The following is a 57671-nucleotide window of genomic DNA, read 5'->3' on the forward strand; positions in this document are numbered from 1 at the left end:
GCTTTTTCATCAATCCGTTAGGATTCATGAGGCAGTTTTACTCGTTGTTCAGTTTTCAAAGAGCAATCTTTTCTTTCGTGTCCGGTTATGTTTCAGCCGGAAGTACAATATAACCTACTTCGATGCATCTTGTCTACTGGTAATTCATGTCACCGAATTCTTCAATTGCTTTCGACCCTCTGTTTTGCGGCCGGAATAAGAATATACCATGTATTCTATATTAATTGCAACTGTTATTTTATTACTCTCCAAACCACATAGGTTAATAAAATTGTCATAACCTCCAAACAACAGAAGAGTGCCTTCTTAATCTAATAGGCAGCACTCTTTTTTTATTAGCGCTTGGTTATAACCAGATGAGATATCATCCACTTATATCTGCTATTTCTGCTATGCCTGCGAGCACAAACAGAATAATAAACACTGTTTCATACGTTCCTTTCCTATTTCAACTGCAATTAGGCCAGCACCGCTTCTATAAATACGGTCGTATGCTGAGCCAAATCAACTTCCGTAATATCGAGCTTCTCATCCTCTGTACGAACGACACGCACAACTGGCCGTCCAGGGAGACCGCGATGCTGACGTACAACAACACCCGTCTCTTTAGTGGAGAGCCTTACAGTGACTCCGTTCGGATAAACCGATATAATGTTCACAAAATGAACAAGAATCGCATGTTCAAGTTGCTTCTCCGACATGGCCATTAAATCTTCACATGCTTCATGCGGAAGTCTTCCGGTTCCATCCAAGTGGTTGATTAAATTATCATATTTGTTGGCTACGGCTACAATCTTGGCAAACAAATGGATTTCCGATGCGGTTAATGCGCGCGGTATACCTTTTCCGTTGCTCTGCTCATGATGCTGCAGAGCGATATGAGCAATCAGCAGGCTGAACTCTTTTTTGGACTTCAACAGCTCAAAGCCGCGCCAAGTATGATGCTTCTTTATGTCAATGCTAGTGTCATCATGCTCCTCCGCTCCATTTTTCCCAATGTCATGGAGCAGCGCTCCGATCGCAAGCTCCTTTAATTGGCTTTGATTCAAGCCCATATTCATTCCAATTACGATGGATATCAAACATACATTCATGGCATGCACATATTGCGCATTATCCTTTGTACGAATATCGGTCAGCTGTACAAGCAACTCGCTGCTGCTTATGACATCGTCAAGAATTAGGCCAGCGCTTATCCCGATATTCTTCGAGCTCCAATCCTTTCCGGAACGAATCGCTTCAAAGACATTGTTCATTTCATGAAGTATCGCCTGCTTTGTAGCTTCACTTAATATATCCTCCGTATTGACATCGTCAAACGTCGGATCTTGAATATAGAGCATCGTCACTCCGATACGATTAAGCGTATTAATCATATATACGGTGAGTGGTACGCCAGCAGCCAGCAGCACTCTCCCGTTCCCAGAGTAAACCGATTTGCCAAGATATTGCCCTGGCTCTACACTCTCAATACTTACGTATTTCATCTTATATCCCCCGTTATCTTCTGTCTGACCATCCCGTCAAGTGCTAATCGAATCCTGATCTCCATCTATAAAGTTACTCTATCACGATTCCGAAATAGGTATACAAAGCTTCGTCGTATTCCTCTTTGGACTGCGGAATGAAGGTTTGTACGCCGTTAGAGGTGAAAATACGAAACTGCTCTCCCGCAATCGTATTGCGCCCCTCCCTCGTACGGATAGCGAGCATAGCATTATTGATAAAGATGGAGTCTGGAGCGTTTTCGCACCAAAAGGTGGCCATGATAAAATCCTTTGGCAGTTTTTTTTCCTCGGTGAAGGAATAGAGCCATCTCCAATCGCCATGATTGAGCTCGCATAAGACCCAGCCATAATCAGGATCGCGCTCCAAACGGTAGCCTTCGTCGCCTTGCTGCTGGGCCAGGCCTTCAAGCATTTTAATCGGTCGACGGGGTACAATTCCGCCTACTCCCACATCACACAAATAGAAGACATCTTCTGCCTCTACTTTTAAGACATGATGTCGCTGCTTCGGAGGAAGATTGCTTTCATCCCGCCAAAAGCGGGCCACAAGGTCTGTGACCGAGTAACCCAGCTCACGCAGCAGCCAGCCAAAGAGCGCATTAAGCTCGAAGCAATAACCGCCGCGTCTTCGGATAACGATTTTATGTATCAGATCTTGAATTTCGAGTGATAAAGGCCGGCCCTTCAAAATATCAAGGTTCTCGTAAGGAACAGCGTGGATATGGCACTCCTGCAATCGAGCAAGACATTCGGCGCTGACTTCCACCGGACCGTCATAGTTGATGCGGTCCAAATAGGCGCGCACTTCAGGTTTTAAATGATTGCGGCTATTATTCATCATATCGCTTCCTTCATTAATAAGTGATAACCATATATTCGGGAAGCGGCATCGCTATTCCTTGCTTTCAAGTTTATTGTGCTATTTTTTTTGATTGCCTCGAATTCTTTTACAGACAATGGCATAACCCAGGATCATGCTACGCCTACTACAAAATCCCTAAATTCAACGAAGATCGGGTTAAAAGGCTAACCTCACTTTTGCGAAATATAATAAACCTTAAAAATAAAAATGCCGTTCGAACCGAAGATAAGATTGAAGCCATTCCTGGTCCGGAGCGCCTTACATCAAAGACAAATTTCTATTCTATTCAAGGAATGTATAAGAACCCCTCGTCCTGCACATCTTATAAGGCAGCGTAAGAGCGAGTGAACATGACGGAGGAATGAACATGGTAAACAAAAGACAACAGCAAGAAGCCCACGGAATTGGGCAGATTGAAGGACAATTAGAGCAGCAGATCCAAGCTGCTGTAGACATCCAGGGCGAAAGCAAGCTTGATCAGGAGATCACATCTGCCGCTAATAATCATGATTCCGAACTGGATGAGATTAACGAGAAATAAAAGCGGGCTGCCGATTTCTACCGGCAGCCCGCTTATTTATGCTTTCCTACCTCCGCACCAGCGGAGAGCGGCCTCAATCGCAGCCTGGTAATCGGGATGCCGCAGCGCCTCCAGAAAATGCCCCGGCGTCAGCACGCATACTCTTCCTTTTCCCTGCTCCCGTACCCAACCGGCAGGCTGCATGCCATACTCAGACGTTGAAGTCATAAATACTTGGATACGCTCGTCTAGAACCTCCATGAAATAATGCTCGTCATGGACGGTAAAGTCCTTGGCATTTGACAATCCCACCCGCGCTTTATCCGTATAATTCAACGTAACTGAACAAGACTCCGGATGAGATTGGAACACGCCTCCGACCAGCTCGTAGATGGAGCGTTCATTCCGGTACCCAACCGATCCTGCATGCAGGACTAACAGCCCTTTTCCTTGCTCCACGTAGTCGATAAATTCCCGCTGAATCTCCTCCGTCAGCCAAGGTGTCTCATCAGATGCTGAGACTTGATTCGATTTGGCAAGCACGATGACGTCCTGCTGTTCTATCCAGGTGCGGGACCATTCAGAAGCACACACGATGTAGGAAAACTGAAAGCCCGCTTGGCTCAGCGGCTCCAGACCTTCCTTAATCGTCTTCCCCGGATGCCAGTAATCATCGCAAATAACGCCTATTTTCATCACCATCACTCCTAACCTAAATAGCTGGGTTGACCAACCGAATTACGAGGATATCAAGAGTTTTCAGTTTATTTGATTACAGAATTTAACGGCTCTTGACCAGCAGCTCGACCGCTTCCTTCACAAGCCTGCTGCCGTCTCCTCCAGCCGCCTGATCCTCAAGGATGCAATGCTGGAGGTTTTCAGCCACGATTTGCGCCATCGCTTTGTCCGCTGCATTTCGAACTGCCGACAGCTGACTGACGACATCCTTGCAGGATTTCCCTTCCTCCATCAAACGAAGAACACCGCGAACTTGACCTTCTATTTTTCTCAACCTTGTTTTCATTTCATTCGAATATTCGTATTCCATCATGATCCCTGCCCTTCGTTAAAGATATACCTGTAAGGGTATATTATAACTTAAAATGGTCATTCCGAACCATCCTAATTACCATTCAACCCTCTAAATTTCTATTAAGGACCTACCGTTTACAGCAAATTCAGACCCTGTTACAAATGCCGCTCGATCGGAAGCAAGGAACACAGAGGGACGCCGTTTCTACTGTTGTTCCGAGCCGTTCAAGCCCCTTAGAGCCGAATTCGAGCCAGTCCCCTCCTTCTGCTGAATCCTTCATCGGCTAATCCGTTTTATCGTCTGCTTGATCATGTCGTCATTCATTACCCCAGGATATATTTCTTGAATGATCCCTCTCGGGTCGATAAAATAAGTCGTCGGATACGCTGTTACTTCATACGTTTGCTTCACCGAACCGTCTAAATCCATGACGATGGGGAAGGTCAATTCGTATTTTTCGGAAAAACTTACCAAATCGGCTTCCCTATTTTCAGTCGTCGTTAAATTAACGGCTAATATGACAACGTCGTTGTCTTGATATTCAAGCCATATATCTTCCAAATACGGCATTTCCAGCTTACAAGCCAGGCACGAGGAAAACCAAAAATTAACTAAAACCGTTTTCCCCCGGTAATCGGACAACTTGATTGCGTTCCCAGATATATTTCGAAGCTGAAAATCCGGCGCGCGCTGCCCCTTTTGGATGCCTGTCTCCGTCCTGGCGGCATTCGCAGGCTCCACGTTCTTCAAATGACTGCTGCTCCTATTGCTGTCATACAGACCGTAACCTATTATCGCGATCAGAATGAGGACGCCAATCATACTTTTTCTCATATGCTGCCCACTCTCCTTTGCTCCAAGACCGCTGTAATGATAATCATGACGATCGAGAATAGCAGCCAGATCAGCTGATCTGAGCTGAATGACAGCAGCAGCCGCTCCCTATGTAGATCTATAAAAGGAATGCTAGCTCTGCCGAGCCCGAACCATAGACCGTAGGCAGCCAGCGTATTCCAATCTATATCTTTGGAAGGAAGCATTAAAAAAGCAAGCAACACGACTGATAATAGAGCCGCAAGTGCATTAATCGCTGATAAATCGTCCGATAGCAGCAGCTGCAGCAAATGAAATACGGCAGTCCAAGCGAAAAACATAAGCAGGAGCCGCTCAGACGTCGCCTTCATCCCATTTCCGCTCTTCCGCGTCCGGTAGACGATAAATCCAGCCGAAACCGCGGCAGCCAGCCAAGTTCCTCGCATCCCGCCGCTAAAAAAAAGCAAGGAGAAAGGATTTTCGAAAACACTGGTAGGGTCGAAGAGGAGTAAGCTTCCCTTCCACACAAGAAGCCACAGCCCTCCTGCATATAACGAATCGGACACAGCTTTAGCCCGTTCAGGCCGTGTTCTCAGCTTGATCCCAATGGCTAACGCGCCTGCTATAATACAGAGCAAATAAATCATAATCTCCAAATTAAGAACAAGGGAACCGAATTGCAACGTGTGCATAGTAAACTCCTAACCCAGGGGGCTGAAGCTTTATTTCGAAATACTGCCGCTCCAGGCGCCGATACCGCCCTGCAAATGGGCAAACCTCGTATAGCCTTGCTTATGAAGTATACGCGCAGCATTCTTGCTCCGCATCCCGCTTCTGCAGTATAGAAACAATTCACGATCCTTCGGAATCTCATCCAGCCGCCCATGAAGTACGGATAAAGGAATGTTGCGCGCGCCTGGAATGAAGCCGCTTTTATACTCATGCGTTTCCCGAACGTCGATCAACAGCCAATCCCTCGTATTTTTTAGTTCATTCTGAAATTCCTTGTCGCGCAGTGTCCGCAAACCTTTCGCAGGACCAAATCGTCTATAAACAAACCAGCCTAAAAATAAAATAATAACTATATTAATGATTGTACCGTTATCCATAGTGGTTCACCAGTCCTTAAATAAAAAGATTCACTTTAGCGTTGGCTGCATCTCCCAAATAGGTGGCAACGCCAGCGTACTCCAAGCCGTCAATTAGTTCTTCCTGCGTATCAATCGTTTAACATCCTTTTATACGCATACCCCTATAGGTATAATAATATCCGGAATAGATCCAGTTGTCAACACGTATGCTTACAAGCGCGTTCTAATCATTTGGACAGGTACGCTCACCGATATGAAAAAAAACCGGGCAGATACAGGTTACATAACCTGAATCTCGCCCGGCTTTAGCGTATGCCCGCCAGCTTGTATTGCTTATTTCCACTGAAACTCATTCATTTGGACGTAGTTTTCGCGTCTTACTACCATCCTAACCTCTTAACCTTTCACGGCTCCTGCTACCATGCCTTCGATAATCCGTTTGTGCATGGACAAGTAGATCAGAATGACAGGCAAAACGGCAACATTGATACCCGACATGAGCTGCGGGTAATTAACTGTATACTGCCCTACGAAGTTGGTTAGACCGACAGGCAGCGTTTTTAATTCCTGACTGTTGATCAGCACCAAGGAGAACGGAAACTCATTCCATATATTTAAAAAGCTCAAAATGATACAAGTCGCAATAATCGGGCGGCACAAAGGATATACGATAAGCGCCAGTGAAGAGAAAATGTTCGTGCCATCCACATAAGAAGCTTCTTCAACCTCAATCGGGACGCTCTTAATAAAGCTTTCAATCAAGAATACGACAAGCGGCAGCGCAAAGGTAACCGCAGGTAATACGAGCGAGAACCGGTTGTCCAAAAATCCGACATATCTATACTCGATAAATACGGGAACCAGCAAGCCGTAAACCGGAATAAGCATCCCGAACAGAGACAGCATATAGAGGAGATTACGACCCTTAAATGAAAACCTCGCCAGAAAATAGCCCGTAATAAATCCGATAACGATCGTAAGAAACGTAGCGACGACCGCCAAAAACACGCTGTTTAAAAAGTATTGATACAGCTTCGCGTTCCAAAATACTTCAACATAATTTTCAAAATGAAAATTCGTTGGGAAAGAGAGAATGTTTAAGCTGAATTCCTGATGTGATTTTAAAGAAGAATAAAGAATCCATACAATTGGAAAAACGCACAGAATCGAAAAAACCAATAGCAATATATTAAAAGCGGATGTAAAAACACTCGAAATACCTCTGCTAATTTTCATTGGAACGTCCCCCCATTACTCTCCGGACTATGAGGATGAGAATAAGGCTGATCACAATCATGCCAATGGATACCGCGCTTCCATAGCCTAGCTTAAATTGTCCAAAGGAAACGTTATACGCATATTGAGCCATAACAGTGGAGCTTTCTCCAGGCCCGCCTCCGGTCATAACGAAAATGTTATCGAAAATTTTCATATTTCCGGCAATACATAACATCAATGCGACCTTAATCGTATCGGACAGCATTGGAAGTGTAATATACAGCGCTTTTCTTAAACCAGTCGCACCGTCGATTTCCGCAACCTCATAAATTTCTGTCGAAATATTTTGAATAGCTGACATAAAGATAATCAAATACAGGCCGATAAACTGCCATACGATCGGTGCGGTAACGGAATATAGCACGATGCCCGGATCGTCCAGCCAAGGACGGATCCAAGTTTCAAGTCCGGCCGCCGACAAGAACTGATTCAATAAACCGTAGTCCTTGTTATAAATGAGTGTCCATACAAAACCGACCACGACCGCTGGAAGCACGACAGGCAGGAAGATGACCACTCTATGGAATTCCTTGAATTTCACCCATTTGGCTTGAAGGATGACCGCCATAACAAAAGCGAAGCCCAGCTGGCCAATAATGCTGAAGCCGGTAATGACAAGATTGTTTTTAAAGGAGTGCCAAAATTTATCGTCACCGAGCAGATTAATATAATTTTTCAGTCCGATGAATTCCTTCGTAATACCGCCCGACCAATTATAAAAGCTAAAATTGATAGCGAGTATTAACGGAATGATAATAATAAACAAGTTGATCAATATTCCTGGCAGCATAAAACCAAAAATCGTTATGCCGCTTGGTTTAGGCAGTTTTCTCTCCAAGTCAATCCGCCCTCCTCTTTAAGTAAATCTCTCCGGAGCCTTACGGCTTCCGGAGAGACATAAGCTTTATTTATAGTGCATTCTCGTAAGCTTCCTGGATTTCTTCCGCCAGCTTCTCCGGTGTTTTGTGATCTCCCGGAATGAGAAGCTCTTGCAGGCCTTTGTTCATCGTTTGAATGATTTCCGGCGACAGCTGAATGTCATAAACCGGCGTCATTTCCACAGAAGACAGAAGCTGCAAATATTCTTCAAACAGCGGAGACGATTTGCTCTTGTCGTAATCCGTCGCAGCCGTACCGGACGAGTCTCCCAGCTCAGCCTTCATATTCGCGGCTTGCTCACCCGTTAGCAGCTTCACAAGCTTGAGCGCCGCTTCGAGCTTCTCGCCCTCCAGCTCAGCATTCAAAGCGATCGCCCAGCCGGAGCCGCCGGAGGTTGCGTTAGCTTCTCCTTTTCCTCCGTTAACAACTGGAAGAACAGCAAGGTGCGTTTGATCCAATACTTCTTTAGGCGCGTCCGTTACCAAGGACGATACCGCCCAGCCGCCTTCAATAAACATGGCTGCTTTGCCGTTGTAATAAGCCGTTCTTTGCTGCGAATTGTCAAGGCTGTTGATATCGGAGTTGAATGCTCCCAAATTTGAAAGCTCTTTGATCGCTGTAAGCGTACCTACAAATTCCGGATCTGTAAATTTCGCGCCTTGCTTATCGCGAATGCTGTTGAACCATTCTGTTCCTGTAAAGCGGTCGCCAAGCGGGCTAAGCAGGCCGGAGCCGGCAACCCATTGATCCTTGTTGCCCATCGAAATCGGCGTATAGCCTAGTTCTTTAATTTTTTTGAGGGCGTCGATGAATTCGTCCCAAGTAGCCGGGAAAGTCTCATAACCCGCTTGCTTCAATATGTTTGCGTTGTAATAAACGATCGAAGTCGATGTCATTTGCATAGGCGCGCCTGTCAATTGGCCGTCGATCATGAAATCGCTGAACGCAGCAGGAATAAATCCGTTTTTCCACTCTTCGTCCTGAGCCAATATGTCGTCAAGCGGCATGATTCTCTTATTTTCCAATAGCATCTTAGCATCCGAGCCAAGAAGCATAAACACGTCAGGCAGACTGTTGCCGGCTGCCAATGTTTTAATTTTCGTTTTTAATGATGCGTTATCCAGAATATCCTCGGAAATTTCTACATTAGGATTTTCACTTTTAAATTGTTCGATCAACTTTCTGTGAACGATATCTACTGCTTGCGTAGAGGTTGTCGTCCATGAATCCGTAAGCGTCAGTTTGATTTGTGGTGCTTCACTGTTTCCTGTATTGCCACCCGAGCCGGAGCTTGGTGCCGAGGAATTATTGCCACAGCCGGAAACTACGATAGTTGCGCCGATAAGCAACGTTGTCAGAAGCTTTATTGACCTTTTCATGTTTGTTTTATCTCCCCTATGTTTCATATTGAAGCTCTGCCTCGTCTTCTATTTTCACAATTTCCACTCTCTAAAAACAGGTAGTATTTTAGTTAAAATATAGAGGAATTTATGCTCTTGTCCTTTTCCTCCTTTTTAAAGCCAAAAAACCGGCCTACGGCCGGCATATCGGGACACACTATTGGTTGCGGAAATCTCTTGGAGAGCAGCCTGTATGCTTTTTAAAAATGATCGAAAAATATTTATAATCCTGATAACCTACCTTTTCAGCGATTTCATAGGTTTTCAGCCAGGTGTTTTTCAATAGCTTTTTAGCTTCCTCCACGCGGTACTGATTCAACCATTTAATAAAGGTTACTCCCATTTCCTGTTTGAATACTTTGCTGAAATGGGCGGGCGTTACATACACGTGATCAGCCACCTCGGTCAAGCTGATTTCCTTGTCATAGTGCTTGGAAACGTACAGAATGGCTTCCTTAACGATCTTCCTCGCATTGTGATTCGAGTTTTCTTGAATGAGCGCGAGAATCCCTTCCATCATTTCATTGATCCACGTGATCAAGTCCGTCAGCACTTCATATTTTTCAACCTCAACATGAGGAATAAATCCAGTCCCCAGCAGCTGCTCCGCACTGATCCCCATCTCCTCGATCGTCTGGGTAACGGAAGTAATTAACCGGATGCAAAGCCCTTTTATTTTATTGAAGCTCAAATTTTCAGCGGTGAAACAAACGAAATATTTATTCATCATTTCCCGGACGCCATCGGTATTTAATGTCTTCAAATGATGAATGAGCTCCTTTTCTTCATCCGTAAAAAAAATAACGGAATTTCCAGAGGACAGAAGCTGCTCCTGTTCCTTGTTGAACATAATGATCTTGCCTTTGCCTTGAAAGGCTTTCTGTTGAACGGCCAAGGCTGCCTCGGCATAGGCTCTGTCGATTTCTAAAATATTCAAGCTTGGCCTTCCGATCCCAATCGTGACAGACAGCTTTAAATATTTCTGAATATTGAACTGTATTTCTTCACATACCCCGATGATTGAAGCGTCCCTCTCCGCGTTGATCAGCCCGATCATCTTATCCATATCCCCGTAGCAAACGAACCCCGGCAAGCAGGATATGAGCGTCTCTTCGGCAATATTCAAAACAGCAAACTTATAGGCGTCCTTCTCTTTCTGGGAGGAACGCTCGGTAAATAATAAAAAGTCATCGATATCGATCACAAAAATGTGATAGGCCGGTCCGCTCAGATCAACCTTTAACGTTTTGGCTTTGTCGATGCTTTCATTCGTATCCGATTTTTTATTAATCAGACTGTTCATCAGCTTTGACTTAATAAAGGGTATATTCTCGTTGAAAATTTGATTTCGAATCGATTCATTTTCCTGCACGGAGCGCTTTTCCTGCTGTTGATCCCGAATTTGGGCAATCGTCTCTACGAGCTTATCCGCCATGATCGGCTTCAGCAAATACTCCTTGATGCCGATGGACATGGCTTCCTTGGCGTAATGAAAGTCTTCGTAGCCGCTCAGCATCACAACCTCGATTTCCGGCATTTCCGTCTTGATCAGCCTTGCCAGCTCAATGCCGGTCATCACCGGCATGCGGATATCCGTTACGACTAAATCGACCTTTTCGTTTTTCAATTTCTCTAAGGCTTCTTTGCCGTTCTTCGCTTCAGAAGCAATTTCAATGCCATGCTCTGCCCAATCAATCGAGGTCATAATCCCCTGCCGGACGATCATTTCGTCATCCACTAGCATTACTTTAAACATTTGGATCCATTCCTTTTATGAAGGGTTGTCTCACCAATACGGTTGCTCCCGCCTCAGGTGAGCTATGAAACTCGATGCCGTAGCGGCTCCCGAAATTCAATTTGATGCGGTCATTAATATTTTTCAATCCAAGACCCTTATTATCTTCACCTATCATGTTCAGCAAACCAAGAATAACCTGTTCATCGGCCCCTGCTCCGTCATCGCTGATGACATAGATCAGATCGTCCTCTTCCTTGTAAATGCGGATATCTATGCGTCCGCTCCCGCCATTTTGCTCAATACCGTGACTGATGGCGTTCTCGACAAGAGGCTGCAAAATAATTTTGGTCACCTTGCAGTCAAGCGTTTCCGGCGCGACGTCGAAGGTGAACGAAATCGTTTCCTGATATCTTTTTTGCTGAATGACCAGGTAGCTTTGAAGGTGGTCTACCTCTCTCGCTACTGTAGTGAACCCGCTTCCGCTGTTCAGACCGATCCGGAACAACCGGGACAGCGCATTAATCATTTTTGAGGTCTCAAAGGCCTTCTCCATCCTGCTCATCCAATAGATCAAATCCAGCGTATTATATAGAAAATGAGGATTGATTTGTTCCTCCAGCGCTTTTAATTCCGCTTCCTTTTGCTTAATTTTGGACACATGCACCTCATTGATGGTTTCATCCAGCTTTTGCGACATTTTATTAAAGCTGCGCGCCAGGAGCGTAATTTCATCGTTCCCTTGTACCTTCATTTCCGTATTGAAGTTTTCATTCTCCACATTTTTCATGAGAACGCGAATTTGCTTGAGCGGCTGCAGCACCCTGGAGACAAACAGCATAATGAACCCCAAGCAGATGATTAAGCTCACTATAATTGAATAAATGGTGACTCTCTTGATCACCTCACCCGGTTTCGTAATAAGCTCATAGGGAGTTAACTCAATAATTCCCCAGCCTTGCCTGTCCATATGATAAAAAACAGCCAAATAATCGCGCTCGCCGATTTGTGTATTAAAATAGCCTTCCTGCCTGCTTGCCATTTTCGCGTACTGAAAGGACTGCCGCAGCTTTCCTCCTGCTTGATCTTCAGATACCGTGGACAAAATCGTTTGGTCCTCATCAATCAAGTAGAAGGCGCTTTTGTCCTTCAGCTCCGTCCGGTAAAGCTCGCTAATGCTGCTTTCCAGTACATTGATTTTCATGTAGCCCAGCGTCCGGCCGATGTTATTCATATCATTAATCTCCCTAATCATAGAGATGACGTTCAAGTGCTTGTTCCCAACCATAATCGAGTTGAAATACCACAGCGGTTTGCCGTTAAGCCTTTTCGCCTGTTCGACGCGGTCAATATCGATCGTGTTTAAGGCACCGCGGTTTTCGATTTCCGTACCGGTTGTATCCTGAATGTATATGGAATAAATATATCGCTTGTTAAACGTTTGATCGTTCAGAAGGCTGAGCATCTGCAATTGACGATTCTGCTTGTAGGCAGGATTCGATGAGGACAGATACGCATTCAGCCCGCTGTTTTGAATGAGATTTAACGAAACAGTCTCCACGTCATTCACGATAAACTCAAGGTTATTCGAAATTTGTTTGGCGCTGACGAGGTTCAGGTCAATCACTTGACTTCGAATCAGCTTGGTTGACTCCACAAACGAAAAGCTGCTTACAACCAGTAAGGGAAATACCGTAAGAAGGATTGAAAAAACCATTATTTTGGAACGAAGACTGACAAATCGATTTCGTATCACTTCATGCACCGCCAACCTCATAGATTATTCTGATTATTATCCTAATTCAGGAATAAACACAAGACCCGATTGCTGGATAAATGAAATGCACAAAAGGGCTGCTCATCATGCAGCCCTTCCGTTTATACTATTTTTTAAGCCAGATCGTACAAGCTCGTTACTTTAAGCTGCTTTTGCAGCTGCTCCAAAGTGAGCGGCTCGGATAAGCTTGCCTTGTCCAGCCGCACCTCAACCGCATGGCCGGCAGACAAATCAAAGTAGTTGTCGCTGAATTTGCCGTCTGCTTCAGACAGCTGCAGCCCAACATATTTGGCATAAGCCTGCGCATGCAGTACGATCGAGAACGATTCCTCTGACTCCTTAACCTCTATGCTGATTTCTGGATTCAGGAAGTCGAAATGCTTCGCTTTTGTGAACAGCACCGTGCCGCCGCTGATTTCCTTGCCTTCCACATACAGCGCATATTCCAGATAGGTGCTTCTTATGTTTGCACCGCTTAATTCCTCGTTGAAATCAAGCGCGACGCCCTGCTTCGCCGTCAGTGGATCAACGGCAATGTCCGTCTGTCCTTCCTTTACAATCAGGCTCGCTTGGTCTCTCAGACGCCACTGAATCGTGCCGCAAACTTCAGACATCGTCTCATTTGTCACATGCAGCGATGCTGTTGTGCCTTCTTCGCATGCCGAGAGCAAAACAGGCGCATAAAAGCGTTTCGTGAAATAGTGGAGCGCCTTCCATCTGCCGTAATAATCGATGCTCGCCCATGACGCAACCGGCCAACAGTCGTTAAGCTGCCAGTATATCGAGCCCATGCAGCGGCCGCGGTTGCGTCTCCAGTGCTCAACGCCGTATTTGACGGCTTCTGCCTGCAGAATCTGGCTTGCGTACACCATCGATTCGAAATCCTTCGGATATTTAAAGTTTTCGGACAAGTAATACAAAATTTTACCGTTAGCCGCACCGTTCTTCTGATGCTTCTCCATCACATGGGAGAAAATATTCCGGTCCTCTGGCAGCGTATAAGAATGAACCGTCTTAATATCAGGGAACGACTGAAAACCGAATTCCGAGCAAAACCGGAAATAATAGTTGCGGTAATCGGTGAAAGGCTTCAAGCTGTGCCATACTTCCCAATAGTGCACATCGCCATAATTCTCGTTATTCGGCTTATCGAAGCTGCCCCCCGATGAAGGAGACGACGGCCAATAAAACCGCTGCGGATCATACTTCTTAACAACATCCTTAAGAACCACTTCAAATTGCTTGATGTAATCCGCGCGAAGTCTAGGAACCTTTTCGAAATCCCATTCCTCCCAGCCCCACTCCATTTCGTTGTTGCCGCACCAGAGCGCGAGACTTGCATGATGACGAAGACGTTTCACGTTATCAATCGCTTCCTCGCGGATATTTTCCGTGAATTCGTCATTCATTTCGTAGACGGCGCAGGCAAACAATAAATCCTGCCATACTATTAAGCCATATTTATCGCAAAGATCGTAAAAATCGTTGCCAGGGTAGAACCCTCCGCCCCAAATCCGGATACAGTTGAAATTAGCTTCGATGCAGTCAAGGATTAACCGCTCCGTCTGTTCGATAGACACCCGGGAGAGGATATTATCCTCAGGAATATAGTTCGCTCCTTGCGCAAAGATTTGAACGCCGTTCACTTCGAACGCGAAGCTTTCTCCCCACTGATCCTTCTCACGCTTAATGCCGAGCGTCCGCAGACCGATCATATATTGCTTGCTTTCAAGTGTCTTGTCGGCTTTGGTTAGACGCACTTCTAAGCGATAGAGCGGCTGCTTACCGAAGCCATTCGGCCACCATAGCTCCGGATCGGCTACATTGATGTCGAAGCGGATGGACGTTTTATTATAGGACAACGAACCATAGCCTTCATATATCGTTGTTTCTCCGTCTGTCCCCTTTAACGTCAGCTCTGCCTTTATATTTTGGTCCGCCCATAGGTGCGCTTCAATATCAACGCTTACTACAACCTGTCCCTCGCTGTGCTCCTGCGCGATGAATACATCCTCCAGTCGTGCGTCACGATGAGAGACGATGGAGATGCTGCGCCAAATACCCGCATCCGGCAGCTGCGGACCCCAGTCCCAGCCGAACATGGAGTGTACCTTACGCAGGTAAGGGAAACCAGGTACGGCATCAGGCATGCCATAAATCGGGCTCTCCTTGTCCTTCTCGAGAATATATTGCGTAGAGGAAGCGAAAACGATCGTAATCTCGTTCTCTCCTTCTACCAGATACGGCTTCGCGTCGAATTCATAGGTCCGGTGCATGTTATCTGTTTTCGCGACAGTTTGCCCATTCAATTTGATGTGAGCAAGCGTATCGAGGCCCTCGCAGCGCAGCAAAACCTGATCACCGGAAAGGATATGACGATCTACCTGAAATGTTCTCGTATATTCATAATCGTAATTAGATAACGCAAGTCCCGCATCTTCATTGTCACGATAGAAAGGATCCTCCATCTTTCCCGCCCGCAGCAAATCGGCATATACCGAGCCGGGCACAACCGCTTCAATCCAGTCCCGTTCTGTCGTTTGCTTCATCAGCCAACTGCCGTTTAAATCTATAGTAATCGTCATCGCCTTTAGTTCATCTCCCTATATCTTAAGCAATAGCTTCATGTTAAAATGAAACCAGCCGAAAATCATAACCGTTTATCGGCAACTAGTCTCTATTTTTCGGGAGGAGATGACGTATGACGATTTATCCTTATTACTTCACAGAATATCCGAGGCTGCGTCCTTCCTTACCTTTCATCATCGATATTCATCGCGTCGACCATTCTTATCCTGCGCATCGGCATGATTTTCTGGAAATATCCCTCGTTATTGAGGGCCATGGCACCGAGACGATTAACGGGGTGTCTCATCCAATGGAACCCGGTACGTTGTCGCTGATTTTGCCTTTTCAGTTTCATGAGATTCGTGCGAATGCAGGGTCGCCGCTCCGTCTATATAACTGCATGTTCAGCATCGAGCTGCTATCCGGCAGTCAAGAATATGGCACCAGCTTCAAGGATTTGCTGCTCAGCGAAGATGACGAACGTCCGACCTTCTTTCAGCTCTCCACTTCTAAAGCAGAAGTTATTGGACGGATTTTGCAAGAAATGCTTGAGGAATTCAACGGGGATCAAAGCTTGCGAAATGCCTATCTGCGGACGAAGCTCATCGAAACGCTCATTCGAGTGGACCGGCTGCGTACAGAATATCATCGGCCTAACATTGGCTTAAAAGAGAAAGGGGATATGCCTGGTGCAATCTGGAAGGTTATCCGACATATCCACCTTCAATACCGTGAGCAGTTGACGTTATCCGGACTCGCCGAGTCGTTTCATTTCAATCCAACCTACTTGAGCGAACAAATCAAGAGGCATGCCGGCAAAAGCTTCGTCGGCCTTCTTCACGACATTCGTATCCGTCATGCCTGCTCCCTTCTCTCCTCCAGCGAGATGACGGTTTCCGATATTGCCTATGAGGTTGGCTACGGATCGGCCAAAACGATGTTCAAAGCGTTTCAGAAGTACAAGGGAGTAACGCCCGGCGATTACCGGAAAAGTCTTTCCAATTAGTGCGAATCATGATTATCCTTTTGGCTTTACCAAGAGAGATGCCAAAAAGGAGAAAATAATGGCAGCGGAAATGCCTGCGCTGGTTACTTTAAAAATACCCGTGATAATACCAATTCCGCCATCTTTCTTCAATTCCGTCAAGGCACCGTGAACAAGCGCATTGCCAAAGCTTGTTATGGGTACAGAGGCACCCGCTCCTGCAAATTCAATGAATGGATCGTAAAGACCTACTCCATCTGCAATCGCTCCGGCAACGACAAGCAATACCATAGTATGTGCAGGATCAAGCTTGAATATATCAAAGCAAATTTGTCCAATCACACAAATTGCTCCACCGATCACAAAGGCCCAGAAAAAAATCATATTGGTTTCCCCCCGCTTTCGATCGATACTGCATGCGCGATGCAGGGAATGCTTTCTCCTTGCTGAAAAGTCAATGGTGATAATAATGCTCCAGTAGCCACTACTAAAATACGGTTTAGCTCTTTATTTCGCACTTTTTTCAATAAATGTCCATAAGTAACTACAGCAGAGCATCCACAGCCGCTCGCTCCTGCCTGAACCATTTGCTTTTCATAGTTATAAATCATCATGCCGCAGTCCTTATACTCCGTTTGCTGCATAGGTATTTTATGTTTTTTAAATAAATCCGCAGCAATTTCATACCCTACTTTGGATAGATCTCCCGTTATAATCAAATCATAGTAACCTGGCTCAATTTGCAAATCACGCAGATGAGCCTCAATCGTATCAACTGCGGCAGGCGCCATAGCCGCCCCCATGTTGAACGGGTCCGTCAGACCCATATCAATAACCCGACCGATGGTAGCCGAAGTGATATAAGGGCCTTCACCTTTCTGTGAAACGACACCGGCCCCTGCTCCCGTCACCGTAAATTGTGCGGTAGGGGGTTTCTGGGAGCCGTATTCGGTAGGGTATCGAAACTGCTTCTCTACAGATGAGTTATGACTCGATGCACTTGCAAGTGTATATTTGGCCGAACCAGAATTAACCAGGTTAGCCGCTACTGCCAAGCTTTCCATTGACGTAGAGCATGCACCAAACATACCGATATAGGGAATGGATAAGGTTCTAGCCGCAAAGCTGGTGCTAATGATTTGATTCATCAAATCACCGCCGAGATAAAAATTAATTTTTTCTTTCGTTAATCCCGCATTTTCGACGGCAAGCTTGGTCGCTTCCTCCAACAGTGTTTTTTCTGATTTTTCCCAACTATCCTGTCCTAATCTTAAATCACCATGAATAATATCAAAATCGTCAGCGAGCGGACCTTGCCCTTCAAAGGGGCCCACGACAGTTGCTGCTCCAAGCAATGTAGGTTGGTTTTCAAAAATCCAACTTTGATGACCTTTTAGCATAGCCATTATCCTCCTACTGCAGCAGGATTAAATATCCAATGGAAGATGCCGACAAAAAATGCCGCAACTGTCCCAAAAACAATAACAGGACCCGCAATTTCAAACATTTTCCCCCCTACGCCAAGAACCAATCCTTCACTTCGATGCTCTAACGCTGCTGAGGCCATAGAGTTGGCGAATCCGGTGACCGGAACAGCAGTACCCGCCCCAGCCCACTGTGCGATTTTGTCGTAAACACCCAGACTGGTTAGAATGATCGAAATAATAATCAATACGGCAACTGTCGGATTACTTGCTTTTTTCTCGGTGAAGCCAGCCCAATGGACAAACATTTCCTGAATGGCTTGACCCACAATACATATTGTTCCCCCGGCAATAAACGCTCTAAAACAATTTTTGAAAACCGTTCTTTTCGGTTCCCTTTTTTTGGCGAATTCTTGGTATTCTTGTTGAACTGGCGTTAATTTTTTCTTCTTATTTGCCATGAGTGTTTACCTCCTTCAGCGATGTAAGATCGGCTTCAACTCGGTAATTATGTTCTGCAGATGATTTGCACATTGTTCGTACATCTTTTTTGCCTGCTTATTATTGGTCGTTAAACCAAACAACTCTAAATCCGCTTCACACTTCTTCAACGTGGTGTATAAGGTTGCCTTCTTCTGCGGAACTGGCACGATCAGCTGGTCATCAAACAAATCCACATATAATTGTTTATAAGCGTCGACTTGACCAACATATACATTTTCCACTGCAACACCCAGCTTCTCTAACTCCACATTTAGCCATGATCGGTTTAATCCGATGGTAGCGAGCGGCTCATCCATAATCCTGCCGTCTAAAATGACGGTTTGCGGTTCTTGTTCAGGTGACACTTTGATACCATAATGCTTTGGAGTCATCGGTTGATTTTCTCTTGTGGGCAGCACATTAAATCGGCCATCAGTTTCGATAATAGCAAATTCGACATCCGCTATTTTAAAAATATTTTTACTACGCAGCTCCTCCAATAAATCTTCATTTGTGAGCCGTTCTTTTTTCAAATTATCTTCCATTACTTTGCCGTCTTTAATTAATACCGTTGAGGTTCCGTCAATCAAATCCCTCGCCTTTTTGCTTTTCAGTTGTAATAACTCAATACCTAAGGAAATACCAGCCCATACCACTAATGAAATAACCCCTAAATACCATGTGGAGTCTATTTCTAAGGAAATATACGCGGCTAAGCTGCCAATTGTAATCCCCGTAATGTATTCGAACAGTGAAAGCTGAGAAATTTGCCGTTTCCCCAACATTTTGGTTACCGCAAAAAGTACGATCACGGAAAACAAAGTACGTAAGACCACTTCAAGCCATTCCGGCACATTCGAGCCCTCCTTCTCAAAAGAATATCTCAACCCATCAGCACATGTAGATTATGTGTCATAATCAAAATAATAAAACGAACATTCGTTTACCACAAAAGGGATGTTCAAGGAAATTTGTTTTTTGTTGAAATGGCAATCGTTTGAGGTGTTTATGTATGAGTATTTGATTTGGAGGAACTGAATGCGGGTGTAAAACGGTTACATATTAAAATATTGATGTTATGCATATTTATCTTTGTCATGTGTTAAATTATGTTCGGTATACATTTGGAGGAGGTGAAATACATGACGGTAGCATCTCAAGTTAAAACATGTGTCGCTTCACTAAAAGGCGCTCAAGCAAGCCTCGAACAATTTGCATTAGAAACAGAAAATCAAGATGCAAAATCGCTATTCACAAGTGCCGCACAACAAACGCAGCAAATTCTTGACCAAGTGGAAAGTCGGGTTCAAGAGTTAGAAAATCAAGAACCTCAATATAAAGGGTTTTAGCAAACGAACAGCCATGCATTAATTGTGCATGGCTGTTCGAACTTTCAATCGAATGTTTTAATCATTTCACCCAGCGTTTTGGCAGCTTCAACCTCGTCTGCGCCCTCTGCGCTGATCCGCAGGAGGCTGCCTTTTGGAGCTCCCAGCTGCAGCAAGCTGATAATGCTTTTACCCAGGGCTTGACGTTCGCCGAACTGAATCATGATGTCTGCGCTGAACTGCTGCGCGGCAAGCGCCAGCAGCTTGGCGGGACGGGCATGGAGACCGGATTGACATTCAATGATGACCTCGCAAATGAACATACCGATCCCTCCTTCCATTTCCTTTGTTACTGTAAATATAAACGAACGATCCGTACGACCTCATCTTCTGTCCCGGCTTGAACCAGTACTTTTACCATTTCCTTATTCTCGATCATAAATGCGACGCGGGACATAAGCTCTCCCTGCTGATCGGCACTGACCACCGCAATAAGCAAAAAAGCCTTTTGTCCATTATCGAAAATTATTCCGTCTGGATATTGAACAATAACAATGCCTGTTCGAATGATCGCATCCTTCGGGAAATCTACTCCATGAGGAATGGCCACCCCGTTGCCGATCAGGGTTGATAGCATCTTCTCCCGTTCGATCATCGAAGCAATATAAGTATGCCTAACAAGGCCCAAGCCGACCAACAATTCCCCAACCTGTCTCACGGCTTGCCATTTATCGTCAGCCTGAGCTCCAATCCGAACATGCTCCGCGGTGAACAGCTCCCCGCTTCCACCGCTCTCCTGCTCCTGCGAATGACCGTTCAGCTCCATCCCTTTCAGTTGAAGTATCAGCTCATCATAGAAGTCGGCGTCCGTGAACGTATTGATCGACAAATGCTGCAGCCATGGCGTCGCATTTCTTGCCCGGTCCGTCAGCTGCAGCTGCGAAATCACCATGTCGGCATCCTGCGGAATATCATCGACCGAGCAATTGTCAACCTCGACAGGAAGACCCGCCTGCTTCAGCTTTTTGCGCAGCAAGGCAGCACCCATCGCGCTGGAGCCCATACCCGCATCGCAGGCAAAGTATATTTTTCGTATCATTTGAGATCGTGGCTTTTGAGTCAATTGAATATCACCCTCAGGCGTATTTTGAAACACGATGGCATCGCTGACCGGCACAAGCACCGATTGCTGTCTTCTAAGGATAAAATAACAGCCTAAGAAACTGATAAGCGCAGATGACAGCACGCCGCATAACACCGGTATTTGCATCCCTTTCGGCGCCATGATCATAAGCAAGAAGATGCTTCCTGGAGAAGGGGTGGCGACGAGACTGGCTTGCAGCAGCTGGAACACCCAGTTGCCTGTCAGCCCTGCCGCAATCAACGGTATAATAAGGGCCGGCTTCATCAGCGCATATGGAAAGTACACCTCATGTATGCCGCCAATGCCTTGAATGAGTAGAGAAGACCGGGCATTATCCTTCTCTTTCCCTTTCAATAGCAAGTAATAGGCAAGCAGGAGACCGAAGCCGGGACCCGGGTTAGATTCCAGCAAGAAAAATACCGAATGTCCAATCTCTTTCGTCTGTTGAATGCCCAGCGGCTCAAGAATACCATGATTGATAATGTTATTTAAGAATAACACTTTACCGGGCTCAATGGCTAAAGCCACCCAGGCCAAATAATTGGAGGCAAGCACCAGCTCAGCGCCAACATGAATAACGTGCATCCCGATGACAAACCAATCCGCCACAATAAAAAAACAAGTTAACGCTAGTGCAGCACCGATTAAGCCTGCAGCAAAGTTATAGCATAACAATTCAAGGCCGATTGGAATGCGGTCTGCAAGCCACCGATCCGTTCGTGCAATTAAATAACCCACTAAAGGACCAATGACCATGGCCGGCATCAGCATGCTATACTCCGATGTATTTCCCGCAATCATCCCCATCATGACAAAGGAAGCGATAACGCCGCCGCGGTGCGCGCCGATCATTCGACCACCCGTAAAGGCGAACAGAATCGGCAAATAATACTTCAGAGTCGGATCTAAAATTTGGTCAATCGCTGGTATAGGAAACCATCCGCGCTCACTGAACAGTACCCGGATCAAGCCCAGCACGATTAATCCCGCTATATTTTGAAACACGAGGTTGCTCATAAATCTGCCAATACGATTAATCCGATTCATCGTTTTCCCCAGAAGAAAGAGCCTGTCTTGTTCATATAGCCTTGGCTGATGACCGATTTCAATTCCTTCTGAAGGAAAGGAAACTCCTGTCTAACAAGCTTATCCACGAAATCATCTTCAATAAGCATCGCGCTAATTTCTCCGATGGTCCTGAGATGCTCTTTCGGAGCCGATCGCGGAGCCAGCAGCAGCAGCACCGTTTGCACCATTGTGTCTTTGCCTGCGCTGATCCAGGGCACGGGCTTCATAAACCTTAGCACACCCACCATCAGCACCGGCACGGCTTCACTTTTGCAATGCAGCATCGATAGACCGCTTGCTTCCAGCACAATACCGCCAAGCTCTTCCCTTTGCAGCAGATCATTTGCTAATTGGTTCTCGATAACAGCAGGCACCTTCTGAGCAGCCAAGGCTGCCGCTTGCCTGATAACCTCAGGCTTGGTGAAAGCCTCGAGCCCTTCAGCAAAAAACATATGATTAGTCAGCTGTATAACGCCCTCGCCATAACGGTTCACGGTCATTACGGTGTCCTCGATTTCGATGTATTCTTCCTGAACCAAGCCGCCAATGAGCGGCAAACTGTACAAATGCATGTTAATAAGGTCAATATCCTCCTGCTTCAGGAAGGAATTGACGACCACAACGCGATGCCTCTCGTGCTCGAACTGCACGGTCGACAGGATGAGGTCAATTGGCCCCTCTCTGCGCAGCGCTGTCTCCAGCTGGAGCAATGATATCGTATCTACGATATGAATATATGGAAAATTCCTCTCAATTTGCGCGGCAAGCAGCTTCGAGGTTCCCATGCCGCTGCTGCACGCCAGCAGCACTCGAAAGCGCTGCGGCGTATTCGTTTTGGCACGCATGATAGCTGCGCCGAAATGCATCGCCAGATAACCGGTCTCCTCTTCAGGCACTTGCGCTTGAAGCTCCTCCTGCAAGTAAAGCGACGCCTTGCGCGCTGCCCTATAAATATCCGGATACGTCTCGCGTATGTGATCCAGCAGCGGATTGCGGATTTTCATATGAAGAAGAATCCGGTTTATCGCCGCCTCCAGATGCACAAGCAGCGCCTCATGCAGAGATTGATCATTATCAAACGTAATCTTAAGCTCATTCTCCATAATGCGGACGAGTCGATGGATATAAAACTCCGCACTTGATTCGCTGCCCTGCTTATCTTCAGATAGAAGCAGTCGTTTTCCTTTGGCGCCGAGAAGATGCATCGTAATGTATCCCATTTCATCCTCAGGAATCATAATATCCAGCTGAGTGCTCAGCTCTTCCGCCATTTGCCGCGCCCATTTGAATTCACGGGTCGGCTGCAGCTTACGCAGCGCTTCGGCATCCATCGCAATGCGCTCACCACTCTTGATCCGCTGAACGGCCAGCGCGATATGCACAACAAAACCCACGTAAGCGCTATCAGTCATTTCGTAGCCTCGCCGCGCTTCACTTCGCAGCACGATATTTTCAATTTGATTGATAATCGCAGGGTCGATGAAATGCAGCAGCTGATTGCGAATCGAAAGCTCCAGCTTGCGCTGGTGCCCGAACGAGTAAGAGTAGGAGGATAAAATATCCATGAGCTGCTCCTGCGAGAAATGCTGGTACACATGTTCGATAATCGCGCCGCGAATGCTTTTCTCATCAGCCTCGATACATACGCCTATACCCGGCTTTCTCACTAATTGAATACGATGCTTCTCGAACCAAGACTCCAACTTGTCCAAGTCGTTGCTGATCGTCGCTTCCGTCACTTCGAGCTTTCTGCTGAAATAATAGAGCTTCGTCCATTCCCGCTTGAAGAGCAGCATCTGGATAAGAAGATGCCTGCGCTCCTCCTGGGAGAAAATTTTTGGAGCCGAGCTGACGGACAGCAGATGCTGCAGCTGTTTTTTCGCCGTCTCGCTTCCCTCTATACTTAAACCAACACCGGTTTTCTTGACAAAAGTTAGCTCAAAAGGGACAAGCTGCTCGCTTATCCCTTCCAATTCCCTTTGAATGGTACGTATACTCAGCCTGATCTCCTCGGACATGACCTTTAAAGTTAACGGATAGGCAGACTGCAGGAGGAGCGCTAAGATTTGCTTCTGCCTGGCATTGAATGCTGAGCTCGGCCCCGTCACGACACACCACCGCCATTTCTTGAATTAGCTTCATTATAAATCCACTTTACATAATTGACTACTGTTTATCTAAGATACTGGCGGGACAAGCGCTTCTTACATCTTAATTTGTACCTTCATTAAATCCGGAGCCTTTGGCTTCTCCAGAAATTCAATCGTTTCTTCCAGACTGATCGTCTTGGAAATTAAAGGATTCAGGTTAATCCTGCCCTCCTTGATCCAGTTAAAAGCAGGGATAAATGTATGATTAATAGCCATCGAGCCGAGCAGCGTCCAGTCCTTGTTGTACAGCTTGAACGGATTGATGCGAATACTCGCATTATCTGCTGTCACACCGAACTGCAAATATTTGCCCGCTGGTCCGACAAAGTCCAGCGCCTTTTCAATAACGGCAGGAATACCGGTTACATCTACGACTGCATCGAATCCGTAAGGATAGTTGTCCTTGCTGAGCGCGGTTTCTAAATCGCGGCTGAGTACACCCTTTGTCGCGCCATGCTTCAGGGCGAGGTCAAGCTTCTCCTGCGCAACATCCACGACGACGAGCTCGGATGCTCCCGCTCTTGCAATCGACTGAATCAGCTGCTGGCCCATCGCGCCTGCGCCGAACAGCAATACTCGATTGCCCACCTGCAGCTGCAGACGATTCATGCCATGTACAACACAGGCCATCGGCTCGATAAACGCGCCTTCCTCGAACGACATCGTGTCCGGAAGCTTCACGACATTGCCGGCCGGCACCGATACGAATTCCGCCATGCTTCCGTTCACGGTATTGCCAAGCGCTCCCCAATTCTCGCACTGGTTGCCGCGGTGAGTCAGACAGAATTGGCAGTTCCCGCAAAACAGCGAGGGATCAGCGCTTACCCGGTCGCCTGGTATAAAACCTGTCACGCCTTCTCCCACCTCATGGATGACGCCGGAAAACTCATGACCTGGAATAATCGGATACGGGGATATGAATTCGCCTTCAAAAATATGAAAGTCGGTGCCGCAGATGCCAACATTTTTCACTTGGATCGTAACCTCTCCGCGCTTCGGCGCAGGATACGGAACTTCTTTAATGACGGCTTTACGAGGACCTTCGATGACTAGTGCTTTCATGGCTTTTTCTCTCCATTCGGATATATCATAATTTTTGTGCTCGTTTCCTTCTCTGTTCTGGCTGTTTCTACGGCCTGTTCGATTGCATCAAGCGAGAAGGCGTGCGTTATCACTTTGGTCACGCTATTCTTTCGCCCGCTTAAGGCTTGAATCGCCATCGGATAGGTATTCGCGTAACGAAACAGACCATAGACATCAAGCTCCGCGTCCACCAGTGCCGAAATGTTGACCGGAATGGCGTCTGCTGCAGGCAAACCTACGAATACGATGCGGCCGCCGCGCTTGACTAGCCCGAGGCTATCGGATATTGCCCGTCCGCTGCCTGACGTCTCGATGATGATATCAATACCCGCTCCGATCGTAAGCCGATCGAGTTCCTCCTTCATGGGAGTGTCCGCTGCGGGGTTAAGAACACCGCTCACCCCCATATCCAATGCCATGTCTCTGCGGCCAGCGAGCACATCGCTGCCGTAAATTTCATTTACGCCGAAAAGCTTAGCCGCCTCAATCGCGAGCAGCCCAATCGGGCCAAGCCCGGTCACAAGCACGCGGTCGGAGGGCTTCACCCTGCCCCTCGTCATCGCGTGAATGCCGACCGACAACGGCTCAAGCAAAGCGCCTTCTTCAAAGCTTAAGGAATCCGGCAGCTTGAAGAGAAAGTCGCTGCGAACGGCAACATATTCCGCCCAAGCGCCATCCACTGGGGGCGTCGCCATGAATACGACATCCGGACAGAGATTATAACGTCCCCCTTTGCAATAGTCACAGCGTCCGCAAGCAACGCCTGGCTCCACCGCGACTCTGTCTCCCACCGCTACATTTTTCACAGCGGCTCCGACCTGCACGACCGTGCCTGCAAGCTCATGACCAAGAATGATCGGCTGCTTCACCTCGTAACGCCCAATCCGTCCGTGCTCATAGAAGTGCACGTCGGAGCCGCAAATACCAATACAATACACCTGAACTAACGCTTCATTGGGGCCAGGCTGCGGAACCGCAACCTCCTTCACTGCAATGGACAACGGTCGATCAAGCACAGCTGCTTTCATTGTTTTCTTTTCCATAGACGTTCTCCCTCATCTAGGCATAATCATATACGATGGTTCATGAGTTAAACTTATCCTTTAACGGCACCCATCGTCAATCCGCGCACCAGCTGGCGCTGTGTGAACCAGCCCAGCACAAGCGCCGGCAGGACAGCAAGCGTTGCAACCGAGGACATTTTCGCCCAAAACAATCCCTGCTGCGTCATGTACGATGACATATAAACCGGCATTGTTGCAGCATTGGTCGACGTCAGGCTGACGCCGAAGAAGAACTCGTTCCATGCGAAGACAAAGCATAGCAGTGCTGTAGAAATAATACCTGGCCGCACGAGCGGAAGCGTGATTTTAAAGAAGCCCTGCAGGCCTGTTGCACCATCGACGCGGCCAGCCTCAATCGTTTCATAAGGAATGTCCTTGAAGAACGAACGCATCATCCATACGACCAGCGGCACGTTCATTGCCGTGTAGAGCAGAATTAGAGCGATTAGCGAGTCAAGAAGCCCGAGCTCCTTGAGCACCAAATAAATTGGAATGATGATGCCGACCGCTGGAAGCATTTTAGTCGAAATAAACCAGAACAGCACGTCATCTGCTTTCTTCACCTTAAGCATCGCCAGCGCATATGCAGCAGGAACGCCGAGCAGCAAAGCTAGCACGGTAGAGGTAATCGACACGGTAGCGGAATGGCCGAGAAACGCGCTTGCGCCAGCATCCCATATCTGTCTGAAGTTCTCCATCGTTGGCTCGAACAAAATCGAAGGAGGCACGTTGATCGCCTCGCCCTCGGTCTTGAAGCCTGTCACAAGCAACCAAAGAACGGGTGAAAAATAGACAAATGCAAGCATATATGTCGCTAACGTGATCAGCAGCGGAAGTGTACGCTTCATGACAATTCACCTCCGAAGGTTTTGCGCATGAGTTTGAAGAGTACCGTCATAAAGACCGTCATAATAATAACGATGAGCACGCCGAGCGCTGAAGCGCCGCCGACATCCCAGCTTTGGAAGCCCAGCCGGTATAAATAGAACGGAAGATTCGTAGATGCGTAGCCCGGTCCGCCGGAGGTTGTCACGTAAATCTCCCCGAACGTTTGCATAATGAATATGAGGCCAAGCAATAAAGCTACCTCTATATATCTCAACAAATGAGGAATGGTCACATTAAAAAATTGCTGAAAACGATTTGCGCCGTCAAGCATCGCCGCCTCCATCAGGTCGGGAGATACCGACTGCAGTCCAGCGAGCAGCACAAGCATAAAGAAGGGGATCCACTGCCACGCGACCACGATAATAATGGTCTCTAGCGGATATTGACCAAGCCAATCGATGGGCGGCAGTCCCAGCTTACTTGTAATATAAGCGCTGAATCCGAAATTCGGATTAAGAATGACTGTTTTCCATACGATTCCGGACACCGCCGGCATAATAAAGAAAGGAGATACGAATAACGTACGAATAATGCCTTTTCCGAAAAAATCACGGTTAAGCAGCAGCGCCAGCCCCATACCGGCGACAAGACAAAGCAGAAGACAAAAAACAGTAAGAAACAATGTATTTTTCAATACTTCCCAAAATGCGGAATCGCTTAGAATTTGACCGAAATTAGATAAACCCGCAAAGGTTACGCCAAGATCCGGTCTCATCAAATTCCAATCGTGAAGGCTGAGATAAATCGTATACAGAAAAGGCACTTGCGTGATAATGCCGACAATAATAATACCGGGCCAGAGCAGCCCTCTCGCTCCAGTGGAAGGTTCAACCGCTACACTCGCTAATTTAGAATCCGTTTTCATCGGTTTTTCTCCATTCTACCGTATTCATTCGCCTCTATCCGCTTTAAGCTGAGCGGGAAGAGGCGCGAGTTTATCGTCCTCTTCCACAAAATCAATCCGCTTTATTTCTTATAACCGCCATCTACGGCGACCTTCTGGGCCATTTCCTGACCCTTGTTCATCGCTTCCTCAACCGTGATTTCACCCGTAATCGCACCAGCAATGAATTGGCTGACTTCCGTACCAAGCTGCTGGAACTCTGGGATGTTCACGAACTGAACGCCTTGATAAGGAACCGGGTTAACCGTTGGCTGTTTGAAATCAGCAGCTAGCAGAGATTCAAGCACGATATCTGCGAAAGGCGCCGCTTCCTTGTACTTCGGATTCTCGTATGTCGATTGACGCGTGCCTGGAGGAGCTACTACCCAGCCTTCGGACTCGCCGACCTTCTCAATGTACTCCTTGCTTGTTGCCCAGGTAATAAATTTGAACGCTTCCTCTTTGTTTTTGCTTGCCGCCTCGATCGCAAGGTTCCACGACCATAACCAGCCCGTATTCTCTTTGACGCCTGTTGGCGCTTTGGCATAACCAATTTTGCCTACAACTTGCGAAGAATTCGGATTATTTAAGAAGCCTGCGGCTACTGTAGCGTCATACCACATTGCTGCTTTACCCGTGGACAACAGCGTCAATGCCTCGGTAAAGCCCGTTGTCGTCGCCCCTGGCTGGCCTGCCGCATTGATCAAATCAACATAGAACTGAACTCCTTTAATCGTCTCCGGACTGTTCAACTGAGCATCCCAGTTCATGTCGTACCAAGATCCGCCATGGGCGTTAATGACTGTATTAAGCGGTGCAAACATCTCGCCCCAGCCCGGCAGACCGCGAAGGATAATGCCCGGCACGTTGTTCGCTTCCTTCACCTTCTTGGCAATATCAGCTACTTCCTCCCAGGTCGGGCTTTCCGGCATCGTCACGCCAGCCTTCTCCAGCATCTCTTTGTTGTAGTAGAGCATGCTGCTCTCTCCATAGAAGGGAAGCGCATACAATTCGTTTTCATAAGAAACGCCATCGCGAATGGAAGGGAAAAGATCATCCAGATCGTATGCCGCTCTCTCCTCTTCAGACATCCCATCGAAGAAAGGCGCCAATGGCTCAATCCACCCGTTCTTGGCCCAGATCGAAGCGTCGAAGTTACCAATCGTTACGATATCATACTTGCCTCCGCCTGTACTCACATCAAGCGTTACTTGCTTGCGAAGATCGTTCTCTGGCAGGACGGAGAACTTTACCGTAACGCCTGTTTCCTGCTCATAGTCCTTTGCCAGCTTTTGCATAACGACCATATCCGGGTTATTAACGGTCGCAACCGTCAATTCAACCTTCTTGCCAGAGGCCGCCGGCGTTTCCGCATTCCCCGCTGCTGTATTGCCGTTTGCTGTGTTGCTGCCGCCATTATTCGCCGGCGAACCGCACGCGGTAAGCGCTATCATTAATGACAATAATAAAAACTTTACCGGAGTAAAATACTTCTTCAGGTTCATTGCTTTACGACCTTGCAGTGAATCGATCTGTCTCATCACATTCATGACCTCCTGTTTATTGTTGGGACCCCCCAGCCGACGCATGGCGCCTGCGTTAATGCCATTTGTTAATTTGCGATCCCGTTGAGGCCATTATAGGTGCCGTAAAAGACCAAAGTAAACAAATACATCCGTTGATTTGACACGATCGAATTCATGCCATTTTTAAATAGCTTATGTCATGAAGTACAGGAATCCCGTCGTGGCGGGATTTTCAAGGGAAGCGCTTCCATTTTGTACAGGTGCAATTTTCTTTACTTGTTCGACAAAAAAAGAAGGCAAAACCGGTCAGCCTGATCGGTTTTGCCTTACTCTAGCGCTTTCTTTTACATCTTCACTTAGATCAAATAGTTAGAAACATAAAGCGCATCCCATCCGTCTATGCTACCGAGGTGAACATCGTGATCAAAAAATGGTTTGTCATTATCTTAAGTTGTTCGATCTTATTAAGCGGAGGGTTAATCGCCAAACCAACAGCAGCCTATGCGTGCTCCTGCGCGGCTCCAAGCTCGACCGAGCAGCAGGTCAAGGATGAGCTCGAACGCAAATCAGCCATTTTCGCAGGAACGGTAACGGAAGTCATTAAGCCCAGCGGTTTGAAAATAATGTCATCCGCGGATTTGGTTCAGGTAAGCTTCGAGGTATCTACGGTATGGAAGGGCGAGGTCGCACGCCAGGCAAGCGTCTATACCGCCATGAGCTCGGCAGGCTGCGGCTACGAAAATTTCACAGTCGGCAAGGCATATCTCGTTTCAGCTTACAACAATCCAACCAAGCTTGAAACAGGAGTTTGCGAATTAACGAAGCCGCTTAGCTCTGCAACGGAAGAGCTTGCAGTTTTAGGTGACGGATATTTACCCAGCCCCATTAGCGCAAAAGTACAGCTGTCTGGTAATCAAGCCTCCACTGAGGCCCAAGCAGCAGCCAACGCTCCTTCTGATCTAATTTTTGCAGCAGCGCTTGTGCTAATGGGCAGCGCGATTGCGCTCATCCTAATTAAGCGCCGCAAATATAAACCCTAGCTTCCAACACGCTCTCTTAAATTTAGAAATTGAAATTGTCCGGGTCGGCGCCGACTCTCTCATTGCGGTTCAGCGCATCGATCCTTGCAATTTCTTCCTTAGACAGCTCAAAATCGAATATATTCGCATTCTCGCGAATCCGGTTCGGTGTGATCGACTTTGGAATAGCCACGACGCCCTTATGCAGATCCCATCGCAAAATAATTTGCGCAGGGGATTTGCCATGCTTACGCCCAAGCTCCAGCAATAATGGGTCATCAAGCAGCTTCCCTTGCATCAGGGGACTCCAGGCCTCCATTTGTATGCGATGCTTTTGACAAAACGCCAGAAGCGGAGCCTGCGTCAATCGAGGATGAAACTCCACCTGATTAGGACGAGGAGCGTTCAACTCATGGCTTCAACCTATAAATTTCTCATTGCCGTTCCTTCCCTTTCCCGCCGCCGCTTCACCCAGACAGCCACACCGGCGCCGGCCATCATCATGCCTGTCGCCACGAAAATCCAATGGATGCCAACGGCTAGTCCAAGCAATCCGCCGATCAGAGGGCCAAGCATCGCCCCAATCTGATTCGCGCTTGTCGTGAGACCAAAGGATCGGCCTCTGAACTGCTCATCCGTGCTTTGTACGACAAGTGTATTGACAATAGGACCAATCCCGGCCATAAACAGACCGAATATGAATTGGACAACAGCGAACAGCCATAAATCCTCAACAAAGTACTGCATGCTAATGACCATTCCCGCAGCGAGCAAGCAGCCGATAAGAATACGATAGTACCCTTTCCTCTCCCCCAGCCTTCCCCAGACCGGCGAGGCAAGTATGCCCGCGATTCCAATAAGCGAAAGCACGAAGCCGGCTGACAGGACCGCCCCCTGCAGCCCGCCCTGCAGCTCGGCGATATGAAGCGTCAACAACGGCTGAATCATGTTCACCGACAATTGAAAGAGGACAAGCAGCAGCAGCATACTCATTAGAGCGCGGTTACGGAACGCCATTCGGTAGGTAACCGGCTCTGCCCGCTTCTCTTCCGAGCTCTCCGCCGCTTTCGCCGCTCCTTTTCCTTCCCTCACCCAAACAATGACAGCCACTGTTGCAGCTAATATAATGATTGCCGCCGCGATGAAGGAACGGCGCAAGCCAAAAGCTTCCGCCAGCAATCCCCCGAACAACGGACCGAGTATGCCGCCTGTCATCGTGCCTGCCTGCATCATGCCGAGGCTCCAGCCCAGCTTTTCCTTAGGCGCGATAGACGCAACAATCGACATGGATGCGGGAACGAAGCCGCCGACAAATCCATGCAGCATCCTGACGCCTACCAGCTGCCATGGCGTCTGGACGAACGCGATCAGTGCATAAATGACCGCCAGACTGAGCCCGGCCCGAATGACCATTTTCCGCTTTCCATACTTGTCCGCAAGCAGCCCCCATAAGGGCGCCATCACAGCTCCAACAAGAAATGCAGAGGAGTGCACAATCCCAGCCCATAAATTGACTGAGCTCTTCTCTACTCCTAAATCAAAGAGGAAGAGCGGCAGGAATGGAACCGACATCGTATAGCTTGAACTGCAGAATAGAACGCCGAACCATAAAATCCACATCGTACGCTTCCAGGATGGCATGCACTTAACCTCCTTCTTCCTCTGCCTATTAGGATCCACTGCAATAGTAAACTATTTCCTACTATACGCCTCCTTTTCCAATTGTTCAAAAACGAAACGCAGTAGCAATATGAAGGAAAAGCGAGGTAATGTCTCTTTATTTGCTGTTCCCCTTTCTAATGCGCTTATAAAAAAATAAAAGCATCCGAAGCCGTTTAAGGGGCTTGAGATGCTTTGGAATATACATGATGTTCTGGCCTCTCGCTGCTCTTCTCCGCGAGCCGTCTCGCCCGCCGGAAGCAGCCTGCCAATACCTTACTTCTTTCTCCCGAACTTGTAGAGTGCTCTTGAAATAACGCAGCGACCATGTTCTTTCTATATTTTATAAGAAGAGTGTTTTTATGTAAATGCAAGATTGTTCTCATGACTCAAGTAGGACCTAACTTTGTCAATCATTGGGACGATGGACATCAGTTATATTATTCTTTATCCAATGGTTTGTGGATGCCATCTTTGTAAAAATCAAAGACGAGCTGCTGTTGTGTTCCCCTTACTCCGTAGAACACATCGGAAATCCGCTTTCCCTTGCGCCTTAATTCGGATTCCAGCCATTCCTTTGTCAATCCGTTACTCTCCAGGTTTTTTTCCATGAGCGCTCCATCCATAATGAGTTCAATGGGAAAAGATTGGACGGTTGAACGAATCTTCATATCCTTTTTGGTGACAAATTGGTACTCTTCTTTTTTTAATACGGATACCATTCCGTTATCTTCAAGAACGGCATATTCCACTTCCTCCATGTTGAAAATCCCATTTTCCCTTAATGCCTGATCCAATGAATCCAGCGTATATCTGACCTTTCTCATATTATCTTCAAGAATTTTTCCGCTTTCAATAAGTACGGTTGGTGAACCCGATATCCAGCTTCTCATTTTGCGGTTCTTCAGGGCGATGACGGATAACAAAAAGGAGGTTATCGTAATGATAACGAGCGACAAAATCAAATATGACCATTTTATTGTCTCATTAAAGGCCAAGTTAGCCGCAATGGCCCCTAATATAATACCCGTCACAAAATCATGAAACGTCATATTAGAAATCGTCTGTTTACCAAGTATTTTAGCTATAAACAAAAGCAGTACAATAGCAAGAATGGTCCGAATAAATATTTCCATATATACTTGCATTACATAACCTCCTCCTTCCTTTTCATTATTTCCAATTCGAATAAAAAAAACCAATCACTGATTTCCCGGGATTGGTACAGCAGCTTGTCCTGCCTATTTTACGACCTGCTCGGTTATTCCTGATATTCTCGGAGCTAAGGTCAACTGGATACGTGATGCGCCGAGCCATGCATAATCACACGTCCCATAAGTACATCCAGTATAACGAACTCCCGGGACTTTTAACATGGATAATATATATCGGGCACAAACATCCAGTCACAACAGTAAACTCATGCATAACCTATAGAGTACTCAAGTCGAGAGGAGGTGAAGCATTAATGTCCGGAACTGTTGTAGGCGGTGCATTTAACAACACAGGCATGATTCTTGTCCTTTTCATTTTGTTGGTAATTATCGCTTGTAGTTGTGGTTTCTTCGGTGGTGGTGTTTACTAAATAAAGCTCAGAATGTATGCTCCATACATTCAATATCTCCGTTCCTTTAAACACTTTTCTAAACGGCCCTGCAACAACGGCACCACAAACAAGAAGAAGTCTGCGGCTGTCGCAGACTTCTTCTTGTTCTTGTTGGAATAGCCTTATCCTATTGCTATGGTTTGCTTTATCGCGCAACCTCGGCTGCCCACATTTGCGCAAGCTCGTCGACTGACAACACGGTAGCGTACTTCGCGTTCAAGTCGAATAAATTGGTACAGTGCGAAAAATACGATCGGTCGAAGCAGCCATCATCAATCACGAACGTCGCGAAGCCATTCGAATGCGCGTCAACGGACGTCGCGCGCACACACCCGGAGGTGGAAACGCCGCATACGATGACGGTATCAATTCGCTCCTTAACCAGATAGGCTTGAAGCGGCGTTTGGAAGAAGGCGCTCGCTTTCGTTTTCTCAAGCACCCACTCCCCTTCGAGCGGAGCGATGGACGGCGGGAATTCGTTGTACATCCCTTCCATATTCAGCTTCCTCTTCGATTTGACGGCCCCGCCAGCGAATAGGGTATCGTATGGGTTCGTCCTGGAATAAACGACAGGAAGCTTTCGTTCCCGAAACAACGCGATAAGTGCCGCAATACGCGGCATCGCTTCCCATGAGGCGGGTCCGCAGGCGGTAGGATACTCTTGAATCGCTTGTTCCAGCGTAAGCGATTCGGAGCCGGTGAAGCCGTAAGTCACGTCTACGACGATGAGCGCCGCACGCTCCCCCAGCTCAGCCTTCTTGAAAAAGCCCGCTCGTTTATATGTTTCCTGTTCAGCTGCAGGGATGACTTCCATCCATTTTTTCATATTAAAGGCTCCTTCACAGTTAATTAAGTTCCATCTTGACGCAACGGGGCTTTGCTCGGCATTCTCGCCGACAGCAGCAGGATCAGCACGCCGATGGCTGCGCCGACAATAGCAACGACATGGAATTGAGCCGTCGTAACCTGCTGGCCGAATGCCATCCCGAGTAAACTCGAGGATAAGATCGTACCCAAATAACGGGACGTCATAAACAAGCCGGATGCAATGCCTGTCTCCTTCGGATCTGCAAACGCAAACAAGGCAGTCTGAAGACCCAAATTATTGAACCCGCTGCTGACGCCCAGTAGAGATAACACGGCGAACAAGTACAGCGGCGAGGAATGATTGCCTACGGTCAGCAGCAGCAGCGTACCGGAGATCGCGAAGATCGCCCCTGCCAGAAGCACTGTTTTGGAAGATTGCGTCCGATCGATCCAACGTCCGGCGAGCGGCGACACAACGACGCTGAAGCCCGCGATCGACAGCATGACGATACCGGTCACATTGGCCTCAAAGCCTTGAACCTTCTGCAAATAAGTCGGTACCCCGAAAAACATCGAATAAAACAAAATATTGACTAATATAAACTGAACGTATACGAGACTGACATTCACGTTTTTCCTTAACGACGACACGTTAACGAAAGGCGCTGGCCGGCGGGTTTCATGCCGAATAAACCACACCACCGCAATGGCAAATACGAGCAGCAGCCACCAGTTTGCTTGCTGCTCCAATGACAAGAGAAACATCAGCAGGCATACGATGGAGACGGCGAATAACGCAATGCCGCCGACATCGGGTGCCGCCGGCTTATTCGTCGGCCGCTCATCCTTCGGGAACGCCCGAATCGCCAGGATAAACGAAGCAATAATAAAAGGGAAATTGATAAAGAAAATAGCCTGCCAATCCCAATTGAAAATGAGAAAGCCGCCGATAGAAGGACCGAACGCCGCCGAGCTTGAGGCGAAAATATTTAAGACGCCGAGCGACTGAGCCTGCTTCTCGGTAATATGCTTGCGCACGGCAGCCATGCCAGCGGGGTACAGCGTAGAGCTGCCTACCGCTTGAATCATCCGGAAGACAATTAGAGCGCCGAAGCTCGTAGCGAGCGGCGCCAGCATGGAAGCTGCGGCGACCAGTCCAAGCCCGATCAGAAACATCCTCTTTTGTCCCCAAATGTCCGTCAGCTTCCCCATCACTGGCTGACCGATGGCGCTTGCTAAGTAATAAGTAGATATGAGCCAAGTTGAATCTGCGAACGTTAGCCCAAAATCCCCCTGCAAACGGGTTAACGCTACCGAGATCATAGAGGAATTCAACGGATTTAACATAATGCCGAAAGCTACTGCGATAAGTAGACGCAAGTTGCTTCCTCCTTTCAGCCGGCGATGATATTTCATGATAGCACGACTAGGCTGGCTGTCCAATACGAGGAGACCTGCATCTTCGCCGCCCTAGTGCTGCTCCGATTCATGCCACGAGCTTAGCAGCCGTTTGGATAGCAAATTAATCAGCAGGAAGAATACGATGCCTATGACGGACGCTGTGAGACCGCAGGCAAACAAATAACCGGTTTGAAGCCGTGTTGCCGCAATCGTAATCGCGTACCCAAGCCCTCCGTTGCCGCCGCCAATCCCGGCGATATATTCGCCGACGATTGCGCCAACAACCGACATCGCGCACGAAATTTTCAAGCCCGCCAAAATATACGGCAGCGCTGCCGGCAAACGCAGCCTCCACATCGTTTGCATTTTCGTTGCGTTATACAAATAAAAAAATCTGTCTTTTTATCGACGCGGGTGGTTGTCATGACGCCGCGGCCGGGGAATCGTGATCATCGCATTCCTGATCCGATGAAATCGAGCAATATTTCGTCACGCGGGGATTTTCGGGGCGATTCGGGTTCGGCAGCAGACCAGTATTGCTCGTGATGGACTGCAGCACCGCTTTTACAAACAAAGAATCGCCGATGCACGGCGATTGGGATAAAGAAGTGGAAACGATCGGTAAACTTGTTGACACTGCTCATGAAACGGGCGTTCAAGTCATTTATACGCATTCTTATAATAAGGCCGACGATCCCGCGCTTCGTATTTTTGCCAAAAAGGTTCCTGGCATGCAGGCGCTCGCTACAGATCCGAACGACATTGTGCTGGATAAACGAATACGAACCCGAAAGAGCGACCGGACCATATATACGAAATATTACTCCGTCTACTCCGATTCGGATTTGCTGCCTATTCTCCGCGAGACGTCGTGCGACACGCTTATTCTGTGCGGGTTTTCCACCAGCGGGGCGATTCGGGCAATGGCGACGGAAACCATTCAGCATGCCATTCGTCCAATTATTCCGGCCGAAGCGGTGGGGGATCGAGATGAATTTGTGCATCGCAACAATCTGGCCGATATCGATCGGAAATTCGGTGATGTACTCCCTGCAGGAGAAGTGATCCGATATCTGCTCTCGAGAAAGAAATAAGGGCCGCTACAAGAAAAAGTCCCGATGAATCAAGCTTCATCGGGACTAGTCATAACGTTTTCCTATTCTAGCGCTAATCGCCTGCTTTGAACCCGTCATTTTAAAGTAAACTTAAGACCCATAAGATGGAAACATCATTCGCGAAGCGGCCGTTCTTACGGGGCATTGTTCTAATTTCAGACTACTTTTTCGAAAGTTTCTTAGAAGATGTTTTAACATGTTTCCCGCGTTTCACGCTCGAAACCATAACATTTTTCTCAGTATGCGTGTAATAGTGCTTATAGACAGGACAACAATGATGCTGTTTTACCGTTTCAATATTTTGAACGACATTCACAAGCTGCGGATGGTAGTAGTTCTCGTATTGCGTAATTGGAGGATCATAGATCGTCTGCGTTGGACAATCGGGACAAAATTCAGCTTCATTCATGCTGCCTACATTGCCCATGTTATAGTACTGATTAGGGTCCAAAGTAATTATCCCCTTCCTGTTTTGGAATACACCTTATTGTATTCACAGAGAGACAATTCGACCTGTACGCTTGACATGGAAGGCGATCGCCTTCCATGTTTCTGCGGCATGGAGGGCGAGAGAATTACCGTGTACCGGTTACGCCTTAGTGATATCCTCTATTAAAATATTGATGTTATTTCCAGCTGTGTTGCTCTTTCCTTTACTTCTGTGGGTCGCCAGACTTCACTGCTCAAATTCCTCTAAAGAAATTTTATCTACGACTTCATAGCCCTTCCCTTCCCCCAGCGGTCTCACAAGAACCGTTCCCATATACGGAATCTCGCCAAGGCCGACATCGCTTGGAAAGCTGTGATCGACGATGACTTTATTTTTCCCTGCGGGCGGTTTCACTTCCAACACAGAAGTAAGAGCCTTTACTATCCTTTCTTGCTCGGCAGCAGGCAAAGCGCCGCTTAATTTATAAATATTCAGCCAGAAAGGATCGATTTGAACATGCTGCTCTCCAAATGCCAATGCAGCCGTTTCTCTTGTGCGGCAAAAAGGACTCGCCGTTACCGGCAGCTGAACAGGGATTCGCAATTGGCGAATCGCCCCCCCAAAGCTTACAGCCTGTCTTCTCCCCTCTTCCGACAGATTTCTTTGGGTGGAGCAATCACTGAAGTTAATCTGCGTTTGATCGCTTCCTACTGAAGCTTCTCCATGCCTAACTAACAGAATATATCCGCCCTGGCGCAGCGATTGAAGCAAGGGGGCGCTGAGCGGAGCTGCATGTACAGCAGCATCGGCCTCCCCTGAAGCATGCGATGGAAAACATACGAGTAAAAAAAACGCTATGGCAAGAACGATATTTCTCAAAGGTATCACCTCTTGTGCGAAGTCTTTATCCTCACAGATTGCATAAAGGATAGTCTGTGCAAAAAGATACCCTTTTATTTCCATGCGGAAATAAAAAACGGGCAATGCGCGATAATCGCAGCATTACCCATTTCATATTATGATGTGAAGAATCAGCCCTCGGAAGGCTTCCATATCCGGTAATTGCCGCTTAAGGCAAGCAGGGCGAACAGGTACAAGCAGTTATCGTAATATCTTCTGACCCCGGTGCGGATAGGCGTGTTCCAGAACAGCTCAACGCTTGAGCGCGCATGAGGACCTGTCGCTGCGAGCGAAGCCATAGCGTTGGTCGCGAGTAAGCCGACCGGATGGAGCGATTTTTCCTCGAACGGCTCGCCATCGATTCTGTACCTGCGGTAATCCTCGGGAGCTTTATCTGCAAAAAAAGCTTGTATCCGGTTTGCCGCCTCGCAAGACCATTCATCGGCTCCGATCCATTCGTAATCAAGACCGATGTTAGCCGCTACGCGGTAGGAATCGCTGTAGAAATGTCCGTAGCCCTTCTCATCGTTCGGTGTGCCGTCATAGTGCGCATATTCGGGCGCAAGCCCGGTGACCGGATGGCAGGCAAGGTGAAGATATTGTCTGCTCGCAGCCGCGGCCTCCTTCCAGAAAGCGCGATCCTCGGGATTAGCCCAAAGCGCAAACAGCTCATAAAAATGCGGCAGGTGATAGGACGGGTCCGAATATTCGCATTCCGGAATAAACTTGATCAGCTTATTTTGCAAATTCCACATCGGATAACCCGGCCCTCTCTCCCCTTGATGCAGGCAGGTACTCAGCAGCTCCCGCGCTTGACGACCGTAATCAAATGGCGGCTCACCATCGCCCCAGCGATGAGAGGCAAAGAACAGCGCCATCGCAAAAAACTCCTCCCCGTCCGGGGCGGGACGACTCGCGCGCCTCGTCCCATCCGGATTGCAGGACCAGGCGAAATAGCCGGCGTGCACGCCTTCCGTCATGAACATATACGTATGCGTCCAGCTCCAGAGCCGGTCGAATATATCTTTTCTGTTATATTGGACCGCCATCATCATGCCGTAGGACATGCCCTCCGAACGAACATCCAGATTGCCGGTATCAAGCAAATAACCCTTGTCCTCCCCAGCCTGATAATATATCCGCGTCTCCTCGTCCCCTTCGAACAGCGCAGCCCAGACGCTCTTCAGCCTCTCGCCTATCTCCTCTTCCGAATAGCCGTATTCCGCCAGCACATTGCGGTATTGACCTGTCCGAAATGCTCCTATAGCCGCTTCCATATTCCTCACCCTTTCACCCCGCCTACCATCATGCCTTTCACAAAATACTTCTGCAGGAACGGATACACCATAATGATTGGCAAGGAAGCCGCGATCGTCATGGTTGCGCGAATAGAGAACGGCGTTACCGCATTGGCATTCTGTCCTGCGTTTGAGAAAGCGTCGCCTGCCGATTTGGCGGACATGGAGGCGTTCGAGTTTTGCAATATTTTTTGTAGCTCGTATTGCAGCGTACTCAAATCGATATTGGAGGAATTGTACAGAAACACATCAAACCATTGGTTCCACTGATACACGCCGCTGAAGAGCGCAACAGTCGCCAGCACCGGGGTGCTCAGCGGAAGCACGATATTGAAGAAGTTGCGGTATTCGCTGGCCCCGTCTATTCTGGCCGATTCCAATATGCTATCCGGCAGTCCCTCGATAAAGGAGCGGATAATAATCAGATTAAATACACCGATAAGGCCCGGCCAAATATAAACCCAGAAGCTGTCGATCAAGCCCAGGTCGCGGATTAATAGGAAGTTGGGAATCAAGCCCCCGTTAATGTACATCGTCAAAATGAAGGCGACCGTCACAAATCTCCGAAGAACATATTCCTGCCTGCTGATCGTATAGGCGACCATAGCCGAGCAAAATACGGTTACGGCCGTGCCGATAACCGTACGCAGCACGGAAATCATGGTCGCGTGGAAAATAGTCGCTTCCGCCAGCACATATTTATAGTTTTCGAGCGTCCATACCCTCGGCCATAGATAGATGCCTCCTCTTATCGAATCATTCGCGTCGTTTAAAGAGACGGCGAGTGTGTTGAGGAAGGGATACAACGTAACAATCATCAACAAAGTCAGAAAGGTATAATTGCCGTATTCGAACAGCCTCTCGCCAAGCGGCAATTGCCGCTTCCTTTTTTTGGTCTTCATCACTGCTTCTGCCATCGTTGACCTCGCTTTCTAGTACAGTCTGGCTTCGCCGAGACGCTTCGAAATGTGATTAGCTGCAAACAACAGGATAAAGCTGACTACCGTCTTGAACATTCCTGCCGCTATCGATAAAGAAAAATTGCCCTGCGCAATACCGTATTTCAAAACAAATATATCAAGATTCTCGGAGTAATCGATATTCATGCCGTTACCGAGCAGGTATTGCGGCTCAAATCCCGATTCCATCAGATATCCGATATTCATAATTAATAGAACGACAATGACCGGTTTGATGCCCGGAAGCGTTATATGCCACATACGCTTGAAGCGCCCCGCACCATCCATTTCCGCCGCTTCGTATTGCGCGGGATCAATCATCGTCATGGCCGCCAAATAGACGATTGTATTCCAGCCGACATCCTTCCATACCGTACTGACGCCAAAGATGGTCCAGAACTGTTCCGGGATGCCCAAAAACAATATTCCTTCATTAACAATACCCGCACCAATCAGCAGCTCATTTAAAATCCCGTCTGGGGATAACGTGCTCTGTATAATGCCTGCCGCAACAACCCATGAAATAAAATGCGGCAAATAGCTGATCGTCTGCACGACCCGCTTGAACATCACCTTGCGCACCTCATTAAGCAGAAGCGCCAGCGTGATCGCCGTCACAAACCCAAGCACCAAATTGATTCCGCTCATCGCCAGCGTATTTCGGAGCACTCTCAAAAACCGTTCATCCTGAAACAAAAAATTGAAATGCTCAAAGCCGATCCACTCCTGATCCCAGAAGCCAAGTGCCGGCTTGTATCTCTGAAATGCGATCGTCCAGCCCCACAACGGCATATATTTGAAAATAAAGAGCCAAATCAGAAAGGGCACGGACATGATAACTAATGCGCGCTGCTTAAGAAGCAGCTTGAAAAACCGGACAATGCCCGCCGATTGTTTCGTGCTCGCGCTGGACGCTGCGGTGCTTACTGTGTTCTTCTCCATCTTCCACTCTCTCTCCTTCCAAGCACGGAATCAGGAAGAAGAGCAGCGAAAGGCCCGACTTGGTCGCCTTATAGGCCTTTCGCTGTCTTCTGATGCCGCATAGGGTACAGTTATGCTTAGTTATTTGGCCTGCTCGACCAGCTTCTTAACCTCTTCTGTCATGAATTGCTCATAAGCAGCCGTATCCAGCTTGCCGAATTCACCTAAATATTCGTTCCATAGCTGTTCAAATTCAGCTGGATTCGCGAGCACGAGCCTAGGGAAGTATTTCTTCGTAAGCTCTGTTTTCTGCGTTTCATACATTTGCGGCTGGGAGCCCTGCTCCTTCGGAATGCCCCATGCCGGGAACCATGGACGCTCATCAGGAGCAGCAAACAGCTCCGCATACGTTCTTGCGCCGTATTTCTCCAGGATCGTTTTATCCGCTTCTGTCAGACTCATCTGGAACACCTCAGGCTGCAGCCCCGGCGAGTACGCATTGCCGTCGGCTAGAGTAGAGTTAGTGCCGTAGTTAGGCCAGTTCCAATCGTAGTATTTAAAGCCGAATTCTTCACGGAAGGGCTCGTTGATTTTGGCAATTTGCTCCGCAGTACGGTAGAAGCGTCCATTCTCATCAACCTCGTACGTTTCGCCTTTGATTCCCCAGCTTTTCAGAACTTGGTTTTCTTCCTTCAGCAGGTTATCCAGGTATTGAACAATCCGAACTGGGTCCTTGGCGCTGACAGTAATGCCCATGCCGCGGTTTTTGACGAAGCCCGGAGGGTCGAGATATTGATCCTTCTCGCCGTCGAAAGTAACCGGCAACGGGAAATATACAAAGTCATCCTTGGCCGGATCCACCTTCGCAGCATCCTTCAGCACGTTCTGGGCGTTGCCGATCTGCCAGCCGTAATCGAAGAACCCTACGACCTTGCCGGAAGTCAGCTTCGCCAAATATTGGTCATAGTTGTCGACAAAAGAAGCTTTGTCGAACAAACCCTCGGCGTTCAGCTCGTTCAGCTCCTGCAGCCAGCGCTTGGTCGCATCGCTGGCGGAATACGTCTTCGCCTCGTGAGTGTTCATATCCACGATAACATCGCCGTCATTCGGATACCCCATCAGATGCATCGGCGGGTTCGTCGTCGCGAAGAATCTCCAATCATGCGTAAGCGTTACAAAGCCGGTCAAATCCTCATCCGGATGCTTCGCTACAAAATCCTTCACCAGATTAATATATTCATCCAGCGTTTTAATCTGCGGATATCCCGCTTCCTTCAGCACCCGGCGCTGTACCCAGAACGCGCCCTGGTTGATGTTCGGGTCCGGAATATATTCACCAACTACGTTAGAGAACGGAAGGAAATAAATCTTTCCGTCAGCCGCCTTCATCTGGTTAAAATATGGTCCGTATACCCGCTTGATATTAGGAGCGTGCTCCTCAATCAGATCGGTCAAATCAATAAACGCGCCTGCGCCGAGAATTTCATCGATGGCTGCGTCCGGAATAATCACATCCGGGTAGCGGTTGGAAGCAATCATCGTTCCGATTTTCGTATTCAGATCGCCTACCAGATTTTCCAGCTTGAAATTGACGCCTGTCTGATCCTCAAGCAGCTTGCCGATAGTCGTTTCATTGGTGTTAATATCCTTTGCTGCTCCAGCGCCGTTAAAGATCGTAAACGTTACCTTCTCCGGCTTTTGTTCCCCGCTGTCGGTGGCCTCGGCCGCATTGCCTTCCGATTTATTTCCGCTGCCGCCGTTATTACCGCTGGAACAAGCGGATGCAACGACGGATAGCAGCATGACCATAGCGAGAACGAACACTAACCATTTCCTTTTCATTGTGGTTTAGCCCCCTGGCACAGTTATTTTGAAAGCACTTTCATTATACGATTTGCGATTCGGGATGCTCACCCCATAAACTTAAGCAAATACTACAGAAATCATAGTTGTATGTTTTTTTCTTCCGCCGGCAGCGTAATTTCCACCTTTGTGCCCTGACCAGGCTCGCTCTCGAGGGAAAACCGGAACCGGCTGCCGTATATCATCTTTAACCGGTAAATAACATTTTGCACGCCAATCCGCTCGCCCAGCTCCTCTTCCTCCTCCAAATACCTGCGAATCCGCTCCACTTGCTGCGTCTTCATTCCCGCGCCGTTATCCGAAATCGCAAACTGGACGAAGTCCCCCTCTCTCGCAAGCCGCAGCTCGACATGCCCCCCATGCTTAAGCTGCTCAATCCCATGAATACAAGCATTTTCTACAAACGGCAGGAACACAAGCTTGGGAACCAGACATTCTTCTACATCCGGGTCAATATGCAGCTGATACGTAAGGCGGTCCGCAAACCGGTATTTTTGAATTTCCAGGAAACAGAGGATGAACTCCACCTCCTCCTTAACCTTCACCTTATCCTTGTTCCAGGTAAGCGAGCTGCGGAAGAGCTTGGCCATATTTTGAATAATTTTAGCCGTCTCCGCTTCCTTCTTGATGATGCTTCGCATCCGAATCGTTTCCAGCGCGTTGAACAAAAAATGAGGATTGATTTGACTTTGCAGCGCATTGAGCTGTGCCTTCCGCCGTTCGAGCTCCAGGCTCTTCTTCTGAATATCCGCCACATACACATCATTAATCAGACTTCTGATCTGCAGCGTCATCCGGTTGAACTCGCCCGTCAGCTGTCCGATCTCATCCCGTGCTTCCTCCGCCTGGATCGTATCGAACTGCTGATGCTTCACCTTCTTCATATACTTCAAAATATTGCCGAGTCTTGAAGTCAGGGACCTGGATATCCAAGTGATGATGACCGTCGATACAAGCAAATTGAGCGCCGCAAGCCAGATCACGAATTCCCTCGAATTGCGGACCTCCTGGAATACTTCTTCCTCCGATACCGTTCCGACAATCTGCCAGCCATCAATATAGCTGTTAACCGGATTGCTGGTCTTGAACGTAATGGAGTCGGAAGGAATTTCCACTGAAGCGAATTCAACCAGCCGGCTTGACCAATCGATCCGGGGGTTTGTGGAATACTCGATCATCCCTTTCTCGTTCAGCAAATACACCTCTCCGTTAAAATTAAGATTGGCAAAAATATTTTGAATAGACGTCATTTTCAGCTCAATCTTCAGCACCTTCTCCCACTTGTTCCACGAATCGTAATAATTCATGCGGCGGACGATACTGAAGGCGGACCGGGCATTCTCGTCCTCATCCAGCACGAGCAAATCTTCCCTTGGCGATCTGACCAGGACAGGACGGTTAACCGAATAATCGCCGAGCTTCTTGTACCAATCCAAATTTTTCACCTGGCCGGATAAATTGCCGATGCCTCCGGAATGCAGAAGCGTAGGGTTATCCAAATAAATTTTTATATTTTGAACCGAGGTGTATACGGGAGTATAGTTGTTCAGAATCCGGCGGAAATAAGAGTCGTAAGCCTCAATATAGTCGGCAGGGTTCTCATACTCCGCTTCCAATATGGCATTCAGATTATTATCTGTGAAAAAAACCGTTGAAACGGTTACCGCATCGTCGATTTCAGCCCGAAAATCATTCGACATCTGTTCCAAAGCCCGTGAAATATCCTGCATTTTCTGCTTTTTTACATTTTCGCTCGTGACCTGATAGAAGATGACATTGGTAAAAATAATCGGCAGCAATACACACAAGCTGTAAACTATCAGCATTTTGTTCCGCAGCCGGATATGGTCCAAATTGAACAATCGCTTCACGCTGTTTCCTCGCCTTCCGCTTATCGCAGCCTATTCCGGTACTCCGTCGGAGTCATTTTTTCCATTTTCTCGAATTGCGTCACGAAATACTCCACATGGTTAAATCCAACCTTCTCCGCAATCTCGTAAATGCGCAGGTCTGTCTGGCGAATCAGCCTTTTCGCCTCTTGGATGCGAAGCTGCAGCAAATAATCGTTAAAGTAAATCCCGTATTTTTTCTTAAATAACTGTCCCAGATAAACCGGATTCATATAAAATCGGGCCGCGATCGACTTCAGGCTGATGCTTCCGGCGTAGTTCGCTTCGATGTAAGCTTTAACCTTCTGAATGCCGCCTTTCCATATGTCCTTCCGCTGCTCAACCATGAGCTCTGAGCATTCGAGGACAAATTGCGTAAACAGCCGCTTCAGCTCGCGCAGCGTAATATTGCTGTCCTGCCAGATAATCATCGGCTTCAGGCTGTTCAACGCATCCTTCTCGATTTCCATATCCTTAAGCGCTCTCAAAATACCGGATACACAGCGGTGAATACTGGCTTTGACCGCTTCCGGCGCGTAATGCGCAGTGCGGAACTCCTCGAAGATACGATCGATCGTTTGATGAATAACAGGCACATTGCTTTCCTCCATGCACTCGTACAGCCGTTCGTGGAAGGAGCTGTCCAATACGACATAATTCAGCGCTAGACTCCGCACACGATCATAGACGAAAATCGTCTGCTCCTCCCCCGTATATTTATAGGGGAGGGTGTCCTTAGCTCTCTGATAAGCCTCTCTCATCTCCGATAAGCTCTTCACGACACTGCCGATATATATGATGATGACCTGCCCCGTTGCGGCGCTAAGTCTTCTCTGCAAGGCTGAAGCGAACTGCTCGCCATTGCAGCCGGAAGGCAGCTGCTCCGTCGCGATTGCAAGTCCCAGCCTTCCCCGGTGCTCATGAATATGCGCATTTGCCGCGGCGGGCGCGATGTCCGTCAGCGCATTCCTAATTTCCGAAGCGAGCTCCTCTGACGTAAGCTCCGACAGCTGCCCGTTCCACGGATGGATATCATTAACCTCCACGAACATGTAGAACAGAGGGCTTTCCGCAGGGATTCCCAGCCTGCCTTGCCATTCTGAGATTTGTTCCTTATTGTATTCCCCCTTGATGAGCGAGGCGATGATCTCGTTGCTCCTTAAACGCTCGTTTTGCCTGCTTAGCGACTGCTCCTTTCGCAGCTTCTCGTTCAATCCAATCAGCGTTTGCTGCAGGACATTCTCGTCAATCGGCTTTAAAATGAAATCATGCACGCCGAACCGGACAGCCTGCTGGGCGTATTCAAATTCGTTGTATCCGCTTACAATGATGAACATCGTATGCAGCTGCTCCTGTGACGCCCTCCGGATCAGCTCCAGCCCGTCAAGCACAGGCATTCGAATATCGGTAATGACCAGATCCGGCTTCTTCAGCCGAATGATTTCCAGCGCATCCTCGCCGTTTCCCGCTTCGTCCATAATCTCAAACCCGCATCCCGGCCAATCGATCAACTCGATCAACCCTTGTCTCACAAACACCTCATCATCAACCAGCAGTACCTGGTGCATAGAAAGCCCCCCTCTCTTGAAGCCGCAGCATTGGAGCTCGGCCTCGGAACAGATGCGATGACCCCGCTCCTGTTAATTGCTTTCATTATACTCATCCTTCCGGGTATGGGAATAGAGGGGAGTTGCTAAAAAAACGATCAATGTCCCAGAAAGAGACAATCTATCGTTTTCTTAATTCTTATTCATTTTCAACTCCGTTAATAAATTGTTGATTCATAAACATCCTTTGAAGCATCACGGCAATTTCCGCGCGCGTAATCCTGTCTAGCGGCTTAATAGAAGCTCCGTTCCCTTCCACCAGACCGGAATGAACCGCTAAGGCCAGCGATTCCTTTGCCCATTCCGCTACCGTCTCCCGGTCGTCGAACGCAGATAGCTCCTGCAGCAGCAAGTTGTTTCTTATTTTGAACAACCACCGTTCACCCAGCACACACCTATGAGGACATACGTCTTTGAGGGATTAGAGAAATTTCTCGTTCAACGGCTAGGAGCGATCGGAAGAACATTCGACCGCATAGTGAATGCGGTAAAACCAAAACTTTTAAGAGAAATGGGCTATCCTATACGCTCGCTCCCTGTCATACGACTACTTCCCGATAAGGTTTCTAACGTTAGATCCCCTCTTAACCATCATTTGTCGTGCAAAAGCAAATTTATCGGCAGATGCTGGACATTCTTCAGTAAATATGCGATATAATAATAGAAAACGCTTACTTTCATTGACGTTTAAAAAGGGGTCGACTTCTATTGCTTCGCAAAACCTCGATTCTTTTCCAGCTCATTCTCGGCTTCTCCGTTATCTTGATCGTCATTCTAACCATTACAAGCTTCTTCTCTTACCGTTATTCTTCCAAAGTAGTCGTAGAAAAAACGTCAAGCTATCTGTTGGATTCCGTCGTGCAGATGCGCGGCAAAACCGATGTCATGCTCCAAGAATACGACCGGCTGGCGCAAAAAGTGGCGTTCAGCCCGGAAATCCAGCAGCATTTCAACGCGGTCAGCCGGAGCGGCGAGACGACTTCCACAATCGCGGACATCAACAAATTCATTGCCGACCAAAGCCGCTATTCCGGCTCCGATCTGACGATCCATATGCTGGACGCAAGCGGCGACCTCTACTCGCGCAACGATGCGCTGGCTTTCTTCTGGCGGTCGGAAGACGAACTGCGCCGCGTCGAGTGGTTTCCTTCCGTCGCGGAAATGCACGGCCGCATGCTGTGGCTCTCGGCTCCCGCATGGCGCAGCGGCACCATTCAGGCGATAATTGGAGCCAGACAGCTGAACGATTGGTCGTCACTCGAGCGGATCGGCGACATGTTCCTCCTCATTTCGGTAGATACGATCAGGCGTGTCATTGACGAGAACGCGCGCGGCCTGTCGCGCAAAACCCACGTAATCGACAGTCGCGGCAAAATCGTCTATTCGACTAAGACTGAAGAGATTGGCGAGAACGTGAACAGCGAGCTTTTCGCGCGCATGAAAACGCGAGATACAGATCTCATCAACTGGGATATGAACGACGCGGCGGCTTACGTTCCATACTCCACGTCGGCGTACAGCGGCTGGACGGTAGCGTCTTATATCGACGCGAAGGATATGGTGAACGATCTGGAAAATATTCAGAAGAGCATCCTCGTCATCGGCCTGTTCGGCATTGGCGCCGCCATCCTGCTGACGATCTTTTTCTCTTGGTCCGTCTCCAAACCGATCCGCTACCTGGCTCACAGGCTCAGCCGCGTCGAGCGCGGCATGCTCAACCCTTCGCGCGGTCGGCTGATCAATCAGGAGGTGTCCATCCTGTTTGACAGCTACAACAGCATGGTCAGCAGCCTGAACGATACGATCCGCGACCTGTCCGGCAAGCAGGCGACCGAGAAGCAAGCGCAGATCATCGCGCTGAAGGCGCAGTTCCGACCGCATTTTCTGTACAATTCGCTTAACACGATCTATTGGCAGCTTATCAACGACGGCCAGGACAAGACCGCACAGATGGTGCTCACACTCAGCGATCTCATGCGGTACAGCATCCAGCCCGGCTCCGAGCTCGTGACGATCCAGGAGGATTTGGAGCAACTGAACCGCTATTTGCTGCTTCAGCACGCGCGTTACGGCGATAAGCTTCAGGTAACGATTGACGCCGATGAGAGCCTGCTTCGGCATCGGGTGATGAAAATGCTTCTTCAGCCGCTCGTCGAGAATGCGATCACGCACGGACTGGAGACGGTCAAGGGCCGGCCATGGCGGATCAACATCGAAATCAGACAGACGGACGACCACATCCTGCTATCCGTCGAAGACAACGGCAAAGGAATGACGCAGGCCGAGATGCGCACGGTCCTGGAGGACCACGCAGGCTCCGCGGAACCGAACTCGATGCATACGGGACTCGGGCTCGCCAACCTGCAGCGCCGGATCGGCCTCATATACGGGAAAGACTATGGCATTACCCTTCGGGAAGGTATGGAAGGCGGACTTCGGGTCGAAATCGATTTGCCGGCTGACGGCGCAAGGGGGACCGGAAATGAACAGAGGTAAGTGGGGTAAAACACTCGGTGCGCTCGCCGCATTCTGCATGTTCGTTTCCTGCAGCGCCGCGCCGGCCGCCAAGGTGGCGTCGCTGGATGCGCCAGAGGTGCTCGAGCTGACTGTCTGGCTGATTCCCGGTACGGGGCTGGACGAGCTGATCGCCAAATACGACGAGCGGAATCCGGACGTCCGGATCACGATCCAGACCGCCCAATACGAGGATATTCACACCAATCTCCAGACGGCCTTCGCCGCCGGATACGGCGCGCCTGACGTCTCGCTCATCGAGTTAAGCTACATCGAGAAGTTCAAGAAGCTGCCGGCCTATTTCTACAATTTGAACGATTTCGGCGCGCGCGAGGTGGAGTCGAATTTTCTTGACTGGAAATGGCAGCAGGCGCAAGATCCATCGCGGACGTTCGTGTTCGGCCTGCCGACAGATATCGGGCCTCTGGCCGTCGCTTACCGAAGAGACTTGTTCATGCAGGCCGGCCTCCCCTTCGGGCGGGACGACGTGTCCGATCTGTTCCGCGTCTGGGACGACTATTTAGTGGTCGGGAAGATTATAAGCGAACGCACGGGCGTGAAAATGTTCAACAATCTGAAAATTTTCTACCGCATGATGTTCAGCCAGCTGGAGACCCAATATTTCGATCGGACGACCGGAAAACTCATCCTGAGCGAAAATCCGGACATCCGCAAGGCCTGGGATTATGCGATGGAGGCGTCGCAGCTGGGACTGTCGGCAAACATCGAAACGTATTTGCCGGAATGGGGCGACGGACTTGCGGAAGGAAAGTTCGCCGTCATGCCCGCTCCGGCATGGATGACGGGTATGATCCGCAACAATGCGCCTGAGGCAACCGGCAAGTGGGATCTCGCCCGGCTGCATCCGGATCAGCACAGCAATTGGGGCGGCTCCTTCCTTACCCTTCCGAAGGAAGGAGAGCACCCGGAACAAGCGTTCCGGCTGATCCGTTATTTGACTTCGCCCGAACAGCAGCTGCGCATGTTCGCGGACAACGGCAATTTTCCGTCGACGCCCGTCGCTTATACCGATGCGAGCATCCGGGACAAGCGCGATCCCTATTTCAACGATGCTCCTGTCGGCGATATGTTCTCGCAGGCCGCGAAGAACGTCAAGCCCGTCTACGAGGGTCCCCTGTCCCAGGTCGTGGCGACGGCGCTTGACGACGTGCTTCAGCTGGTCGATAATAACCAGCTGCCGCCCGAACAGGGCTGGGCCGAAGCGCTGAAGCGCGTAGACCAGGCGCTCGCCTCGTACGATAAATGACGGACTTTTGCAAAGGAGGTTGCATGGATGCACATTCTTGTCGTTGACGACGAACCGATGGTTCGCGCCTCCATCGCCCGGATGATCTTTATGCTCGGCGAGCGGTACCACGCCTATGAAGCAGGCGACGGAGAAGACGCGCTCGAGCTGTTAGACGTGCTGCCGATCGACCTGATCATTACCGATATCCGCATGCCGGCCATTGACGGCCTGCAGCTTGCCGAGCGTGTGCATCGGCTTTATCCGCACATCCGCACGGTTCTCCTCTCCGGCTATGCCGAATTCGAGTATGCCCTGTCCGCGCTTCATTGCGGGGTTCACGAATATTTGCTGAAGCCCGCCTCCCGCGAAAGCTTGACCGAACTCATCCTTCGCGTCGAAGAGGAGCTCCGTCAAGCGCGCGACGAGAAACGGATCGAGCGGCAACGCGCCGCCAGCGTGCTTCAGCAGCGGGTGCAGGATCTATTGTACGAGCTTCCCGTGCCGTATGTCGATCTGGCCTTGTTCCCACCCCATCGCAGCACCGTCGTTTTTGCGTTGACCGCCGACGCCGGCACACTCCGGAAGCAATCGATGCGCTTCGCGATGAAGAACGTACTCGAAGATATGCTTTGGGAGCTCGGCTATCCTGTCGTCATCGCCCACGACCGCCTGATTGCCGCCATCCTGTTCGCCCCGAAGGAAGCCGGCGCGGACGACTACAGGAGGTGCGCCGAACAGACGCGCGATACGCTGCGGAGGCTGTACCACTTCGACGCGCGGATCGAATGGTGCGCCGGGGCCTGCCCGCTCTCCGAGATCAGCCTGGTCTATATGGATTGCTTGCGAAAGCTCGGACTCGACCGTTGGGTGGATGCCGCGGGCGCGGTCGAAGGCAGCGCTTCCGGCGACTGCATGAACCGGCTTGTGCGGACGGCGCTCGAGTGGATGGAGACAGAGCATGCGGACAGCATTTCGCTTAGCTCGATCGCCGAGCGGCTGTTCGTCAACCCCAACTATTTAAGCACCCTGTTCAAAAGCGAGACCGGCATGACGTTTACGCAGCATCTGACGCGCATCCGGATGGACCGGGCCAAAGCGCTGCTCAAGGACACTCACCTGAAGATTTATGAAATTTGCGAGAAGGTCGGCTATTCTGACCAGGCCAGCTTCACCAAACTCTTTAAAGCGACCGTCGGCATGACCCCCTTCGAGTACAGGGAAAACACCTGAGAACTCGCCAAGAAATATAAGATTTGCCCCGTGGGATTCGAAACCGCCCTGCCTTACACTTAAGGCAGGGCGGTTTTTTACATGACGCCGAACCATAATCGAGGGGGAACGTTACATGATGAGAAAATTGACATTTCTGGCAATGGCCGCAATACTTGCATTCACGATGGCCGCCTGCTCGTCCGGAAACACCGGTTCCAATTCATCCGGTAACGGCGGCGGAAATGCCGTTGACGACAAAAGCGGAGAAACGGTCGAGCTTACGATGTGGATGTTTACCGGAACGGGACTTGAGCCTTTTGTCGAGCAATACCAGAAAGATCACCCTAATATAAAGGTTAAAATCCAGCAACAGGAATACGCCGATCACCACAATGGCCTCGTAACGGCGCTGGAAGCAGGCGGAGCGCCCGACATCGCGCTCGTGGAAATCGGCTATATGGACCGGTTCAAGTCCGACGAGAGCAAATTCCATAACCTTGCCGATTTTGGCGCGAATGACATTATGGGCGATTACCTGGAGTGGAAGAAAGTTCAGGCTTCCAACCAGGATCAGAACTTCATCTTCGGTATTCCGACTGACGTCGGCCCAATGGCGATGATGTACCGGACGGACCTGTTCGAGCAAGCCGGGCTTCCGACCGATCCGGCGCAAGTGGCGCAGGAAATTTCGACCTGGGACGACTTCATGGAAGCCGCCAAGAAAATGAAGTCCGCAACCGGCAAGCCGATGGTCGACACCTCACTCTCCACTTACGAGGTCATTAAAGGCCAGCTGACCACTCACTATTTCGACAGTGACGGCAACCTGATCGTCGAGACGAACCCCGGCATCAAGAAAGCGTATGATTACGCCGCGGCGCTGTCCATGGAAGGTCTCTCCGGCAAAATCGCCCAATGGTCTCCCGAATGGGGCGCCGGCATGAACAACGGCGACTTCGCCGTCCAAATGGCTCCGGCCTGGATGATGGGCTTTATGAAGGGGAACGCTCCCGATTCCAAAGGCAAATGGAACGTAGCGCCGATGCCGGAAGGCTCCGGCAACTGGGGCGGCTCGTTCCTGACCGTCCCGCAGGAGAGCAAGCATCCCGCGGAAGCGTTCGCGTTGATCAAATGGCTGCTCGCGCCGGAACAGCAGCTCGCCCTGTTCAAGAGCAACAACAACTTCCCGTCCACGCCGAGCATCTACGAAGATCCGGCAATCCAGGACTATACCGACGAATTTTTCAGCAGCGCTCCGGTCGGGAAAATTTACGCAGAAGCCGCGCAGAAGGTTGTGCCTGTCTACTACGGTCCGGATTACACGATCGTCAATACGCCGATCACGAACGCGCTCACGGAAGTCGAGCGAAACGGCGGCGATCCGGAAGCGGAGTGGCAAAAAGCAATGGATCAGATCAAACGCGACCTGAGACGATAAGCCGTTACCGTCCATACGCCGATGGTGGACAGCTCCGCATCGGCGTATCACCCTTTCACCCAGGAGGCATTCTATGGAATCACACATTGAACAAAACCGGTCAGCCGCCGGCTCGGGCCCGGCAACGGCTCAAAGCAAATGGAGATCCCAAAAATTCAGGGACCATCTGTCGGGCTACCTGTATGTATCTCCGTTTCTGATTGTCTTTGCCTTGTTCACCTTGTTTCCGGTCCTCTGGTCGATGTATATTTCGCTCTTTTCCTGGAAGCTGATGGGCTCCAAGACGTTTATCGGCCTTCAAAACTACGTCTGGCTGTTTACGGACGACCCGCTGTTCTGGAAGTCGGTCGGCAACACGTTCAGCATGTGGCTTATGGGCACTATCCCGCAGCTCTTCCTGGCGCTGTTCATCGCCACGCTGTTGAACGCAAACCTGAAGGGCAAACGCTTTTTCCAGGTCGGCGTCATCGTCCCGAACGTCACGTCCCTTGTCGCCGTAGCCGTTGTCTTCATCAGCATCTTCGGTGCAAATTACGGGCTTATGAACTACTTTACGAGCGAAGTGCTGGGCTTCGAAAAAACCAACTGGCAAGCATCCTACTGGCACGCGCAGATCGCCGTGTCCGTCATGGTGATCTGGCGGTGGACCGGCTACAACGCGCTGATCTATCTGGCGGCACTGCAGAGCATCCCACAGGAGCTCTACGAAGCCTCGACAATCGACGGCGCCTCGAAATTCAAGCAATTCCTATATATTACGATTCCGATGATCCGGCCGGCCATCATTTTCACCATTATTCTTTCTACCATCGGCGGCATGCAGCTGTTCGTCGAACCGCTGATTTTCGCCGGAAACACCGGCGGCCAGGCCAATCAGGTGCTGACGATGGTGCTGTATCTGTACGATACGGCCTTCGCCAAAAACTCGTTCGGCTACGCCTCCGCGATCGCCTGGATGCTGTTCGTAATCATCATGCTGTTTTCGCTTTTCAATCTTTATTTGTCGCGCAAGATCAATTCCACGACGTAAGGGGGGATCCGGTAATGGTCGTACAACGAATCGGGCGACTGTCCGCCTATGCTTTTCTTCTGGTAACCGTGCTGATCTCGATCTTCCCTTTCTACTGGATGTTCGTGATCGGTTCGAATACGACAGCGGACGCGAACCGGTTTCCGCCGGTCATCGTACCCGGCAGCCTATATATGGAGAACATTACCAATGTGTTCAACAACATCGAGTTTTTTCGCGCTTTGGGGAATACGGTTATCGTTTCCGTTGCCATTACCGCTGCGCAGCTGTTCTTCTCGTCGCTGGCGGCGTTCGCCTTGTCCCGGCTCCACTTCAAGGGACGACATGTCCTGTTCGTCTTTATCGTTACGACGCTGATGATCCCGCAGCAGCTCGGCATCATCCCACTGTATATCATCATGCAGAATCTAAGCCTCATAAACACGCTCACTGCGGTCATCCTGCCGGGCATCGTCGGCGCATACGGCATTTTCTGGATGAAACAGTATATGGACTCTTCCGTTCATTACGAGCTCATCGAGTCCGCCCGTATCGACGGCTGCGGCACCTTCCGCACGTACGCGACAATCGCGCTTCCGATTATGGCTCCGGCGCTCGCAACGCTCGGTATCATTATGTTCATGGGCACCTGGAACGACTTCCTGTGGCCGTCCATCGTACTGAAGGATTCGTCAGTGCATACGATCCAAATCGCGCTGCGCAATCTGAACAAAGTTTATTTTCGGGACATCGCCATGATTATGTCAGGCACTTTCCTGGCGACGATTCCGCTGCTCATCGTCGTCGGCGTGTTCAGCCGCTATTTCATCTCCGGCATTACGGCCGGCGCCGTAAAAGCGTAACCTGATTCCAAAAAGTAACGATGGCTTCAAAGCTGCTTCTGTTCCTTTTACGAGGACTCCGGAAGATGATCTTGGTCCGGCAAACCTAGACCGGTTCCCCGCTTGCTAGCGGCAGGGAGCCGGTCTTGTCCGTTTGATGCCGTTTATAATGCAATGTAATTTTTCTGATCGGTATCGGGGTCCAAAGAATAAAACGCCCAGCGGAGAAATCAAAATGATGTAACCATATGAGCTACAAGAAATTGGTCCTGGCGACAATATTGAAAAATTGTGCTGGCCAATGAGAAATAAATACCCTTGAGCGAAATAACTCAAGGGTAATTTAGCTTATGTGGCGGTATTATGCCACTCTTTCCATTCCCGCCTGTCACGTACATCTCTTCTTATCGTTTGCAGGCGTTGCGACAATGCGGTAGCATACAGAGCCTTTTGCGCGGAATTTCTGTACGTTTTCTTTAACCGGCTCTGGATGGACAGCTTCTCCGTCACACTCGATGCGGTAAGGAACATTCCCGCGTATCACGCAATCCTGTAATATGCCCTTCCTTCCACATCTTCGGAAGCGCCGGCAGCAAATGAATCTCTCCGGAATGGCTCTGCAACAGCATCTCCGCGATGCCCGCCGCTTGAATCGCTTCGCACACCTGTAAGAATTCGTCGTAGCTTGTCGGCACATTGAGCCCCAGCTCATCGAAAATTTCTTTGTTGTATACGATCCCTTGCGCATCGAGCGGCTGCTGCATGACGAATCCATAAATATTGCCGTCCGGCGCCTTGAAGGAATCAGCACTGACTAGTCGCTCCACCCAAGGCTGATACGCCAACAGAATGCCGCTGTAAAAGTAACCGACGATCCTAATAATATGGCGGAAAACCTCCGCAATCGGGCGGTTGAGGGAACCAATCGCAGCCACGATCTGGTTGAGTCCATCCAAAAAATCGTAACCGAATCGGATGAAAACAAGCTGCTGGTGCAGGCTCTGCAGCAGCAGGCCAACGCCATCAACGGAATCGTTGACACCATTCGAAATATTGCGTCACAGACCAATTTGCTTGCGCTCAATGCCGCCATTGAAGCCGCGCACGCCGGTGAATTCGGACGCGGCTTCAATGTCGTGGCAAACGAGGTTCGCAAGCTGTCCAATCAGGTCCAAGAGGCAACGCAGGATGTTCAAGATAATGTCGATAAAATAACCCTTCAAGTGAAGAAAATCGGTACAAGCGCTTAACGACTTCTCGGAAATCGGCGAGGCTGCCTATCAATTGGACCAACAGGCCAAAACCTTGGTAGAACTTATTTAAGGCATGAGAGTTTTACGGGGATATTGATATTTTGAAAAAGCATGACCTAACGGCTAGCATCAAGCTGCTATTTCGTTTCATTTTACCTAATAATGGTTTTTTTGTTTTTTAAATAAAAAAAAGGTGTCCCTTAGGTCAGCTCAGACCTTCTGGGACACCCCTTTCATTTGTTCAGGGACATTCGTCTACTCTTCGTAAATTTTAGTCAGCATGGCGCCGAGCTCTTGAAGCGCTTCTTCCTCGCGCTCGCCGTTCACTTCCAGCGTAACCTCGTCGCCTTTTGCCAGGCCAAGGGCCAGCAAGCCAAGCGAGCTTTTGCCATTGATTTTTTTCGTTCCTTTAATCAGGCTTACTTTGCAAGGAAATTGTGTCGCCGCATGGACGAAAAGCTTGGTCGGACGGGCATGAAACCCGGAAGGATGAATGACGGTATAAGTTTGCGATAGCATTATACTAGACTCCTTTGTTCTACAAATTGTTTAACTTCTTCCTGCGTTCCCATGGCTAGAGCTTGTTCCGCCAGACCCGCCCATTCTTGCTTGGACAAACGGCCAACCAGCTCGCGCGCAGGCAGCACAGAGCCGGCACTCATACTGAACTCGTTCAGACCCATTCCGAGAAGCAGCGGAATCGCCGTTTGATCGCCAGCCATCTCGCCGCACATACCGGTCCATATGCCTGCTCTCTCAGCAGCCTTGATGACCATGTTCACGAGCCTCAAGATGGAGGGATGATAAGGCTGATACAAGTACGCCACAGATTCATTCATACGATCCGCTGCCATCGTGTACTGGATTAGATCGTTCGTGCCTATGCTGAAGAAATCGACTTCCTTCGCCAAATGATCGGCATTAAGCGCTGCTGCCGGAATCTCGATCATGATGCCTACCTCGATCGAATCGGACACCGCGATTCCTTCCTGCTTCAGCTTCGCGCGTTCTTCCTCCAGAATTCGCTTCGCTTCACGAAGCTCACTCAGCACCGCGATCATCGGGAACATGATATTCAGCTTGCCAAACGTACTCGCCCGAAGCAGAGCTCTCAGTTGGGTCCGGAACAAATCCTCCCGCTTTAGACATAGCCGCAGGGCACGAAGTCCAAGAAACGGGTTGCTTTCCTT

At 49.0% G+C, this 57671-nt stretch carries 55 protein-coding genes and 3 pseudogenes (1 of these 58 running past the window's edge); 13 read left to right on the top strand and 45 right to left on the bottom strand.

Going from position 1 to position 57671, the window contains the following annotated elements; translation table 11 throughout:
- Positions 1–458: 458 nt before the first annotated feature.
- Positions 459–1487 (bottom strand): HD-GYP domain-containing protein, encoded by a 1029-nt coding sequence (locus ACO9K6_RS11940; RefSeq protein ID WP_424767795.1) that lies wholly within the window; start codon positions 1485–1487, stop codon positions 459–461.
- A gap of 73 nt (positions 1488–1560) precedes the next feature.
- A complete protein-coding gene (locus ACO9K6_RS11945; RefSeq protein WP_424767796.1) occupies positions 1561–2346 on the bottom strand; it encodes an arylamine N-acetyltransferase family protein in 786 nt (261 codons plus the stop codon).
- Positions 2347–2737: 391 nt separating this feature from the next.
- On the opposite strand from ACO9K6_RS11945, the gene ACO9K6_RS11950 reads away from it, so the two are divergent.
- Positions 2738–2911: a hypothetical protein gene (locus ACO9K6_RS11950; protein ID WP_424767797.1), complete on the top strand. Its 174-nt coding sequence runs from the start codon at positions 2738–2740 to the stop codon at positions 2909–2911.
- A 36-nt stretch (positions 2912–2947) separates the two neighbouring features.
- On the opposite strand, the gene ACO9K6_RS11955 is transcribed toward ACO9K6_RS11950, so the two are convergent.
- The 12 genes and pseudogenes from ACO9K6_RS11955 to ACO9K6_RS12010 all read right to left on the bottom strand — a co-directional run bounded on the left by ACO9K6_RS11955 (position 2948) and on the right by ACO9K6_RS12010 (position 15481).
- On the bottom strand, positions 2948–3586 hold the full coding sequence (locus tag ACO9K6_RS11955; RefSeq protein WP_424767798.1) for a ThuA domain-containing protein: 639 nt from the start codon (positions 3584–3586) through the stop codon (positions 2948–2950).
- 85 nt (positions 3587–3671) lie between these two features.
- Entirely contained in the window at positions 3672–3938 is a 267-nt protein-coding gene (locus tag ACO9K6_RS11960) for a metal-sensitive transcriptional regulator (RefSeq protein ID WP_424767916.1), read from the bottom strand.
- 261 nt (positions 3939–4199) lie between these two features.
- A complete protein-coding gene (locus ACO9K6_RS11965) occupies positions 4200–4757 on the bottom strand; it encodes a redoxin domain-containing protein (protein ID WP_424767799.1) in 558 nt (185 codons plus the stop codon).
- The gene (locus tag ACO9K6_RS11970) at positions 4754–5428 is read right to left on the bottom strand and encodes a hypothetical protein (protein ID WP_424767800.1); all 675 of its coding nucleotides are present in this window, start codon (positions 5426–5428) and stop codon (positions 4754–4756) included. The genes ACO9K6_RS11965 and ACO9K6_RS11970 overlap by 4 nt, the downstream gene beginning before the upstream one ends.
- A gap of 30 nt (positions 5429–5458) precedes the next feature.
- Positions 5459–5845, bottom strand: a complete 387-nt coding sequence (locus ACO9K6_RS11975) for a rhodanese-like domain-containing protein (RefSeq protein WP_424767801.1) — start codon at positions 5843–5845, stop codon at positions 5459–5461.
- Positions 5846–5861: 16 nt separating this feature from the next.
- Positions 5862–5951, bottom strand: a pseudogene (locus ACO9K6_RS11980) (DsrE/DsrF/DrsH-like family protein); the annotation flags it as partial.
- Positions 5952–6223: 272 nt separating this feature from the next.
- Positions 6224–7063: a carbohydrate ABC transporter permease gene (locus tag ACO9K6_RS11985; RefSeq protein ID WP_424767802.1), complete on the bottom strand. Its 840-nt coding sequence runs from the start codon at positions 7061–7063 to the stop codon at positions 6224–6226.
- Positions 7053–7943, bottom strand: a complete 891-nt coding sequence (locus ACO9K6_RS11990; protein WP_424767803.1) for a carbohydrate ABC transporter permease — start codon at positions 7941–7943, stop codon at positions 7053–7055. The genes ACO9K6_RS11985 and ACO9K6_RS11990 overlap by 11 nt, the downstream gene beginning before the upstream one ends.
- A 70-nt stretch (positions 7944–8013) precedes the next feature.
- Positions 8014–9363 carry an extracellular solute-binding protein gene (locus ACO9K6_RS11995; protein WP_424767804.1) on the bottom strand — a complete coding sequence of 450 codons (1350 nt, stop codon included), beginning with the start codon at positions 9361–9363 and terminating at the stop codon, positions 8014–8016.
- Positions 9364–9541: 178 nt separating this feature from the next.
- The gene (locus ACO9K6_RS12000; RefSeq protein ID WP_424767805.1) at positions 9542–11140 is read right to left on the bottom strand and encodes a response regulator; all 1599 of its coding nucleotides are present in this window, start codon (positions 11138–11140) and stop codon (positions 9542–9544) included.
- Entirely contained in the window at positions 11133–12875 is a 1743-nt protein-coding gene (locus ACO9K6_RS12005) for a sensor histidine kinase (RefSeq protein WP_424767806.1), read from the bottom strand. Before ACO9K6_RS12005 ends, ACO9K6_RS12000 begins: the two co-directional genes overlap by 8 nt.
- A 134-nt stretch (positions 12876–13009) precedes the next feature.
- Entirely contained in the window at positions 13010–15481 is a 2472-nt protein-coding gene (locus ACO9K6_RS12010; protein ID WP_424767807.1) for a beta-mannosidase, read from the bottom strand.
- 116 nt (positions 15482–15597) lie between these two features.
- Here ACO9K6_RS12010 and ACO9K6_RS12015 point away from each other — a divergent pair, with 116 nt between their 5' ends.
- Positions 15598–16470, top strand: coding sequence for an AraC family transcriptional regulator (locus ACO9K6_RS12015; protein WP_424767808.1), 873 nt, complete (start codon positions 15598–15600; stop codon positions 16468–16470).
- A gap of 12 nt (positions 16471–16482) precedes the next feature.
- Here the strand turns inward: ACO9K6_RS12015 and spoVAE are convergent, their stop codons facing one another.
- Genes spoVAE through ACO9K6_RS12035 form a run of 4 tightly spaced genes read right to left on the bottom strand, consistent with a single transcriptional unit; the run spans position 16483 to position 19210 of the window.
- A complete protein-coding gene (gene spoVAE / locus ACO9K6_RS12020; protein WP_424767809.1) occupies positions 16483–16833 on the bottom strand; it encodes a stage V sporulation protein AE in 351 nt (116 codons plus the stop codon).
- On the bottom strand, positions 16830–17849 hold the full coding sequence (gene spoVAD, locus ACO9K6_RS12025) for a stage V sporulation protein AD (protein WP_424767810.1): 1020 nt from the start codon (positions 17847–17849) through the stop codon (positions 16830–16832). The genes spoVAE and spoVAD overlap by 4 nt, the downstream gene beginning before the upstream one ends.
- A gap of 5 nt (positions 17850–17854) precedes the next feature.
- Positions 17855–18334 (bottom strand): stage V sporulation protein AC, encoded by a 480-nt coding sequence (gene spoVAC / locus ACO9K6_RS12030; RefSeq protein ID WP_424767811.1) that lies wholly within the window; start codon positions 18332–18334, stop codon positions 17855–17857.
- Between the two features lie 15 nt (positions 18335–18349).
- On the bottom strand, positions 18350–19210 hold the full coding sequence (locus tag ACO9K6_RS12035) for a DUF421 domain-containing protein (protein WP_424767812.1): 861 nt from the start codon (positions 19208–19210) through the stop codon (positions 18350–18352).
- Between the two features lie 288 nt (positions 19211–19498).
- Between ACO9K6_RS12035 and ACO9K6_RS12040 the strand changes: the two genes are divergently transcribed.
- Positions 19499–19705, top strand: a complete 207-nt coding sequence (locus tag ACO9K6_RS12040) for a DUF1657 domain-containing protein (protein WP_424767813.1) — start codon at positions 19499–19501, stop codon at positions 19703–19705.
- Between the two features lie 44 nt (positions 19706–19749).
- Here the strand turns inward: ACO9K6_RS12040 and ACO9K6_RS12045 are convergent, their stop codons facing one another.
- From ACO9K6_RS12045 to ACO9K6_RS12080, 8 genes are all read right to left on the bottom strand, one after another.
- The gene (locus ACO9K6_RS12045; RefSeq protein ID WP_424767814.1) at positions 19750–20007 is read right to left on the bottom strand and encodes an HPr family phosphocarrier protein; all 258 of its coding nucleotides are present in this window, start codon (positions 20005–20007) and stop codon (positions 19750–19752) included.
- A 26-nt stretch (positions 20008–20033) separates the two neighbouring features.
- On the bottom strand, positions 20034–21875 hold the full coding sequence (locus ACO9K6_RS12050) for a PTS sugar transporter subunit IIA (protein WP_424767815.1): 1842 nt from the start codon (positions 21873–21875) through the stop codon (positions 20034–20036).
- A complete protein-coding gene (locus tag ACO9K6_RS12055) occupies positions 21872–24004 on the bottom strand; it encodes a BglG family transcription antiterminator (protein WP_424767816.1) in 2133 nt (710 codons plus the stop codon). Before ACO9K6_RS12055 ends, ACO9K6_RS12050 begins: the two co-directional genes overlap by 4 nt.
- A gap of 96 nt (positions 24005–24100) precedes the next feature.
- On the bottom strand, positions 24101–25108 hold the full coding sequence (locus tag ACO9K6_RS12060) for a zinc-dependent alcohol dehydrogenase family protein (RefSeq protein WP_424767817.1): 1008 nt from the start codon (positions 25106–25108) through the stop codon (positions 24101–24103).
- Positions 25105–26172, bottom strand: a complete 1068-nt coding sequence (locus ACO9K6_RS12065) for an NAD(P)-dependent alcohol dehydrogenase (protein ID WP_424767818.1) — start codon at positions 26170–26172, stop codon at positions 25105–25107. The genes ACO9K6_RS12060 and ACO9K6_RS12065 overlap by 4 nt, the downstream gene beginning before the upstream one ends.
- Positions 26173–26225: 53 nt before the next feature.
- The gene (locus ACO9K6_RS12070) at positions 26226–27041 is read right to left on the bottom strand and encodes a carbohydrate ABC transporter permease (RefSeq protein WP_424767819.1); all 816 of its coding nucleotides are present in this window, start codon (positions 27039–27041) and stop codon (positions 26226–26228) included.
- Positions 27038–27946, bottom strand: a complete 909-nt coding sequence (locus ACO9K6_RS12075; RefSeq protein ID WP_424767820.1) for a carbohydrate ABC transporter permease — start codon at positions 27944–27946, stop codon at positions 27038–27040. Before ACO9K6_RS12075 ends, ACO9K6_RS12070 begins: the two co-directional genes overlap by 4 nt.
- Positions 27947–28047: 101 nt before the next feature.
- Positions 28048–29505, bottom strand: a complete 1458-nt coding sequence (locus ACO9K6_RS12080; protein WP_424767821.1) for an ABC transporter substrate-binding protein — start codon at positions 29503–29505, stop codon at positions 28048–28050.
- Between the two features lie 404 nt (positions 29506–29909).
- Here ACO9K6_RS12080 and ACO9K6_RS12085 point away from each other — a divergent pair, with 404 nt between their 5' ends.
- Positions 29910–30530: a hypothetical protein gene (locus ACO9K6_RS12085; protein WP_424767822.1), complete on the top strand. Its 621-nt coding sequence runs from the start codon at positions 29910–29912 to the stop codon at positions 30528–30530.
- A 22-nt stretch (positions 30531–30552) separates the two neighbouring features.
- Here the strand turns inward: ACO9K6_RS12085 and ACO9K6_RS12090 are convergent.
- The 7 genes and pseudogenes from ACO9K6_RS12090 to ACO9K6_RS12120 all read right to left on the bottom strand — a co-directional run.
- Positions 30553–30909, bottom strand: a pseudogene (locus ACO9K6_RS12090) (aldo/keto reductase); the annotation flags it as partial.
- A 23-nt stretch (positions 30910–30932) separates the two neighbouring features.
- Positions 30933–32150 (bottom strand): MFS transporter, encoded by a 1218-nt coding sequence (locus tag ACO9K6_RS12095; protein ID WP_424767823.1) that lies wholly within the window; start codon positions 32148–32150, stop codon positions 30933–30935.
- Positions 32151–32608: 458 nt separating this feature from the next.
- Positions 32609–33316, bottom strand: a complete 708-nt coding sequence (locus ACO9K6_RS12100; protein ID WP_424767824.1) for a DUF421 domain-containing protein — start codon at positions 33314–33316, stop codon at positions 32609–32611.
- Between the two features lie 317 nt (positions 33317–33633).
- Positions 33634–33930 (bottom strand): hypothetical protein, encoded by a 297-nt coding sequence (locus ACO9K6_RS12105; protein ID WP_424767825.1) that lies wholly within the window; start codon positions 33928–33930, stop codon positions 33634–33636.
- A complete protein-coding gene (locus ACO9K6_RS12110; protein WP_424767826.1) occupies positions 33920–34600 on the bottom strand; it encodes a cysteine hydrolase family protein in 681 nt (226 codons plus the stop codon). Before ACO9K6_RS12110 ends, ACO9K6_RS12105 begins: the two co-directional genes overlap by 11 nt.
- A gap of 23 nt (positions 34601–34623) precedes the next feature.
- Positions 34624–35961 (bottom strand): MFS transporter, encoded by a 1338-nt coding sequence (locus ACO9K6_RS12115; protein ID WP_424767827.1) that lies wholly within the window; start codon positions 35959–35961, stop codon positions 34624–34626.
- Positions 35962–36051: 90 nt separating this feature from the next.
- Positions 36052–36372: pseudogene (locus ACO9K6_RS12120) on the bottom strand (ABC transporter permease); the annotation flags it as partial.
- Between the two features lie 33 nt (positions 36373–36405).
- On the opposite strand from ACO9K6_RS12120, the gene ACO9K6_RS12125 reads away from it, so the two are divergent.
- The gene (locus ACO9K6_RS12125) at positions 36406–36528 is read left to right on the top strand and encodes a hypothetical protein (protein ID WP_424767828.1); all 123 of its coding nucleotides are present in this window, start codon (positions 36406–36408) and stop codon (positions 36526–36528) included.
- The gene (locus tag ACO9K6_RS12130) at positions 36528–37076 is read left to right on the top strand and encodes an isochorismatase family protein (protein ID WP_424767917.1); all 549 of its coding nucleotides are present in this window, start codon (positions 36528–36530) and stop codon (positions 37074–37076) included. The genes ACO9K6_RS12125 and ACO9K6_RS12130 overlap by 1 nt, the downstream gene beginning before the upstream one ends.
- A 181-nt stretch (positions 37077–37257) precedes the next feature.
- Here the strand turns inward: ACO9K6_RS12130 and ACO9K6_RS12135 are convergent, their stop codons facing one another.
- The 9 genes from ACO9K6_RS12135 to ACO9K6_RS12175 all read right to left on the bottom strand — a co-directional run bounded on the left by ACO9K6_RS12135 (position 37258) and on the right by ACO9K6_RS12175 (position 47337).
- Entirely contained in the window at positions 37258–37548 is a 291-nt protein-coding gene (locus ACO9K6_RS12135) for a hypothetical protein (RefSeq protein WP_424767829.1), read from the bottom strand.
- 225 nt (positions 37549–37773) lie between these two features.
- Complete coding sequence (locus tag ACO9K6_RS12140) at positions 37774–38406, bottom strand: histidine phosphatase family protein (RefSeq protein ID WP_424767830.1); 633 nt, start codon at positions 38404–38406, stop codon at positions 37774–37776.
- A gap of 152 nt (positions 38407–38558) precedes the next feature.
- Complete coding sequence (locus tag ACO9K6_RS12145) at positions 38559–39704, bottom strand: glycosyl hydrolase family 8 (RefSeq protein ID WP_424767918.1); 1146 nt, start codon at positions 39702–39704, stop codon at positions 38559–38561.
- Positions 39705–39709: 5 nt separating this feature from the next.
- Positions 39710–40642, bottom strand: a complete 933-nt coding sequence (locus tag ACO9K6_RS12150; RefSeq protein WP_424767831.1) for a carbohydrate ABC transporter permease — start codon at positions 40640–40642, stop codon at positions 39710–39712.
- Between the two features lie 15 nt (positions 40643–40657).
- On the bottom strand, positions 40658–41626 hold the full coding sequence (locus ACO9K6_RS12155; RefSeq protein WP_424767832.1) for an ABC transporter permease: 969 nt from the start codon (positions 41624–41626) through the stop codon (positions 40658–40660).
- Positions 41627–41746: 120 nt separating this feature from the next.
- Positions 41747–43447, bottom strand: a complete 1701-nt coding sequence (locus tag ACO9K6_RS12160; RefSeq protein WP_424767833.1) for an extracellular solute-binding protein — start codon at positions 43445–43447, stop codon at positions 41747–41749.
- Positions 43448–43548: 101 nt separating this feature from the next.
- A complete protein-coding gene (locus tag ACO9K6_RS12165) occupies positions 43549–45339 on the bottom strand; it encodes a cache domain-containing sensor histidine kinase (protein WP_424767834.1) in 1791 nt (596 codons plus the stop codon).
- Between the two features lie 20 nt (positions 45340–45359).
- Positions 45360–46925: a response regulator gene (locus ACO9K6_RS12170; RefSeq protein WP_424767835.1), complete on the bottom strand. Its 1566-nt coding sequence runs from the start codon at positions 46923–46925 to the stop codon at positions 45360–45362.
- Positions 46926–47103: 178 nt separating this feature from the next.
- Entirely contained in the window at positions 47104–47337 is a 234-nt protein-coding gene (locus ACO9K6_RS12175; protein WP_424767836.1) for an S-layer homology domain-containing protein, read from the bottom strand.
- Positions 47338–47672: 335 nt separating this feature from the next.
- Between ACO9K6_RS12175 and ACO9K6_RS12180 the strand changes: the two genes are divergently transcribed.
- From ACO9K6_RS12180 to ACO9K6_RS12205, 6 genes are all read left to right on the top strand, one after another.
- On the top strand, positions 47673–49460 hold the full coding sequence (locus ACO9K6_RS12180) for a sensor histidine kinase (RefSeq protein ID WP_424767837.1): 1788 nt from the start codon (positions 47673–47675) through the stop codon (positions 49458–49460).
- Positions 49447–50745 carry an ABC transporter substrate-binding protein gene (locus ACO9K6_RS12185; RefSeq protein WP_424767838.1) on the top strand — a complete coding sequence of 433 codons (1299 nt, stop codon included), beginning with the start codon at positions 49447–49449 and terminating at the stop codon, positions 50743–50745. Before ACO9K6_RS12180 ends, ACO9K6_RS12185 begins: the two co-directional genes overlap by 14 nt.
- Positions 50746–50772: 27 nt before the next feature.
- Positions 50773–51957 (top strand): response regulator transcription factor, encoded by a 1185-nt coding sequence (locus ACO9K6_RS12190; protein WP_424767839.1) that lies wholly within the window; start codon positions 50773–50775, stop codon positions 51955–51957.
- Between the two features lie 115 nt (positions 51958–52072).
- The gene (locus tag ACO9K6_RS12195; protein ID WP_424767840.1) at positions 52073–53377 is read left to right on the top strand and encodes an ABC transporter substrate-binding protein; all 1305 of its coding nucleotides are present in this window, start codon (positions 52073–52075) and stop codon (positions 53375–53377) included.
- Between the two features lie 73 nt (positions 53378–53450).
- Positions 53451–54407, top strand: a complete 957-nt coding sequence (locus ACO9K6_RS12200; protein WP_424767841.1) for a carbohydrate ABC transporter permease — start codon at positions 53451–53453, stop codon at positions 54405–54407.
- A gap of 14 nt (positions 54408–54421) precedes the next feature.
- Positions 54422–55249 (top strand): carbohydrate ABC transporter permease, encoded by an 828-nt coding sequence (locus ACO9K6_RS12205; protein WP_424767842.1) that lies wholly within the window; start codon positions 54422–54424, stop codon positions 55247–55249.
- 485 nt (positions 55250–55734) lie between these two features.
- On the opposite strand, the gene ACO9K6_RS12210 is transcribed toward ACO9K6_RS12205, so the two are convergent.
- Positions 55735–56073, bottom strand: coding sequence for an extracellular solute-binding protein (locus ACO9K6_RS12210; RefSeq protein WP_424767843.1), 339 nt, complete (start codon positions 56071–56073; stop codon positions 55735–55737).
- A 39-nt stretch (positions 56074–56112) separates the two neighbouring features.
- Between ACO9K6_RS12210 and ACO9K6_RS12215 the strand changes: the two genes are divergently transcribed.
- Positions 56113–56478: a methyl-accepting chemotaxis protein gene (locus ACO9K6_RS12215; RefSeq protein ID WP_424767844.1), complete on the top strand. Its 366-nt coding sequence runs from the start codon at positions 56113–56115 to the stop codon at positions 56476–56478.
- Positions 56479–56736: 258 nt separating this feature from the next.
- On the opposite strand, the gene ACO9K6_RS12220 is transcribed toward ACO9K6_RS12215, so the two are convergent.
- Together ACO9K6_RS12220 and ptsP are read right to left on the bottom strand one after the other, a co-directional pair.
- Positions 56737–57000, bottom strand: a complete 264-nt coding sequence (locus ACO9K6_RS12220) for an HPr family phosphocarrier protein (RefSeq protein ID WP_424767845.1) — start codon at positions 56998–57000, stop codon at positions 56737–56739.
- Positions 57000–57671, bottom strand: the final stretch of a protein-coding gene (gene ptsP / locus ACO9K6_RS12225; RefSeq protein WP_424767846.1) for a phosphoenolpyruvate--protein phosphotransferase. The gene runs 1047 nt beyond the window's last position; 672 of the gene's 1719 nt are visible here — the last part of the coding sequence; its start codon lies off the right edge, out of view — the gene reads right to left on this strand; its stop codon occupies positions 57000–57002. Before ptsP ends, ACO9K6_RS12220 begins: the two co-directional genes overlap by 1 nt.

This window comes from Paenibacillus praedii, assembly GCF_049725345.1.
Taxonomy (GTDB): Bacteria; Bacillota; Bacilli; order Paenibacillales; family Paenibacillaceae; genus Pristimantibacillus.

Bases quoted from the DNA above. Each gene is read 5' to 3' on its own strand.
- ACO9K6_RS11985 (WP_424767802.1), bottom strand. From the start codon at position 7,063: ATGAAAATTAGCAGAGGTATTTCGAGTGTTTTTACATCCGCTTTTAAT.
- ACO9K6_RS11960 (WP_424767916.1), bottom strand. From the start codon at position 3,938: ATGGAATACGAATATTCGAATGAAATGAAAACAAGGTTGAGAAAAATA.
- ACO9K6_RS11955 (WP_424767798.1), bottom strand. From the start codon at position 3,586: ATGAAAATAGGCGTTATTTGCGATGATTACTGGCATCCGGGGAAGACG.
- ACO9K6_RS12050 (WP_424767815.1), bottom strand. From the start codon at position 21,875: ATGAATCGGATTAATCGTATTGGCAGATTTATGAGCAACCTCGTGTTT.
- spoVAD (WP_424767810.1), bottom strand. From the start codon at position 17,849: ATGCTAAAAGGTCATCAAAGTTGGATTTTTGAAAACCAACCTACATTG.
- ACO9K6_RS11965 (WP_424767799.1), bottom strand. From the start codon at position 4,757: ATGAGAAAAAGTATGATTGGCGTCCTCATTCTGATCGCGATAATAGGT.
- ACO9K6_RS11950 (WP_424767797.1), top strand. From the start codon at position 2,738: ATGGTAAACAAAAGACAACAGCAAGAAGCCCACGGAATTGGGCAGATT.
- ACO9K6_RS12160 (WP_424767833.1), bottom strand. From the start codon at position 43,447: ATGAAAAGGAAATGGTTAGTGTTCGTTCTCGCTATGGTCATGCTGCTA.
- spoVAE (WP_424767809.1), bottom strand. From the start codon at position 16,833: ATGATTTTTTTCTGGGCCTTTGTGATCGGTGGAGCAATTTGTGTGATT.
- ACO9K6_RS12155 (WP_424767832.1), bottom strand. From the start codon at position 41,626: ATGGAGAAGAACACAGTAAGCACCGCAGCGTCCAGCGCGAGCACGAAA.
- ACO9K6_RS12150 (WP_424767831.1), bottom strand. From the start codon at position 40,642: ATGGCAGAAGCAGTGATGAAGACCAAAAAAAGGAAGCGGCAATTGCCG.
- ACO9K6_RS12000 (WP_424767805.1), bottom strand. From the start codon at position 11,140: ATGTTTAAAGTAATGCTAGTGGATGACGAAATGATCGTCCGGCAGGGG.
- ACO9K6_RS12095 (WP_424767823.1), bottom strand. From the start codon at position 32,150: ATGCCATCCTGGAAGCGTACGATGTGGATTTTATGGTTCGGCGTTCTA.
- ACO9K6_RS11945 (WP_424767796.1), bottom strand. From the start codon at position 2,346: ATGAATAATAGCCGCAATCATTTAAAACCTGAAGTGCGCGCCTATTTG.
- ACO9K6_RS12015 (WP_424767808.1), top strand. From the start codon at position 15,598: ATGACGATTTATCCTTATTACTTCACAGAATATCCGAGGCTGCGTCCT.
- ACO9K6_RS12130 (WP_424767917.1), top strand. From the start codon at position 36,528: ATGGACTGCAGCACCGCTTTTACAAACAAAGAATCGCCGATGCACGGC.
- ACO9K6_RS12145 (WP_424767918.1), bottom strand. From the start codon at position 39,704: ATGGAAGCGGCTATAGGAGCATTTCGGACAGGTCAATACCGCAATGTG.
- ACO9K6_RS12125 (WP_424767828.1), top strand. From the start codon at position 36,406: ATGACGCCGCGGCCGGGGAATCGTGATCATCGCATTCCTGATCCGATG.
- ACO9K6_RS12190 (WP_424767839.1), top strand. From the start codon at position 50,773: ATGCACATTCTTGTCGTTGACGACGAACCGATGGTTCGCGCCTCCATC.
- ACO9K6_RS11995 (WP_424767804.1), bottom strand. From the start codon at position 9,363: ATGAAAAGGTCAATAAAGCTTCTGACAACGTTGCTTATCGGCGCAACT.
- ACO9K6_RS12080 (WP_424767821.1), bottom strand. From the start codon at position 29,505: ATGAGACAGATCGATTCACTGCAAGGTCGTAAAGCAATGAACCTGAAG.
- ACO9K6_RS12170 (WP_424767835.1), bottom strand. From the start codon at position 46,925: ATGCACCAGGTACTGCTGGTTGATGATGAGGTGTTTGTGAGACAAGGG.
- ACO9K6_RS12100 (WP_424767824.1), bottom strand. From the start codon at position 33,316: ATGCAAGTATATATGGAAATATTTATTCGGACCATTCTTGCTATTGTA.
- ACO9K6_RS12200 (WP_424767841.1), top strand. From the start codon at position 53,451: ATGGAATCACACATTGAACAAAACCGGTCAGCCGCCGGCTCGGGCCCG.
- ACO9K6_RS12215 (WP_424767844.1), top strand. From the start codon at position 56,113: ATGGCGGAAAACCTCCGCAATCGGGCGGTTGAGGGAACCAATCGCAGC.
- ACO9K6_RS12110 (WP_424767826.1), bottom strand. From the start codon at position 34,600: ATGAAAAAATGGATGGAAGTCATCCCTGCAGCTGAACAGGAAACATAT.
- ACO9K6_RS12075 (WP_424767820.1), bottom strand. From the start codon at position 27,946: ATGAAAACGGATTCTAAATTAGCGAGTGTAGCGGTTGAACCTTCCACT.
- ACO9K6_RS12060 (WP_424767817.1), bottom strand. From the start codon at position 25,108: ATGAAAGCACTAGTCATCGAAGGTCCTCGTAAAGCCGTCATTAAAGAA.
- ACO9K6_RS12185 (WP_424767838.1), top strand. From the start codon at position 49,447: ATGAACAGAGGTAAGTGGGGTAAAACACTCGGTGCGCTCGCCGCATTC.
- ACO9K6_RS12040 (WP_424767813.1), top strand. From the start codon at position 19,499: ATGACGGTAGCATCTCAAGTTAAAACATGTGTCGCTTCACTAAAAGGC.
- ACO9K6_RS12220 (WP_424767845.1), bottom strand. From the start codon at position 57,000: ATGCTATCGCAAACTTATACCGTCATTCATCCTTCCGGGTTTCATGCC.
- ACO9K6_RS12065 (WP_424767818.1), bottom strand. From the start codon at position 26,172: ATGGAAAAGAAAACAATGAAAGCAGCTGTGCTTGATCGACCGTTGTCC.
- ACO9K6_RS12010 (WP_424767807.1), bottom strand. From the start codon at position 15,481: ATGACGATTACTATAGATTTAAACGGCAGTTGGCTGATGAAGCAAACG.
- ACO9K6_RS12205 (WP_424767842.1), top strand. From the start codon at position 54,422: ATGGTCGTACAACGAATCGGGCGACTGTCCGCCTATGCTTTTCTTCTG.
- spoVAC (WP_424767811.1), bottom strand. From the start codon at position 18,334: ATGGCAAATAAGAAGAAAAAATTAACGCCAGTTCAACAAGAATACCAA.
- ACO9K6_RS12045 (WP_424767814.1), bottom strand. From the start codon at position 20,007: ATGTTCATTTGCGAGGTCATCATTGAATGTCAATCCGGTCTCCATGCC.
- ACO9K6_RS12070 (WP_424767819.1), bottom strand. From the start codon at position 27,041: ATGAAGCGTACACTTCCGCTGCTGATCACGTTAGCGACATATATGCTT.
- ACO9K6_RS12195 (WP_424767840.1), top strand. From the start codon at position 52,073: ATGATGAGAAAATTGACATTTCTGGCAATGGCCGCAATACTTGCATTC.
- ACO9K6_RS11940 (WP_424767795.1), bottom strand. From the start codon at position 1,487: ATGAAATACGTAAGTATTGAGAGTGTAGAGCCAGGGCAATATCTTGGC.
- ACO9K6_RS11970 (WP_424767800.1), bottom strand. From the start codon at position 5,428: ATGCACACGTTGCAATTCGGTTCCCTTGTTCTTAATTTGGAGATTATG.
- ACO9K6_RS11975 (WP_424767801.1), bottom strand. From the start codon at position 5,845: ATGGATAACGGTACAATCATTAATATAGTTATTATTTTATTTTTAGGC.